Source organism: Paenibacillus sp. (assembly GCF_035645195.1).
Classification (GTDB): domain Bacteria; phylum Bacillota; class Bacilli; order Paenibacillales; family YIM-B00363; genus Paenibacillus_AE.
The window spans coordinates 281,006-338,676 of the sequence record NZ_DASQNA010000018.1; the positions used below are offsets into that span (position 1 = coordinate 281,006).

46 protein-coding genes (1 of these 46 cut by a window edge) are annotated in these 57,671 nt (G+C 59.6%); 37 read left to right on the forward strand and 9 right to left on the reverse strand.

The genetic code is table 11. From position 1 onward, the window contains the following. The 6 genes from VE009_RS10485 to VE009_RS10510 all read left to right on the forward strand — a co-directional run. Positions 1-616: the 3' portion of a GDSL-type esterase/lipase family protein gene (locus VE009_RS10485; RefSeq protein WP_325007338.1), read on the forward strand. Its footprint begins 164 nt before the window's first position; the window shows 616 of its 780 coding nt (coding positions 165-780); its start codon lies beyond the left edge, outside the window; its stop codon occupies positions 614-616. An 11-nt stretch (positions 617-627) separates the two neighbouring features. Then, complete coding sequence (locus VE009_RS10490; protein ID WP_325007339.1) at positions 628-1,551, forward strand: ABC transporter ATP-binding protein; 924 nt, start codon at positions 628-630, stop codon at positions 1,549-1,551. Next, positions 1,548-2,540, forward strand: a complete 993-nt coding sequence (locus tag VE009_RS10495) for an ABC transporter permease (RefSeq protein ID WP_325007340.1) — start codon at positions 1,548-1,550, stop codon at positions 2,538-2,540. The genes VE009_RS10490 and VE009_RS10495 overlap by 4 nt, the downstream gene beginning before the upstream one ends. 46 nt (positions 2,541-2,586) lie before the next feature. Then, positions 2,587-4,575 carry a DNA topoisomerase IV subunit B gene (gene parE / locus VE009_RS10500; protein WP_325007341.1) on the forward strand — a complete coding sequence of 663 codons (1,989 nt, stop codon included), beginning with the start codon at positions 2,587-2,589 and terminating at the stop codon, positions 4,573-4,575. A 25-nt stretch (positions 4,576-4,600) separates the two neighbouring features. Next, positions 4,601-7,051: a DNA gyrase subunit A gene (gene gyrA, locus VE009_RS10505; RefSeq protein ID WP_325007342.1), complete on the forward strand. Its 2,451-nt coding sequence runs from the start codon at positions 4,601-4,603 to the stop codon at positions 7,049-7,051. Between the two features lie 2,380 nt (positions 7,052-9,431). Further along, complete coding sequence (locus VE009_RS10510; protein ID WP_325007343.1) at positions 9,432-9,857, forward strand: MarR family winged helix-turn-helix transcriptional regulator; 426 nt, start codon at positions 9,432-9,434, stop codon at positions 9,855-9,857. On the opposite strand, the gene VE009_RS10515 is transcribed toward VE009_RS10510, so the two are convergent. Further along, a complete protein-coding gene (locus VE009_RS10515; RefSeq protein WP_325007344.1) occupies positions 9,858-11,132 on the reverse strand; it encodes a CapA family protein in 1,275 nt (424 codons plus the stop codon). A gap of 1 nt (position 11,133) precedes the next feature. Then, positions 11,134-12,000: a class I SAM-dependent methyltransferase gene (locus tag VE009_RS10520; RefSeq protein ID WP_325007345.1), complete on the reverse strand. Its 867-nt coding sequence runs from the start codon at positions 11,998-12,000 to the stop codon at positions 11,134-11,136. A gap of 122 nt (positions 12,001-12,122) precedes the next feature. On the opposite strand from VE009_RS10520, the gene VE009_RS10525 reads away from it, so the two are divergent. The 9 genes from VE009_RS10525 (at position 12,123) to cls (ending at position 23,692) form a co-directional block, all read left to right on the forward strand. After that, entirely contained in the window at positions 12,123-12,770 is a 648-nt protein-coding gene (locus tag VE009_RS10525) for a phosphatase PAP2 family protein (protein ID WP_325007346.1), read from the forward strand. Positions 12,771-12,839: 69 nt separating this feature from the next. Beyond that, positions 12,840-14,765 carry a 1,4-alpha-glucan branching protein GlgB gene (glgB, locus tag VE009_RS10530; RefSeq protein WP_325007347.1) on the forward strand — a complete coding sequence of 642 codons (1,926 nt, stop codon included), beginning with the start codon at positions 12,840-12,842 and terminating at the stop codon, positions 14,763-14,765. Further along, entirely contained in the window at positions 14,762-15,916 is a 1,155-nt protein-coding gene (locus tag VE009_RS10535) for a glucose-1-phosphate adenylyltransferase (protein ID WP_325007348.1), read from the forward strand. The genes glgB and VE009_RS10535 overlap by 4 nt, the downstream gene beginning before the upstream one ends. Beyond that, complete coding sequence (glgD, locus tag VE009_RS10540; protein ID WP_325007349.1) at positions 15,913-17,022, forward strand: glucose-1-phosphate adenylyltransferase subunit GlgD; 1,110 nt, start codon at positions 15,913-15,915, stop codon at positions 17,020-17,022. The genes VE009_RS10535 and glgD overlap by 4 nt, the downstream gene beginning before the upstream one ends. A gap of 2 nt (positions 17,023-17,024) precedes the next feature. Next, positions 17,025-18,452: a glycogen synthase GlgA gene (gene glgA, locus VE009_RS10545; RefSeq protein WP_325007350.1), complete on the forward strand. Its 1,428-nt coding sequence runs from the start codon at positions 17,025-17,027 to the stop codon at positions 18,450-18,452. A gap of 24 nt (positions 18,453-18,476) precedes the next feature. Continuing rightward, entirely contained in the window at positions 18,477-19,655 is a 1,179-nt protein-coding gene (locus VE009_RS10550) for a GNAT family N-acetyltransferase (RefSeq protein WP_325007351.1), read from the forward strand. A gap of 106 nt (positions 19,656-19,761) precedes the next feature. Beyond that, the gene (locus VE009_RS10555; protein ID WP_325007352.1) at positions 19,762-20,421 is read left to right on the forward strand and encodes a metalloregulator ArsR/SmtB family transcription factor; all 660 of its coding nucleotides are present in this window, start codon (positions 19,762-19,764) and stop codon (positions 20,419-20,421) included. A 107-nt stretch (positions 20,422-20,528) separates the two neighbouring features. Then, positions 20,529-22,109 carry a catalase gene (locus VE009_RS10560; protein ID WP_414694815.1) on the forward strand — a complete coding sequence of 527 codons (1,581 nt, stop codon included), beginning with the start codon at positions 20,529-20,531 and terminating at the stop codon, positions 22,107-22,109. 137 nt (positions 22,110-22,246) lie between these two features. Further along, positions 22,247-23,692 (forward strand): cardiolipin synthase, encoded by a 1,446-nt coding sequence (cls, locus tag VE009_RS10565; RefSeq protein WP_325007353.1) that lies wholly within the window; start codon positions 22,247-22,249, stop codon positions 23,690-23,692. A gap of 19 nt (positions 23,693-23,711) precedes the next feature. On the opposite strand, the gene VE009_RS10570 is transcribed toward cls, so the two are convergent. Beyond that, entirely contained in the window at positions 23,712-24,491 is a 780-nt protein-coding gene (locus tag VE009_RS10570; RefSeq protein WP_325007435.1) for an AraC family transcriptional regulator, read from the reverse strand. Between the two features lie 126 nt (positions 24,492-24,617). On the opposite strand from VE009_RS10570, the gene pyk reads away from it, so the two are divergent. The 7 genes from pyk to VE009_RS10605 all read left to right on the forward strand — a co-directional run bounded on the left by pyk (position 24,618) and on the right by VE009_RS10605 (position 34,711). Beyond that, positions 24,618-26,033 carry a pyruvate kinase gene (pyk, locus tag VE009_RS10575; protein ID WP_325007354.1) on the forward strand — a complete coding sequence of 472 codons (1,416 nt, stop codon included), beginning with the start codon at positions 24,618-24,620 and terminating at the stop codon, positions 26,031-26,033. 193 nt (positions 26,034-26,226) lie between these two features. After that, a complete protein-coding gene (locus tag VE009_RS10580; RefSeq protein ID WP_325007355.1) occupies positions 26,227-27,990 on the forward strand; it encodes a sensor histidine kinase in 1,764 nt (587 codons plus the stop codon). After that, positions 27,983-29,629: a response regulator transcription factor gene (locus VE009_RS10585; RefSeq protein ID WP_325007356.1), complete on the forward strand. Its 1,647-nt coding sequence runs from the start codon at positions 27,983-27,985 to the stop codon at positions 29,627-29,629. The genes VE009_RS10580 and VE009_RS10585 overlap by 8 nt, the downstream gene beginning before the upstream one ends. Positions 29,630-29,780: 151 nt before the next feature. Then, on the forward strand, positions 29,781-31,502 hold the full coding sequence (locus VE009_RS10590; RefSeq protein ID WP_325007357.1) for an extracellular solute-binding protein: 1,722 nt from the start codon (positions 29,781-29,783) through the stop codon (positions 31,500-31,502). A gap of 91 nt (positions 31,503-31,593) precedes the next feature. Next, positions 31,594-32,565 carry an ABC transporter permease gene (locus VE009_RS10595; protein ID WP_325007358.1) on the forward strand — a complete coding sequence of 324 codons (972 nt, stop codon included), beginning with the start codon at positions 31,594-31,596 and terminating at the stop codon, positions 32,563-32,565. An 11-nt stretch (positions 32,566-32,576) separates the two neighbouring features. Beyond that, positions 32,577-33,458, forward strand: coding sequence for a carbohydrate ABC transporter permease (locus VE009_RS10600; RefSeq protein ID WP_325007359.1), 882 nt, complete (start codon positions 32,577-32,579; stop codon positions 33,456-33,458). Positions 33,459-33,562: 104 nt separating this feature from the next. After that, complete coding sequence (locus VE009_RS10605) at positions 33,563-34,711, forward strand: MFS transporter (protein ID WP_325007360.1); 1,149 nt, start codon at positions 33,563-33,565, stop codon at positions 34,709-34,711. A 6-nt stretch (positions 34,712-34,717) separates the two neighbouring features. On the opposite strand, the gene VE009_RS10610 is transcribed toward VE009_RS10605, so the two are convergent. Beyond that, positions 34,718-35,959 (reverse strand): L-lactate MFS transporter, encoded by a 1,242-nt coding sequence (locus VE009_RS10610; RefSeq protein WP_325007361.1) that lies wholly within the window; start codon positions 35,957-35,959, stop codon positions 34,718-34,720. 120 nt (positions 35,960-36,079) lie between these two features. Here VE009_RS10610 and fdhF point away from each other — a divergent pair, with 120 nt between their 5' ends. From fdhF to VE009_RS10630, 4 genes are read left to right on the forward strand one after another with little or no spacing between them, the layout of a single operon-like run. Next, entirely contained in the window at positions 36,080-39,052 is a 2,973-nt protein-coding gene (gene fdhF, locus VE009_RS10615) for a formate dehydrogenase subunit alpha (protein ID WP_325007362.1), read from the forward strand. After that, positions 39,027-39,545: a DUF1641 domain-containing protein gene (locus VE009_RS10620; protein WP_325007363.1), complete on the forward strand. Its 519-nt coding sequence runs from the start codon at positions 39,027-39,029 to the stop codon at positions 39,543-39,545. The genes fdhF and VE009_RS10620 overlap by 26 nt, the downstream gene beginning before the upstream one ends. Then, complete coding sequence (locus VE009_RS10625; RefSeq protein ID WP_325007364.1) at positions 39,542-39,766, forward strand: heavy-metal-associated domain-containing protein; 225 nt, start codon at positions 39,542-39,544, stop codon at positions 39,764-39,766. Before VE009_RS10620 ends, VE009_RS10625 begins: the two co-directional genes overlap by 4 nt. Next, complete coding sequence (locus VE009_RS10630; protein ID WP_325007365.1) at positions 39,759-39,917, forward strand: hypothetical protein; 159 nt, start codon at positions 39,759-39,761, stop codon at positions 39,915-39,917. Before VE009_RS10625 ends, VE009_RS10630 begins: the two co-directional genes overlap by 8 nt. 73 nt (positions 39,918-39,990) lie before the next feature. On the opposite strand, the gene VE009_RS10635 is transcribed toward VE009_RS10630, so the two are convergent. Both VE009_RS10635 and VE009_RS10640 read right to left on the reverse strand, forming a co-directional pair. Further along, positions 39,991-40,152 (reverse strand): hypothetical protein, encoded by a 162-nt coding sequence (locus VE009_RS10635; RefSeq protein WP_325007366.1) that lies wholly within the window; start codon positions 40,150-40,152, stop codon positions 39,991-39,993. Positions 40,153-40,260: 108 nt separating this feature from the next. Then, complete coding sequence (locus tag VE009_RS10640) at positions 40,261-41,280, reverse strand: DUF3231 family protein (protein ID WP_325007367.1); 1,020 nt, start codon at positions 41,278-41,280, stop codon at positions 40,261-40,263. 181 nt (positions 41,281-41,461) lie between these two features. On the opposite strand from VE009_RS10640, the gene VE009_RS10645 reads away from it, so the two are divergent. The 8 genes from VE009_RS10645 (at position 41,462) to VE009_RS10680 (ending at position 51,077) form a co-directional block, all read left to right on the forward strand. Further along, positions 41,462-42,811 (forward strand): hypothetical protein, encoded by a 1,350-nt coding sequence (locus VE009_RS10645; protein WP_325007368.1) that lies wholly within the window; start codon positions 41,462-41,464, stop codon positions 42,809-42,811. Between the two features lie 174 nt (positions 42,812-42,985). Beyond that, on the forward strand, positions 42,986-45,280 hold the full coding sequence (locus VE009_RS10650; RefSeq protein WP_325007369.1) for a helix-turn-helix domain-containing protein: 2,295 nt from the start codon (positions 42,986-42,988) through the stop codon (positions 45,278-45,280). 312 nt (positions 45,281-45,592) lie between these two features. Then, on the forward strand, positions 45,593-46,555 hold the full coding sequence (locus VE009_RS10655) for a tripartite tricarboxylate transporter substrate binding protein (protein WP_325007437.1): 963 nt from the start codon (positions 45,593-45,595) through the stop codon (positions 46,553-46,555). Positions 46,556-46,605: 50 nt separating this feature from the next. Next, complete coding sequence (locus VE009_RS10660; protein ID WP_325007370.1) at positions 46,606-47,067, forward strand: tripartite tricarboxylate transporter TctB family protein; 462 nt, start codon at positions 46,606-46,608, stop codon at positions 47,065-47,067. Positions 47,068-47,073: 6 nt separating this feature from the next. Beyond that, positions 47,074-48,582, forward strand: coding sequence for a tripartite tricarboxylate transporter permease (locus VE009_RS10665; protein WP_325007371.1), 1,509 nt, complete (start codon positions 47,074-47,076; stop codon positions 48,580-48,582). Positions 48,583-48,615: 33 nt separating this feature from the next. Continuing rightward, positions 48,616-49,380, forward strand: a complete 765-nt coding sequence (locus tag VE009_RS10670) for a 3-oxoacyl-ACP reductase family protein (protein ID WP_325007372.1) — start codon at positions 48,616-48,618, stop codon at positions 49,378-49,380. An 18-nt stretch (positions 49,381-49,398) separates the two neighbouring features. After that, the gene (locus VE009_RS10675; protein WP_325007439.1) at positions 49,399-50,349 is read left to right on the forward strand and encodes a sugar kinase; all 951 of its coding nucleotides are present in this window, start codon (positions 49,399-49,401) and stop codon (positions 50,347-50,349) included. Between the two features lie 41 nt (positions 50,350-50,390). After that, entirely contained in the window at positions 50,391-51,077 is a 687-nt protein-coding gene (locus VE009_RS10680; RefSeq protein WP_325007373.1) for a bifunctional 4-hydroxy-2-oxoglutarate aldolase/2-dehydro-3-deoxy-phosphogluconate aldolase, read from the forward strand. Between the two features lie 68 nt (positions 51,078-51,145). Here VE009_RS10680 and dhaK read toward each other — a convergent pair whose 3' ends face one another. Continuing rightward, positions 51,146-52,918 carry a dihydroxyacetone kinase subunit DhaK gene (gene dhaK, locus VE009_RS10685; protein WP_325007374.1) on the reverse strand — a complete coding sequence of 591 codons (1,773 nt, stop codon included), beginning with the start codon at positions 52,916-52,918 and terminating at the stop codon, positions 51,146-51,148. A 154-nt stretch (positions 52,919-53,072) separates the two neighbouring features. On the opposite strand from dhaK, the gene dhaS reads away from it, so the two are divergent. Together dhaS and dhaQ are read left to right on the forward strand one after the other, a co-directional pair. Further along, positions 53,073-53,639 carry a dihydroxyacetone kinase transcriptional activator DhaS gene (gene dhaS / locus VE009_RS10690; protein ID WP_325007375.1) on the forward strand — a complete coding sequence of 189 codons (567 nt, stop codon included), beginning with the start codon at positions 53,073-53,075 and terminating at the stop codon, positions 53,637-53,639. Between the two features lie 13 nt (positions 53,640-53,652). Further along, the gene (gene dhaQ, locus VE009_RS10695) at positions 53,653-54,651 is read left to right on the forward strand and encodes a DhaKLM operon coactivator DhaQ (RefSeq protein WP_325007376.1); all 999 of its coding nucleotides are present in this window, start codon (positions 53,653-53,655) and stop codon (positions 54,649-54,651) included. 41 nt (positions 54,652-54,692) lie between these two features. Here dhaQ and VE009_RS10700 read toward each other — a convergent pair whose 3' ends face one another. After that, positions 54,693-55,532, reverse strand: coding sequence for an MIP/aquaporin family protein (locus VE009_RS10700; protein ID WP_325007377.1), 840 nt, complete (start codon positions 55,530-55,532; stop codon positions 54,693-54,695). A gap of 230 nt (positions 55,533-55,762) precedes the next feature. Here VE009_RS10700 and VE009_RS10705 point away from each other — a divergent pair, with 230 nt between their 5' ends. Next, positions 55,763-56,083 carry a hypothetical protein gene (locus VE009_RS10705; RefSeq protein ID WP_325007378.1) on the forward strand — a complete coding sequence of 107 codons (321 nt, stop codon included), beginning with the start codon at positions 55,763-55,765 and terminating at the stop codon, positions 56,081-56,083. Between the two features lie 132 nt (positions 56,084-56,215). Here VE009_RS10705 and VE009_RS10710 read toward each other — a convergent pair whose 3' ends face one another. Beyond that, positions 56,216-56,941 (reverse strand): SDR family NAD(P)-dependent oxidoreductase, encoded by a 726-nt coding sequence (locus VE009_RS10710; protein ID WP_325007379.1) that lies wholly within the window; start codon positions 56,939-56,941, stop codon positions 56,216-56,218. Positions 56,942-57,671 lie beyond the last annotated feature (730 nt).

Genomic DNA, 57,671 nt, shown 5'->3' on the forward strand with positions numbered 1-57,671 from the left:
CGGGGCATTGAAGATCGCGGCGCTCGGAGACTCGCTGACGTACGGCTTCGGCGATTCGACGGGACAAGGCTACGTCGGGAGAGTAAGATCGCTCCTCGAGGAGCACGCCGACGTCCCGGTGCACGTCGCCGGCAATTTCGCGCAGAACGGCTACACGACGGACCGCATTCTCGAAGACGTGAAGGAGCGGGAAGGGATCGCGGCGGCGCTTGCGATCGCCGACGTCGTCGTGCTGACCGCGGGCGGCAACGACTTGTTTTCCGTAGGTGACGAGATCGACGCGTCATCGTTCGTCTCCGGTATTCCCGAAACGCAGGAAGAGCTGCGCGAGCTGCTGGCGGCCGTTCGCGGCGCCGCGCCGGAGGCGCACGTGTACTACATTGGCTTGTACAATCCGTTCATCGCGTACGACGAGTTCGCTGGAACGACGGAAGCGGTCCAGGCGTGGAACATGGCCGCGTTCGAGACGATCGAATCGTTCGAGGCGATGACGTTCGTGCCGACGTTCGATCTGTTCGAGAACGGAACGGAGCGCAAGCTCGCTTCGGATCGATATCATCCGAACGACGAAGGCTACGCGAGAATCGCCGAGCGGTTGGCGGCGCTGATCGAATAGGGGGAAGCGGAATGGCGTGGAACGAAACGCGAGAGCCCGTGTTATCGGTCCGCGGGCTGACGAAGCGAATTAAGGGGAAAGAGATCGTCCGCGATCTCAATTTCGACGTATTCGCGGGGGAAGTGTTCGGCTTTCTCGGGCCGAACGGCTCCGGCAAAACGACGACGATTCGGATGCTCGTCGATCTGATCCGCCCGAGCGAGGGGCGGGTGCTGTGCGGCGGCAAGGACGTGCGAAGGGAGCACTTCGAGGCGCTGTCGATGATCGGCTGCATCGTGGAAAATCCGGAAATGTATCCGTACATGACCGGGTGGCAAAACTTGGAGCATTTCGCCGCGATGCTGCCGGGCGTCGGCGAGCCGCGCATTCGCGAGGTGGCGGCGTTCGTCGGCCTCGAGGCGCGCATTCACGACAAGGTGAAAACGTACAGTCTCGGCATGCGTCAGCGGCTGGGCATCGCCCAAGCGCTGCTCGGCCGGCCGAAGCTGCTCATTCTGGACGAGCCGACGAACGGACTCGACCCGCAGGGGATTAAGGAGCTGAGAGAGTTCATTCGAGGGCTCGCGAGGGAAGGCGTCGGCGTGTTCGTCTCGAGCCACTTGCTGAGCGAAATCGAGCTCATGTGCGACCGCGTCGCGATTTTGTCCAAAGGGCGGCTGCTCGCCGTCGATCGCGTCGACGCGCTGCTCTCGCGCTTTGCGCCCCGCGTCATCTGGAGGACGGGCTCCGCGGATGAAGCGCACGCCGTCCTGGCGGCCGCGGGCGAGGCCGAGCGCACCGGACCGGAGACGGTCGCGGTGCGCATGGCGGAGGAGGCGGTCCCGGAATGGAATCGCAGGCTGGTGAACGCCGGCGTCGAAGTGCGCGGCATCGAGGTGCTGAAGCCGGCGCTGGAAGATCTGTTCCTGGCCATAACGGAGGGGGAGGGCGCGTGATCGGCTTCTTGCCGCTGGTTCGCAACGAAACGCTGAAGGTATGGCGGAAAAAACGGTTCTGGGTCATCGTCGCGCTGCTCGTCGTTCTCATACCCATTTTTACATACGCGCAATGGAAAGCGGCGGAAAGCTTTCGCAAGCAAAGCGGCACCGACGACTGGCGCATTCGGGCGGAGCAGCAAATTCACGACTTCAACAATCGGATCGTGAGCCCGAGAGTGCCCGAGGAGTGGAAACGGACGCTGCGGGTCGAGGTGCAGCGGCTCGAGTACCATCTCGAGCACGGCATCGACCCGAGCGCGCCGAGCGGCGTGACGTTCGCCCGCGAATTCGCGGAGAACGCAGTCGGGCTGTTTCTGCCGCTTATGGTGATGGTGATCGGCGCCGATCTCGTCTCGTCGGAGCAGGCGCAGGGCACGATTAAGCTGCTGCTGACGCGCCCGGTGCGGCGCTGGAAGGTGCTCGCCAGCAAATACGCCGCGCTGACGCTGTACGTGACGCTGACGGTGGTCGCGGCCGCCGCGCTCGCGTATGCGATCTCCGGCGCCGCGTTCGGCTACTCCGGCTGGCGCGTCCCCGTGCTGGTCGGCTTCCAAGTGTCCGCCGCCGGCGTCGACACGACGCATGTGCACGCGGTCGAGCAGTGGCAATATTTGCTCATGACGCTCGGCCTCGTCTGGTTTTCGTGCATGACGGTCGCGGCGCTGAGCCTGATGATTTCCGTCCTAGTGCGCAGCACGGCGGCGGGAATGGGCATCCTGCTTGCGCTATTGATCGCGGGTTCGATCCTCGCGAACATGGCGTCGAGCTGGGAACACGCGAAATATTTTTTCATGGTCAATTTGAACACGGTCTCCTATTTGGCAGGTCAAATGCCGCCGATTCCGGGCATGACGCTGCCGTTTTCGCTGGCGGTTTTGTCGGCGACGGCGCTCGTTTCGGTCGCGGTTTCATTCGCGGTGTTTACGAATAGGGACGTTATGAACTAAAATAAGGCAGAATTGTTTTGCTCTTGAGATCGTGAGGGGGAACACCATGGCCGAACAAATCGATTTGTTCTCTAGCGCGCCCGCGACGCCTGATGGGTCGGCAGGCTACGACGCCGACGACATTCAGGTGCTCGAGGGTTTGACGGCGGTGCGCAAGCGTCCCGGCATGTATATCGGCAGCACGACGACGTCCGGCCTGCACCATCTGGTGTGGGAGATCGTCGACAACGCGGTGGACGAGCATTTGGCGAAATACGCGAACCGCATCGCGGTCACGATTCATAAAAACAACGCCGTTACGGTGGAGGATAACGGGCGCGGCATCCCGACCGGCATGCACAAAACCGGCGTGCCGACGCCGCAGGTCGTCTTTACCGTGCTCCATGCAGGCGGCAAGTTCGGCGGCGGCGGATACAAAAAGTCGGGCGGTCTCCACGGCGTCGGCGCTTCGGTGACGAACGCGCTGTCGGAGTGGCTCGAGGTAGAAATCCACCGCGACGGGAAAATTCATAAGCAGCGTTTCGAATATTGGGTCGACGACGCGGGCAAAGAGCATGTCGGCGAGCCGGTGACCGGTCTCGAAGTCGTCGGCACGACGAAGCGGACCGGCACGAAGGTGACGTTCAAGCCCGATTCGCGCGTCTTCCACGGCAACGTAACGATCAACTACGATACGCTGTCCGAGCGGCTGCAGGAACTCGCGTTCCTCAATTCGGGGCTCAAAATCGTCCTGAAAGACGAGCGCTCCGGCAACGAGGCGACGTTCGAATACGCCGGCGGCGCCAGCGAATTCGTGCGGTACTTGAACGAGGACAAGACGGTGCTGCACGACTGCATCCATTTCTTCGGAGAGAGGGACGACATCGAGGTCGAGGTAGCCTTCCAATACAACGACGGCTACACCGAAACGATCGCGTCGTTCGTCAACTCGATTCCGACGCGGGGCGGCGGCACGCACGAGACGGGCTTCAAGACGGCGTACACGCGGATCATGAACGAATACGCGCGCAAGACGACGCTGCTCAAGGAGAAAGATAAAAACCTTGAAGGCGCGGATTTGCGCGAAGGGATGATGTGCGTCATCAACGTCAAGATGGGCGAGGTCGAATTCGTCGGGCAGACGAAGGACCAGCTCGGCAGCGCGTCCGCGCGCGGCGCCGTCGACGCGATCGTGTCCGACAAACTCGCGGTGTTCCTCGAGGAAAATCCGCAGGTGGCCCAAATGCTCGTCAAGAAGGCGGTGCAGGCGGCCAAAGCGCGCGAGGCGGCCCGCAAGGCGCGCGAGGAAGTGCGCAGCGGCAAGAAGGGCAAGGGCGAGGGCAGCAACCTTGGCGGCAAGTTGACGCCGGCGCAGTCGAAGGACCGGATGCGCAACGAGCTGTTCATCGTCGAAGGCGATTCGGCCGGAGGTTCCGCGAAGCAGGGGCGCGACTCGCGCCACCAAGCGATCCTGCCGCTGCGGGGCAAACCGATGAACCCGGAAAAGGCGAAGCTCGGCGACATCATGAAGAACGAAGAATATCGGATGATCATCGCGGCGATCGGCGCCGGGGTCGGCCCGGAATTCGAGCCGGAAGAATCGAACTACGGCAAAATCATTATTATGACAGACGCCGATACGGACGGCGCGCACATTCAGGTGCTGCTGCTCACGTTCTTCTACCGGTACATGAAACCGCTGATCGACGCGGGCATGGTGTATATCGCTCGCCCGCCGTTGTACAAAGTGACCCGCAAGGGCGGCCGCGGCGAGACGAAAATGAAATACGTCTATACCGACGAAGAGCTTGCGGCGGTGTCGCGCGAGATGGGCGGCAAAAACATCGAGCTGCAGCGATACAAGGGTCTGGGCGAAATGAACCCGGATCAGCTGTGGGAAACGACGATGGACCCGGAATCGCGCGTGCTGTACAAAGTGTTGATCGAGGACGCCGCCAAGGCGGAGCGCCGCGTATCGACGCTGATGGGCGACAAGGTCGACCCCCGCAAGCGCTGGATCATCGAAAACGTGGATTTTACGGAATTCGAAGAATAGATCAGTTTAGGACAGGGTGATGGGTTTGAGTACATTGGAACAATTTATGCCGGTTGTACTGGAAGAAGTAGTCGGCGATCGGTTCGGGCGCTACTCGAAATACATCATTCAGGACCGCGCGATCCCCGACGTTCGCGACGGCCTGAAGCCCGTGCAGCGGCGTATTTTGTACGCGATGTACGAAGCCGGCAACACGCCGGACAAGCCGTACCGCAAGTCCGCGAAGACGGTCGGCGACGTCATGGGCAATTACCATCCGCACGGCGACAGCTCCATCTACGAGGGCATGGTGCGGATGGCGCAGCCGTGGAAGATGGCCCACCCGCTCGTCGACGGCCACGGCAACTGGGGCTCGATGGACGACGATCCGGCCGCGGCGATGCGGTACACCGAGGCGCGCCTGTCGAAAATCGCCATGGAGCTGCTTCGCGACATCGAGAAGCGAACCGTCCTGTTCCGCGACAACTTCGACAACACGGCGAAGGAGCCGGCGGTGCTGCCGTCGCGCTATCCGAACTTGCTCGTCAACGGCGTCAGCGGCATTTCCTCGGGCTTCGCGACCGAAATTCCGACGCATAACCTGCGCGAGGTGATCGACGCCTGCATCCGGGTCATCGACGATCCGTTCGCGACCGTCGAAGATTTGATGGGCATCGTCCGCGGTCCGGACTTCCCGACCGGCGGCATCGTTATGGGCACCGACGGCATACGCGAGGCGTACAACACGGGGCGCGGCCGCGTGTACATCCGGGCCCGTACGGCGATCGAAGACGTCCGAGGCGGCCGCCAGCAGATCGTCATCACGGAAATTCCGTACGGCGTCGTCAAATCGAAGCTCGTCACGGCGATGGAGACGATTCGCCTCGAGAAGAAGGTCGAAGGCATCGCCGAGGTGCGGGACGAGAGCGGGCGGAACGGTCTGCGCATCGTCGTCGAGCTGAAGAAGGACGCGGACGCGCAGGGTATCCTTGCGTACTTGCTGAAGAAGACCGACCTGCAGATCAACTACAACTTCAACATGGTCGCGATCGTCAACAAAACGCCGAAGCAGCTTGGACTCAAGGAGATGCTTGTCGCGTACGTCGAGCACCAGAAAGACGTCGTCACGCGGCGTTCCCGCCACGATTTGGAGAAGGCGGAGGACCGCGCGCATGTACTCGAAGGTCTCGCCAAGGCGCTCGACATTTTGGACGAGGTCGTCGCCACGATTCGCCGGTCGAAAAACCGACAGGACGCGCAAAACAATTTGATGGCGGAATACGGCTTTACCGAGCGGCAGGCCGACGCAATTTTGACGCTCCAGTTGTACCGCCTGACGAATCTCGAGATAACGTCGATCGAGAAAGAGCTTGACGAGGTGCGCAAGCTGATCGCGCACCTGCGCGGCATTCTCGGCAGCGAGCTGAAGCTGCTCGGCGTCATCAAGAAGGAGCTCCTTGAAATCCGCGAGCAGTTCGGCATCGACCGGCGCTCCGAAATTCAAGACGAGGTGGAGGAGCTTAAAGTCGCGCTCGAGGTCATGGTCGCGCCGGAGGACGTGCTCGTGACGCTGTCCAGCGAGGGCTACATCAAGCGGACGAGCAAGCTGTCGTTCACGCGTTCGGGCGGCGAGATCGAAAAGACGGGACTCAAGGAAGGCGATTACGTCCGGGATTTGCTGGAAGTCAATACGATCGAGAGCCTGCTGCTGTTCACGGACAAAGGCCAATACTTCATGCTCCCGGTGCACGCCGTGCCCGAACATAAGTGGAAGGACAACGGCACCGCGCTCGTGAACGTCGTGCCGATCGCGAAGGAGGACCGGGTCGTTTCGGTCATCCCTGTGAAAGATATCCAGGAAATCGGGCGCACCCTCGTCTTCGTTACGAAACGGGGACAGGTGAAGCGCACCGAGTTGAAGGAATACGCGACGAACCGGACGCAGGCGATCGCCGCCGTCAAGCTCGGCGAAGGCGACGAAGTCGTCGCGGTCTGGCTCGACACGCCGGCATCGACGGATATTTTGGTCGTCACGAAGCTTGGGCAGAGCATCCGGTTCTCGGGCCAAGAAGTCAACTCCATGGGCCGCGTCGCCGCAGGCGTCCGAGCGATCGCGCTCCGGGAAGGCGACGAAGTCGTGTCCGCGGCGCCGGTGCTCGGCGACGAGGGCGAAGTGCTGACGATGACCGACATTGGCTACGCCAAGCGCTCGCTGCTCGCCGACTACAATGTGCAGGGGCGCGGGGGCAAAGGCATCGCGACGTTCGAATTCAAGGAAGGCAAGCGCGTCAAACCGAACGGCAGCATGTTGATTGCCGCCGTCTACGTACGCGAAGAAGCCGCGCTCATGGCGGTGACGCGAAGCGGGAAAACGACCGCTTTCTCGTCGGAGCGGGTGCCGATCTCAGACCTTCGCTCGCATGGCGCATCGGTCGTGCCGGTGGAGAAAGGCGACGAAGTCATCGCGCTGGTCGCTCTGCCGAAAATCGAAGGCTAAACCTAATAAAGCAATTGAAGAACTCCCGGGTTTCTAACGAAACGCGGGAGTTTTTTTGTGACCGGGGGAACAAGCGAAGTTTTTTACTTGCGCGAACAGCCTTCAATGCCCGTATCTAATACGTGCTTTCACTTGTGACTCCGGAAGTATTCGAATGCTGTCCAGACCTGCCCAATGAGAACGGCGTTTCGTTAAGTTGGCGCGAAGCTATCTGTCCGATGCCTTTGGCTAGTGCTTATCCAGCAACCTTCTGCTGTCCAAACCTGTCCAATGCGAACGGCATGTCGTCAAACCCACAGGGATCCATCTGCTGCAAGCAATTGCTCAAACACGGGAGCATCTCCTCTGTCCATAATCGTCCATTACACTGTTTGTCTTTAAGCACACGTGGCGCTAATTGCCGCTAGCAACGTTCAAACTCGTCGAGTATCCCCGCTGTCCAAAATCGTCCGATACGAACTGTGTGTCTTCAACCACGTGGGGCTGCCTGCCGTTAGCGACGTTCAAACTCGTCGAGTATCCCCGCTGTCCAAAATCGTCCGATACGAACTGTGTGTCTTCAACCACGTGGGGCTGCCTGCCGCTAGCAACGTTCAAACTCGTCAAGTATCCCCGCTGTCAAAAATCGTCCGATACGAACTGTGTGTCTTCAAGTACACGTGGGGCAGCCTGTCGCTAGCAACGTTCAAACTCGTCAAGTATCCCCGCTGTCCAAAGTTGTCCAATGAGAACGGCGTGTCTTCAAGTAATCGTGAAACCATCTGCTTCGGTAGAGTGTTTCAGTTTGAACAGCAGTAGAGTTTCGGGGAGAAAGTGGATTGCTCTCATCAGTTCGGGGAGAGACTGATTTCTTCTGTCGGCGGGGGATGTTGCGTGTTGTCCGAATCTTAAGATGTGCGTTCCTGATGTCCAAAAATGTCCAATGAGAACGGCATATCCTCAAGTAATTGTGAAACCATCTGCTTCCGTGGAGTGTTTGAGTTTGATAAGCGGTAGAGTTTCGGGGAGAAAGTGGATTGCTCTCATCAGTTCGGGGAGAGACTGATTTCTTCTGTCGGCGGGGGATGTTGCGTGTTGTCCGAATCTTAAGGTGTGCGTTCCTGCTGTCCAAAGTTGTCCAATGAGAACGGCGTGACTTCAAGTAATCGTGAAACCATCTTCCTCCCTGGAGTGTTTGAGTTTGATCGGCGGTAGAGTTTCGGGGAGAAAGTGGATTGCTTCAAATGGCGGGGGATGTTGCGTGTCGTCCGGATCTTAGAGAGCGCGTTCCTGCTGTCCAAAGTTGTCCAATGAGAACAGCGTGACTTCAAGTAATCGTGAAACCATCATCAGCCTCGGTGGAGTGTTTGAGTTTTAGGGCGGTAGAGTTTCGGGAGAAAGTGGATTGCTTCAAATGGCGGGGGATGTTGCGTGTCGTCCGGATCTTAGAGAGCGCGTTCCTGTTGTCCAAAAATGTCCAATGGGAAAGGCGTGTTTTAAAGTAATCGTGAAATCATCTGCTTCGGTCGAGTGTTTGAGTTTAAGGGCGGTACAGTTTCGGGGAGAAGTGGATTCCTTCATGTGGCGGGGGATGTTGCGTGTCGTCCGAATCTTAAGGAGTGCGTTCCTGCTGTCCAAAAATGTCCAATGAGAACGGCATGTCCTCAAGTAATTGTGAAACCATCAGCCTCCGTGGAGTGTTTGAGTTTGATTGGCGGTAGAGTTTGGGGGAGAAAGTGGATTGCTCTCATCAGTCCGGGGAGAGACTGATTTCTTCTGTCGGCGGGGGATGTTGCGTGTCGTCCGGATCTTAGAGAGCGCGTTCCTGCTGTCCAAAGTTGTCCAATGAGAACGGAGTGACTTCAAGTAATCGTGAAACCATCTGCCTCCCTGGAGTGTTTGAGTTTGATCGGCGGTAGAGTTTCGGGGAGAAGTGGATTGCTTCAAATGGCGGGGGATGTTGCGTGTCGTCCGGATCTTAAGGGGCGCGTTCCTGCTGTCCAAAGTTGTCCAATGAGAACGGCGTGTCTTCAAGTAATCGTGAAACCGTATTTGCCGCGGGGTAACGAGAGTGCGTTAATCCTTTGTCAGCAGCTGCGGTTTCGCTCGCGAGAGGACGCAGAAGTTCAATACGTGCCGTAGGGATAAACGAAACGCCGCCAGCGATTATGCCGGGCGGCGTCTTTTTATGCATAGTGGGACGACGATTCGAAAAAAAAGTTTCGCCACCGTTCGGAAGTGTGACGGCGACCGCGCGCGAGCGGTGTTGAACGGTGTCGGATGCGGTCGCGGATCAGCGTTTTTGCTCGATTAATGTCTTAAAATATTAAACCTCTAAAGCTTTCCTACCCCATCGGACAGTGCTATACTTTGTATAAAATGAACGTTAGGGGGACGAGTCATGTACACGAACGAGTTCGCGAAGCTTTGGTTTAAGCTCAGCAAGGATTTACGGATCCATATGGAGACGCAGCTCGCGCCTACGCTTACGGAAAGCCAGTTGACCGTTCTCGAGTACGTGCTGGCGGCGGACAGGATGAAGCCGTCCGACCTGATCCATTACCTCGCGACGACGCCGGCCGCGGTGACGACGCTGCTCGACCGGATGGAGAAGAACGAATTGATCGAGCGCGTGCGCGACGACCGCGACCGCCGCATTGTGTGGATCCACGTCACCGAGAAGGGCAGAGAAGAATGCAAGCGAGGCGTCGACATTCGAGAAAGCTTCTTGACCGAATATTTGAGCCGCATCTCGTCCCACAACCAGCAGCTGCTCGTCTATCTGCTCGGCAAAATTACGAACATCGAACAACAGCGCATTTCGTAATCACTGCGGTTGACCGCCGGCGGGAACGCCTTCGCCGACGCCGACCGCCAGTTTGTCCAGATGGCGGTTCATTTCCGCATGCATGTCCACAAGCTGCGCGAGCGTTCGCGGCGTAAGCAGCGGATCGTCGGTTTTCGACGCGACGTCGTCGAGCGACAGCACTCGGTAACGCGATTTGCCGCCGCTGACATACTTATGGACCCAGGTCGGAATCGCATCCAGTTCCGTGACGGTCGTTACCGCGGTGCCGTCCGCTCGGTACGTTTTCCGGAACGTGACCTTGAGGAGGGCGCCGTATTCTTTATACCCGCCGAACTGGTTCGAAATAAAATTGCCCAACGAATACATAATGACGCCATCGCGCTCCGCGCCGTCCGGGCCGACGACCCGGTACCGTTCGTACGGTTGAACGACGTGGGGGTGATGTCCGAGCACAAGGTCGGCGCCCGCTTGGATCGCTAGGCGCGCGATCCGCTTCTGCTCGTCGTTCGGTTCGCGTTGGTACTCGTTCCCGAAGTGGAGCGATACCGTGACGATATCCGCGCCGGCCGCTTTAGCTCTTGCAATGTCGGATTCGATTTTGGCGTCGTCGATCAAATTGACGGCGAAAGGCTTGTCCTTCGGAATCGGAATGCCGTTCGTCCCATATGTGTAGGAGAGGAACGTATTTCGGATCCCGTCGCGGGTAATCGTCGTCAACGTTTGCGACGCCTCCTCCGACTCGGCGGTTCCGACGGGCGCCACGCCGTGCTCGCGCAGCGTCGTGAGCGTGTGAACGAGCCCGGCGAAGCCTTGGTCGAGCGAGTGGTTGTTGGCGGTCGACACGACGTCGAAGCCGGCGCCGGCGAGGGCATTCGCCAGGGCGACGGGTGCGTTGAACATCGGGTAACCGCGGAAGCCGCGCTCGTCCCCGGCGATCGGCGTCTCGAGGTTCGCCACCGCCCAGTCCGCGCCGGCGAACACGTCGCTGAGCGGCGCGAAGAACCCGGAGAAATCGTACGCGCCGGTTTGCTCGTCGTACGCCCCCGGCAGCTGCGGCGTGTGCATCATCACGTCGCCGACGGCGACGAGCGTCGCTTCGACGGGCGGCGGCGGCTCAGGCGGCGCGGGCGGCGCGGGCTGTTTGGGCGCAGCTTCGCTGCGGGCGCCCCCGGTCTCCGACAGAGGGATGCCGTCGCGCCCGGCCTGCTCCTTGGGCTCGGCCGCGCCTTCGCAGCCGGCGAACAAGAGGGAGGCGGCGAGCAGCGCCGCCCCGAGGCGAAGGACCGGCGCCATGCTACGCCTCTTCCCAGCGGCACAGGATGCCGGCCGGGAGCACCATGTCGCGCGAGGTGATCGGCAGGCCGATCTCGCCGCTCGTGATGCGGCCGCCATGCTTGCTCGCGATCGTGATGTTGACGATGTTGTTCAGCACCGTCGGCGAAAGGCCCGTCGTATACGAGTTGATGAGGAAGAAGAGAGGGTTGTCCGACAAAATCGTCGTACACAGCTCGACGAACGGATACAGGCTCTCCTCCAGTTTCCACACCTCGCCGCCGGTGCCTCGGCCGTACGACGGCGGATCCATGATGATGCCGTCGTATTTGTTGCCGCGGCGCTGCTCGCGCATGACGAATTTGAACACGTCGTCGGTGATGAAGCGGACCGGACGTTCCGCCAGACCCGAAAGCTCGAGGTTTTCTTTCGCCCAGAGCACCATGCCCTTGGCCGCGTCGACGTGGCACACTTCGGCCCCGGCGGCCGCTGCCGCGACCGTCGCGCCGCCCGTGTACGCAAACAAGTTGAGCACTCTGATCGGCCGTCCGGCGGAGCGGATTTTGTCCATCATCCAAGACCAGTTGGCCGCTTGCTCCGGGAACAGTCCGGTATGCTTAAAATTGGTCGGACGGATATAAAACTTCAAATCCCGGTATCCGATCGTCCACCGTTCGGGCAGCTTCGTCGTGTATTCCCAATGACCGCCGCCCGTCGAGCTGCGGTGGTACCGGCCTGCGACGGAGCGCCACAGGTCGTTCTCTTCAGTGAGCGGCCATATGATTTGCGGATCGGGGCGCCGCAGCACGACGTGTCCCCATCGCTCCAGCCGCTCTCCGCCGCCGGCGTCGATCAATTCGTAGTCTCGCCAGTCTTTTGCAACAAACATTTTTGAATTTCTCCTTACCTGTTGAAAGTTTTTGGAAATTCTCTTATCTTGAATGAAAGAAGCTTATCCGTTTATTGTACACAGTTGTTTCTATCCAATCAAAACATTGAAGGGGAAAATCGATGAATACACCCGTTACCCGCGTCCGTCTGCGCCGAAAACCGACGTTACCCGCCGCCCTAGCCGCTGCCGGCTTGTCCGCGCTGCTGTCGCTGGCGCTCGGCTTCGCGCTGCGAAGCCCCGCGGCGGCCGCGTTCGACGAAGCGCTCGGCGCCGCCGTCCGCGGCTGGCGGTCCGGGGCGCTCGACGCGGTCGCAACGGCGTTCGACGCGATCGGCTCAACGGTCGGTTTTGCGGCGCTGACGCTTGTCTTCGCCGGCGCGCTGTTCGCGCTGCGGCGGAGCCGAGACGCGCTGCTGCTGATCGCTGCGACCGTCGTCGCTTGGGTGCTGAACACGGCCGTCAAGAATTGGTTCGACCGCCCGCGGCCGGAGGCGGACGCGTTGTTTGCGGCGGACGGGTTCAGCTATCCGAGCGGCAATGCGACGATCGCGATGGCGCTGTTCGGCTTCGCGGCCGCCGCGTTCGCTTCGCGGGCGCGATCGCCCGGCGGGAAAACCGCGGTACGCCTCGTCGCCGCGCTGGCGATTCTGCTTCTCGGGGTTTCGCGGGTTTACGCCGGCGTGCATTATCCGACCGACATCGTCGGCGGCTATCTGCTCGGTTTCGCGGTGGCCGTCGGCTTGTCGGCCGCGCGGCGCGAGACGTAAGCGATGCGCGGCCCGTGCCTGCAAAAGCAAACTACATAACAAAACCGAATACGAACGGGAGGAATTCCGATGAGCGTCTCAGCCCCAAGCGGTCATGATCTGTATTTGTTCCACGAGGGCACGCTCTACCGCAGCTACCTCTCCATGGGCGCGCATATTGCGACCGACGATTCTGGCTTGGCGGGCGTCCGATTTTCCGTGTGGGCGCCGCGCGCTCGAAGCGTCAGCGTCGTCGGCGACTTCAACGGCTGGGATCGCGCTGCCCATCCGCTCGCGAAAGTGTCCTCCGGCGTATGGAGCGGTTTCGTCCCCGGGGTCGGGGAAGGCGCCGTCTACAAGTATGCCGTGGAATCCGCAGACGGGGAATGGAAGATGAAAGCCGACCCATACGCCTTCTTCGCGGAGGTGCGGCCGAAATCGGCGTCGATCGTGTACGACCTGAACGGCTATCGGTGGAAGGACGGACCGTATCGGAGCCGGAAGGAACGAGAAGACCACTACGAACGCCCGATGAACATTTACGAGGTGCATCTCGGCACCTGGAAAACGAAGCCGGACGGAAGTCCCCTCACCTACGAGGAGCTCGCCGTCGAGCTCGTCGATTACGCGGCTGACATGGGCTACACCCACATCGAGCTGCTGCCGGTCGCCGAGCATCCGTACGACCGTTCCTGGGGGTATCAAGCGACGGGATTTTTCGCGGCGACAAGCCGGTTCGGGACGCCGAAGCAGTTCATGGCGTTCGTCGACCGGTGCCATCAGCGGGGTCTCGGCGTCATTCTCGACTGGGTGCCCGGTCATTTCGGCAAAGACGACCACGGCTTGCGACGGTTCGACGGCACCCCGACTTTCGAGCCGGAGGACGAACGGCTCGCCGAAAAGCTGGAATGGGGCACGCTCGCCTTCGATTTCGGCAAACCGGAAGTGCGAAGCTTCCTAATCTCGAATGCTTTGTTTTGGATGGATTACTTTCATATCGACGGCCTCCGCGTCGACGCCGTCGCCAGCATGCTGTTCCTCAATTTCGGCAAACCGGAGGACCGGCGCGTCTACAATCGCTACGGCGGTCAAGAAAATTTGGAAGCGATCGATTTCATTAAAGAATTGAACACGGTCGTTTTCCGGCATTATCCGAATGCGCTTATGATGGCCGAAGACTCTACAGCATGGCCCCTAGTCACCGCGCCCGTCCACGACGGCGGCCTCGGCTTTAATTACAAATGGAATATGGGTTGGATGAACGACATGTTGAAATACATGGAGGAAGACCCGATCCATCGCAAATACCACCACGATCGCATCACGTTCTCCTTCTTCTATGCATTTTCAGAAAATTACGTACTTCCTTTCTCGCACGACGAGGTCGTGCACGGCAAGAAATCGCTCTTAAACAAAATGCCCGGCGACTATTGGCAAAAGTTCGCGAACCTGCGCCTGCTGCTCGCCTACATGATCGCCCATCCAGGCAAAAAGCTGCTATTCATGGGCTGCGAGCTGGGCATGTTCTCCGAATGGAAAGATCTCGAGCAGGTCGATTGGCATTTGCTCGACTATCCGATGCACGCGGCGACGCACGGCTTCGTGCGCGCGTTGAACGCCTTCTACAAAAAGCATCCTGCGCTCTGGGAGCGCGATCGCAGCATGGAAGGGTTCGAATGGATTTCGCCGCACGACAGCGATCAAAGCGTCGTATCGTTCCTCCGGCGGGGGAAAGACCCGGAGGAAGAGCTCATCTGCGTATGCAACTTTACCCCAGTCGTCCGGCACGACTACCGGATCGGCGTGCCGGGGCCCGGAACGTACCGGGAGCTGTTCAACACTGACGACGAAGCGTTCGGCGGCTCCGGCGTAGCGGCCGGCGGCCGATGCAAGGCCGAGCCCAAGCCGTGGCACGGTCGGGAGCACAGCGTCAGCCTTACGCTGCCGCCGCTCGGCGCCGTCGTGCTGAAACGATCTCGATCCGATTCGACAACTCGAAAGGAGCAACGCCCATGAGACGCAAAGAATGCGTAGCCATGCTGCTTGCGGGAGGAGAGGGCCGCCGTCTCGGCGCCCTGACGAAGCATCTCGCGAAGCCTGCGGTTCATTTTGGAGGAAAGTACCGAATCATCGATTTTACGCTGTCGAACTGTACGAATTCAGGCATCGACACCGTCGGCGTGCTGACGCAATATCAGCCGCTCGTGTTGAATTCGTATATCGGCATCGGTTCGTCGTGGGACCTCGACCGGAAGAACGGCGGCGTCACGGTGCTGCCTCCGTTCATGGAGCAGAAAGGCGGCAATTGGTACAGCGGCACGGCGAACGCCATTTACCGCAACATCGGCTTCATTGAACAATACGATCCGGAGTACGTGCTCGTCATCTCCGGGGATCACATTTACAAAATGAACTACGACTCGATGCTTTCGTTCCATAAGGCGCAGCAGTCGGAAGCGACGATCGCCGTCATCGAAGTCAAGTGGGAAGAGGCGAGCCGCTTCGGCATTATGAGCGTAGACGACGAGCACCGGGTGACGGAGTTCGCCGAGAAGCCGAAGGAGCCGCAAAGCAATCTCGCGTCCATGGGCATTTACATTTTTAATTGGAGCGTCTTGAAATCGTATCTCATCAAGGACGAAGCGAATCCGGATTCGTCGAACGATTTCGGCAAGGACATTATTCCGCGTATGCTGGACGAAGGCGTCCGCGTCCACGCGTATCCGTTCGAAGGGTATTGGAAGGACGTCGGCACGATCCAGAGTTTGTGGGAATCGAACATGGACTTGCTCGAGGAAGAGACGCAGCTCAATTTGTTCGACCGCAATTGGCGTATCTATTCGTTAAGTCCGTACCAGCCGCCGCAGTACATCGCGCCGAGCGCGAAGGTGTCGCGCTCGCTGCTGAACGAGGGCTGCTCCGTGTATGGCGAAGTCGATCGGTCCGTTCTGTTTTACGGCGTCACCGTGGAGAAAGGGGCCGTCGTCCGCGATTCGGTCGTCATGCCGAACGCCGTCGTCGGCGAAGGGGCTCGCGTGTACCGCGCGATCATCGGCGAAGGGACGATCATCGAGCCCGGCGCCGTCGTCGGCGACCCGAACTCGCCCCCGTCGGAAATTACGCTCATCGGCAACAACGAAACGGTGCGCAAGGAGGTAAACGCATGAAACGGATTATGGGCGTCATCAATTTGATCAACGAACCAGACGGGCTGGAAGAGCTTACGCTGCACCGCTGTCTCGCATCCGTGCCGTTCGGCGGCCGCTATCGCCTCGTCGATTTTCCGCTGTCGAACATGGTCAACTCCGGCATCGAGGAAGTCGCCGTGTTCACGCATCATAAATACCGCTCGCTCATGGACCATCTCGGCTCCGGCAAAGAATGGGATCTCGACCGCAAGCGCGGCGGCCTGTTCGTCCTGCCGTCGGTGCTGGACATACCGAGCGGCATTCCGAGGGGCGATCTGTTCCAATTTTTCACCCACCGGGATTATTTCGCCCGCGGGCGGCAAGATTACGTGCTGGTGTCGCGCAGTCACGTCGTCTGCAACATCGACTATCGGGGCGTGCTGGAGCAGCATCTCGAGACGGGCGCGGACATCACCTGCGTTTACTACGAGTCGGATGAATTGGACGACGCGATTTACCGCAAGCTCGCGTTCGGACCGGACGGCCGCGTGACGGCGATGCAGGACCGCACCGGACGGCTCGACAGCCGGAACGTATCGATGGAGATGTATTTGATGAGCAAGAGCCTCCTGCTCGACATCGTCGAGACGTGCCTCGCGCAGGGCGACGATCATCTCGTGCGGGACGGCATCATGAAAAATATATCGCGTTTGAAAATGTACGGCTACAAACACGAAGGGTATACGGGCACCGTTAATACGATTCAAAGCTATTATCGGCACAGCATGCAGCTGCTGCGGCCGGAGACGCTGCGCGAGCTGTTTTTCCAGCAGGCCCCGATCTACACGAAGGTCAAAGACGAGCCGCCGACGAAGTATACGGAGAGCGCCTTCGTTCATAACGCGCTCGTCGCGAACGGCTGCGTCGTCGAAGGCCGGGTCGAGAACAGCATTTTGTCGCGCGGCGTCAAGGTGCACCGCGGCGCGCAGGTGCGTAACTGCATCCTGCTTCAAAACTGCGAAATCGGCGAAAACGTCGTGATCGAAAACGCGATTCTCGACAAAGACGTGACGATCGATCAGGGCCGGGTGTTAAGCGGGGCGCTGACGGCGCCGTTCATCGCGGCGAAGAAGAAGGTGATCTGAACGTGAACGTGTTGATGATCGCCGCCGAGGCGGTCCCGTTCGTCAAAACCGGCGGCCTCGCGGACGTCGCCGGCTCGCTGCCGAAGGCGCTGAACGCCGCCGGGGCGGATGTGCGCGTCCTGCTGCCGAAGTACGGGGACATTCCCGCCGCATGGCGGGAGAAGATGCAGCCGCTTGTCTCGTTTACGGTGCAGGTCGGCTGGCGCCGCCAATACGCCGGCGTCGAAACGCTCGAGCACGACGGCGTGACGTATTATTTTATCGACAACGAGTTTTATTTCAATCGTCCGGGTTTGTACGGCTACGGGGACGACGCGGAGCGCTTCGCGTTCTTCTGTCAAGCGGCGCTCGAGGCGCTGCCTCGGCTCGGTTGGCGGCCGGACGTGCTGCACGCCCACGATTGGCATGCGGCGCTCGTGCCTGTGTTTTTGCGGGCGCATTACGGCTTAAGCGAATTTCACCGATCGCTGCGAACGGTGTTTACGATTCATAATTTGAAATATCAAGGCGTGTTCGGCTACGGCGTCATGCAGGACTTGCTTAACTTGGGCGACGAGCATTTCCACGCGAACGCGCTGGAATATTACGGTTCCGTCAATTATCTGAAAGGCGCGCTCAACTACAGCGACGCGCTGACGACGGTCAGCCCGACGTACGCGAACGAAATTCAGACGCCGTATTACGGCGAAGGGCTCGACGGCACGCTTCGGTATCGGCGGGAAGCGCTGCGCGGCATTTTGAACGGCCTCGATTACGATGCGTTCGACCCGTCCCGGGATCCGCATCTCGTCGAGCCGTATGCGCCGCCGGCGGCGGCGAAGCTGCGCAACAAGCTGGCGCTGCAGGAAGAGCTGGGGCTGCCGGTATCCGAAGACACGCCGGTCGTCTCGCTCGTCACGAGGCTCGTCGAGCAGAAGGGGCTCGATCTGATCGCCCACGTGCTTGAGGAGCTGCTTCGTGAAGATTTGCAGCTCGTCGTGCTGGGGGCGGGCGAAGCGCGCTACGAGAAGCTTCTCCGCGACGCCGCGTACCACCATCCGGCGCGGATGTCGACCAATTTGAAGTTCGACGAAGGGCTTGCACGGCGCATTTACGCCGGATCGGATTTGTTCTTGATGCCGTCGCAATTCGAGCCGTGCGGCATCGGTCAGATGATCGCCATCCGTTACGGCACGGCGCCGATCGTCCGGGAGACGGGCGGGCTCGTCGACACGGTGCGGCCTTACAACCAGTATACGGGCGAGGGACACGGCTTCTCGTTCACGCATTACAACGCGCACGAAATGCTGGACACGGTCCGGTTCGCGTTGTCGATGTATCGGGACGAAGCGCATTGGAGCCGCATCGCGGACAATATGGCGCAGCAGGACTTCAGCTGGGGCGCTTCCGCCCGCGAGTACTTGCAGTTATACGAATCGTTGGTTCGCTGACGAGGCAGAGAGAGGTTCTAGCCCATGGTTATCATTCGCAATTTACAGCCGGAAGAGTTCGACGCGGCGATGACGCTCGGCGAATTCGCGTTCCAAGTCCGCATTCCGGAGCCGGAGCGGACGGCGCGCATCGGCATGATGAAGCCTCATCAACAGTGGGGCGCCTTCGTCGACGGAGAGCTGGCAGCGAAGTATACGCTGTTGGATTTGGACACGTGGATCCACGGGGTCAAATACGCGATGGGCGGCATTGCCGGCGTCGCGACGTGGCCGGATTATCGCCGGCAAGGGCTTGTTTCGCGGCTGCTGGCGCATTCGCTCGCAACGATGCGCGCGAACGGGCAGACGGTGTCGTTCTTGCATCCGTTCTCGTTCCCGTTCTACCGGAAATACGGGTGGGAGCTGTACGCCGAATACAAAGCATACGACATTCCGATGGCGCTCTTGCCTGCGGCGCCGCCTGAGACGGCTCGCATGCGTCGCGCGCCGATCGACTGGGCGGCGCTGCATCCGATGTACGAAGCGTTCGCTCGGCGGTATTCGGGTACGCTCGTTCGTACGGAGGAATGGTGGAACAACCGGATTTTTTTCAATAAAAAGCTTACTGCGGCGGTGTACGAAAACGAGGCGGGCGAAAAGCGCGGGTACGTGTTGTACGAAGCGCTCGATCGAAAGCTGACGGTGCACGAGCTCGTCGCGCTCGACGACGCGGCGCGGCGCGCGCTGTGGGGCTATCTGCGCAATCATGATTCGATGGCGGATCAGGTGAAGTGGCACGCGCCGGCGGACGACGCGCTGCACTACCTGCTTCCCGATCCGCGGGTGAAGCAGGAGCTCGTGCCGTATTTCATGGCACGGGTGGTGGACGCGGCGGCGTTCGTCGCCGCGTACCCGTTCGCCGCGGGGGCGGGCGCGGCGGTGACGCTGCGCGTGCGGGACCCGCACGCGGCTTGGAACGACGGCGCGTTCGCGCTCGCCGTCGACGATGCCGGGCGCGGCACGCTCGCGCCCGCGGCGGCTGGCGCCGACGCGGACGGCGGCGCGCTCTCGTGCAGCATCGGGACGTTGACCGCGATGCTGCTCGGGTACCGGCGCCCGGCCTTCCTGCATGCCGCCGGCATGCTGGAGGGGCCGGAAGGCGCCGCGGCGCAGCTTGAGCGCGTGCTGCCCGCGCGCCCGACGCACCTCGCCGATTTCTTCTGAATCGAGACTTTAAGGGAGACAGCCCACGGACAGGGCTGTCTTCTTTTTTTCTTCAAATCGGCGAAAATCGTGATATGATAGGGGGAAAGGCGGTGGACGAACGACGATGGAAGAACAGAACCCGACGACTCGAAAACAAATCATGACGATGCTTCGCAAGCGCGGTCCGTTGAACGCGAACGAGATCGCGAAGCAGCTGGGCATTTCCGATATCGCCGTGCGCCGACACTTGAACAATTTGGAACGCGACCGCGTCATCCGCTCCGAGACGGTGCGCCAAGCGATGGGGCGTCCGACGTACGTTTATTCCTTGACCGAATACGCGGAGGATTTGTTCCCGAAGCACTATTCGGACATTACGCTGGAATTCCTCAACGACGTGATGGCGCTGCAGGGGCCGGAGATGATCGATGCGCTGTTCGAACGGCGGGAAGCGCGGCTCGAACAAAAATATAAGGATCGACTGAACCGCATAGAGATGCCGAAGGGCGCGGACGCGCTGGCGGCTCGCGTCGACGAGCTCGCCGCGATCCAAGAGGAACGCGGATATATGGCGGAATGGAGGAAGGCGGAGGCCGACGGCGCCGCGCGCTTTTTCATCACCGAGCATAACTGCCCGATTCACGCGATCGCGCATAATTACAACCAGGCGTGCAGCAGCGAACTGTCGTTGTTCCGCAAGGTGCTGGGGGCGGAAGTCGAGCAGCTGGAGTGCAAGGCGAAGGGCGGCCAGCGCTGCGTGTACGAAGTGAAGCCGAAGGCATAAAGAAAGGCGTTCCGCTTAAGGACTTCCCGAATCGGGAGGTCTTTTTGTCGTACGTGCGGCTTGCTGCATATTTCCATCGATAGGAAGACAAACTGTGAACGGTATCGATGGAAAATGGAGGGAGTCGCAGCATGGAAAACCAAACGCAGGAAAGCGGCGGTACGCTGACGAACCGGCAGGGCCACCCGATTTCCGACAACCAGAACGTCCGGACGGTCGGCAGCCGGGGGCCGACGACATTGGAAAATTATCACTTCCTCGAGAAAATTTCGCATTTCGACCGCGAGCGCATTCCGGAGCGCGTCGTTCACGCTCGGGGGGCGGGCGCCCACGGCTATTTCGAGGCGTACGGCACGGTCGGCGGCGAGCCGATCGCCAAATATACGCGCGCGAAGCTGTTTCAAGAGAAAGGCAAGCGGACGCCCGTGTTCGTCCGGTTTTCGACCGTCGTGCACGGGGGCCATTCGCCGGAGACGCTGCGCGATCCGCGGGGCTTCGCCGTCAAATTTTACACGGAGGACGGCAACTGGGACTTGGTCGGCAACAATTTGAAAATTTTCTTCATACGCGACCCGATGAAATTTCCCGATATGGTCCACGCGTTCCGTCCCGATCCGGTGACGAACGTGAACGACCCGCAGCGGATGTTCGATTTTCTCTCGCTGTCGCCCGAAGCGACGCACATGGTGACGTTCCTGTTCTCGCCATGGGGCATTCCGGCCAATTATCGGCAAATGCAAGGGTCCGGCGTCAACACGTACAAATGGGTGAACAAAGAAGGCCGAGCGCTCCTCGTAAAATATCATTGGGAGCCGCTCAAGCAAGGCATTAAAAATTTGCTTCAACGCGAGGCGGACGAAATTTTGCTGAAAAGCTTCAGTCATGCGACGGAGGATTTGTACCGCGCCATCGAGGAAGGCGATTATCCGGAGTGGGAGATGCGCGTGCAAATCATGGAAGACGGCGAGCATCCCGAGCTCGATTTCGATCCGCTCGACCCGACGAAGCTGTGGCCGGAGGAGCAATTCCCGTTCCTTGCGGTCGGCAAAATGGTGCTGAACAAAAACCCCGACAATTATTTCGCGGAGGTCGAGCAAGCGGCGTTCGGCACCGGCGTGCTCGTCGACGGCCTCGATTTCTCCGACGACAAGCTGCTGCAGGGCCGCACGTTCTCGTATTCGGACACGCAGCGGTACCGCGTCGGCACGAATTATTTACAGCTGCCCATTAACGCGCCGAAGACGCACGTGGCGACGAATCAGCGGGAAGGCCAAATGCAGTTCAAGGTCGATCTCGGCCCGTCGCAAAATCCGCACGTCAACTACGAGCCGTCGTCGCTCGGCGGCCTCCGCGAGGCGCCGAAGGCGGGAGCGGATCACGAGCCGCATTACGACGCGAATCTCGTGCGCAAGAAGATTGAGCGGACGAACGATTTCAAACAGGCGGGCGAAACGTACCGCCGCATGGACGACGTCGAGCGCGGCGAGCTCGTCGCCAACCTCGTGAACGCGCTGTCCGTGTGCCGAGCGGATATCCAAGACCGCATGATCGAATATTTTACGAACGCCGATCCGGATTACGGCCGCCGCGTGCGGGAAGGGCTCGAGCAAGCCGGGAGCCGCTCTCGCGGCGGAGCGCAAGCCGTCGATCAAGCGAGACGGTCGGGCCATCCGACGGACGGCTATTAATGTACCTGACCTCCGGGGACCGCAGCGGTTCCCGGAGATTTTGATTTTCCGCGGGAAAAAGCTGTCATTTTCGCGGCGTCATGTTACATTATTGCATGTGAGACTTTTCGCAACCTACCGCGGAACGAGGGAGTCGCATGTTTTTCCTGGAGCATTTATCGTGGATTCTTACGCTGCTGAATATCGGCCTCGCGGGCTTCGTCATTTTCCTTGAACGGAGGAACGTCGCGTCCACTTGGGCATGGCTCATGGTGCTGCTGTTTTTGCCGGTCGTCGGCTTCGTCGCGTACGTCATGTTCGGCCAAAACTTGAGCCGGCGCAAGCTATACAAGCTGGGGCGCGAAACGGAGGAGCGGCTCGCGGCGGTCATCGAGATGCAGCGCTCGGATTTCAAACGCCGCAAGGTGCCGTTCCGCGATCCCGTGATGGATCGGTACCGCGATATGATGTATATGAACCTTATGAGCAGCTCCGCCGTCTATACGCAGGATAACGAGGTGCGCATTTTCACGGACGGCGACGCCAAGTTCGGGTCGCTGCTGCGCGACATCCAAGAGGCGAAGCACAGCATTCACCTGCTGTACTACATCGTGAAGGACGACGAGCTAGGGAACCGGCTGCTCGACGCGCTGATCGAGAAGGCAGCGGAAGGCGTCGAGGTGCGGTTTCTGTACGACCAGATCGGATCGCACCGGCTGCCGCCCCGCTTTTTCCAACGGCTGACGAAGGCGGGAGGCCGAGCGGCGTCTTTTTTTCCGTCGAAAATTCCGTATTTCAACATCCGGGTCAACTACCGCAATCATCGCAAGATGGTGATCGTCGACGGCAAATACGGCTATATCGGGGGCTTCAACGTCGGCGACGAATACGTCGGCCGCCATCCGCGGCTCGGCTATTGGAGAGACACGCATTTGCGTATCGAAGGCAGCGCGGTGCTGCAGATGCAGGTCCAGTTCGCGCTCGACTGGAATCTCGCGACGTCGGAGCCGGTCGCGTTGGACGAGCATTATTTCCCGCCGAGCGCATCGCTTGGCGTCGTCGGCGTGCAGATCGTTTCGAGCGGTCCGAATTTCCCGATCGAGCATACCCGCAACGTCTATTTGAAAATGATTCACGCGGCCAAAGAGAGTATCTATATTCAAACGCCGTATTTCATTCCTGACGAGAGCGTCCTGACGGCGCTGAAGATGGCGATTCTTTCCGGCGTCGACGTGCGCGTCATGATTCCCGGCAAGCCGGACAAGCATATGGTGTATTGGGCGTCGTATTCGTACCTCGGCGATCTGCTTGCGCTCGGCATGCGCTGCTTCCTGTACGACAAAGGGTTTCTCCATGCGAAGACGATCGTCGTCGACGGCGAAATCGCCTCCGTCGGCACGGCCAATTTCGACATCCGCAGCTTCCGGCTCAACTTCGAGGTGAACGCCGTCCTCTACGATACGGGAACGGCGAACCGGCTGCGGGACATCTTCGAAGAGGATATGCTGCACTGCAGGGAGTTGACGCACGAGGCGTATCGTTCGCGGCCGAAGCTCGAGCACATCCGCGAATCGTGCATCCGATTGATGTCGCCGATTTTGTAATCGAATCGCGACATCCTGCCTAACGCTTGCCGATCGCATGCGAGGGCGGGTGTCCGGTAATCCGCTTAAACAACCGCTGGAAATAAGACACATCCGCATATCCGACGAATTCGGCGACGTCGCTTACCGTAAGTTGCGAATCGTTCAGCAAATAGATCGCGGTGCGGATTCGAACGTCGTGGAGGTAAGCGCTGATCGTCTGCCCGGTTACCCGGCGAAACAACGCCGCCGCGTAATTCGGGCTTTTCCCGATGTGCTCGCCCAATTCCGCCTTCGTGACTTTCTCCCGATAATGCTCCCGAATGTACTGCTTCATCCGCTCGACGCTGCGGACGACGTCCGGCGCCGCGGGCGCCGCGGGCTTGCGGTCGAGCTCTCGGTTCCACAAGACGAGCAGTTCGAGCAGCAAAGCCCCCGCCATCGCGTCGGCGTAAGGCGACCGGTCCTGCAGCTCCCCGTGCATCCTCTTGAGGCGTTCGAGAAACAGCTCGTATGCGCCGGCTCTCGCTTTCATCCAACCTTCGGCTTGGAGCACCGGCGGAACGGGAAGCTCCGAAGCGACGGAGGGGGCGAAACGGACGACGTATTTCTCGTGAAACTTCGTCGGCACCCCTTTCCCGTAAAACGGGATTCCGGCGGGGATGAGCAGCAGTTCGCCTTTGTCGACGACGACTTTCTCGTGCCCGGTTCCGAGCCAATAGACGCATTTGCCGTACGTGACCGCCACGAGCGTCGCTTCCTTCGAGGAGATCTCCGGCTCGTACCATCGGTCGCCCCGATCCAAACGGACATCCCTCACCAGCAGCAAGCTGACCCCTCCCGATTTTCGGCCATACTATATTTCATGTATCGTACTATAGTTCGTAGCTGAGGGGAACCTTCTGCTTTACAATGGGGAAAAATGACCCAAGGGGGCATCAACGCAGTGCGAAAAACGAAAATCGTAGCGACGATGGGACCGGCTTGCGATTCGCCGTCGGTGCTGAAGGATTTGATTCGATCGGGCATGAACGTCGCGAGGCTGAATATGGCGCACGGCGATTTCGAAGAGCATCGGAGGCGCATTCGGAACGTTCGCGCGGCCGCCGAAGAAGCGGGTGCGATCGTGCCGATTTTGATGGATATCAAAGGTCCGGAAATCCGGCTAGGCACGCTGCAGGCGCCGTCCTACGAATTGAAGGCCGGCGATCGGCTGACGCTGACGACGGAACGAATCGAAGGTACGGCGGAACGCGTTTCCGTCACCTACGCGGAACTGCCGCAGGTGATCGGGCCCGGGGGACGAATCTTGATCGACGACGGGCTGCTGGAGCTGACGGTGGACCGCGTCGAAGGCACCGAGGTCGTCTGCACGGTCGAGAATCCCGCCTTGCTTAAACCGCGCAAAGGGGTCAATCTGCCGGGCGTGAAGACGACGCTGCCGGGCGTCACGGAGCGGGACGTCGCCCACATCGATTTCGGCATCGCGGAGGGCATCGATATGCTCGCGGTATCGTTCGTCCGCAAGGCGGAAGACATCGTTACCATCCGGGGACTGCTGGAAGCCAAAGGCGCTTCGCATATTCAAATTATTTCGAAAATCGAAAACGAAGAGGGCGTCGACGAGCTGGACGCGATTATCGAGGCGTCCGACGGCATTATGGTGGCGCGCGGCGATCTCGGCGTCGAAATCCCTACGGAGGACGTTCCCCTTCTCCAAAGGCGGATGATCGAACGATGCGGCGCCGCCGGAAAGCCCGTCATCGTCGCAACGCAAATGCTCGATTCGATGCAGGTCCATCCGCGTCCGACGCGAGCCGAGGTGAGCGACGTGGCCAACGCCGTGCTGCAGGGAGCGGACGCCGTCATGCTGTCGGGCGAAACGGCCGCCGGCAAATACCCCCTCGAATCGGTGCGAATGATGGCGGCGATCGCGGAGAAGACGGAGGCGACGATCGATTACGGCGAGAAGTTCCTGCTTCGGCCGCATCGGAGCAAGGGCGTCACCGAAGTTGTCAGCCGCGCCGCCGTGAACGCGTCGTTCGAGCTTGGCGCGAAAGCGATCGTCACGCCTACCGTCAGCGGGTTTACGGCTAGGATGGTATCGAAATACCGCCCGGCGGCGCCGATTTTCGCGGTGACGCCGAACGAAGGAACGCTGATGGCGCTGCAGCTGTTGTGGGGAGTCACGCCGGTTCGAGGCGCGAGCGCGGAGACGACGGACGACATGGTCGCTTCCGCGCTCGAAAACAGCGGCAGCTTCGGGTGGAAATCTGGCGACGTCGTCGTCATTACCGCCGGCGTCCCGGTCGGAAGAACGGGGACGACGAATCTCATCCGGGTTCACCAAGTCGGGGTATGATCAGGTAAATAGAGGACGGTACATCGTACGGCAGCCCCTGTTTCCGCGGAAACGGGGGCGTTGTCGTGTCCGCCTCCCGCTGTTTCCATCCTCTCGCACTTGACAGCGGTTGCAACCGCTTCATAATCAGGGTAAGACGAACGAGGGACGGCTCCCGGCTTCGGGAAGGGAGTCGTCGACAGGAGGACGCGACATGAGCTTGCCGGCATGGTTCCGTAAAATGACGATTTTTCCCAAACTGCTGCTTACGCTGCTGCTGGCCGTCGTGCCGATGTACGCGGTCAGCATTTATATTAACGAGCAAGGGGCGGACGGCCTGCGCGAGGAAATGTCGCTCTCGATGTCGGACCGCATCGATTTTTATTTGCAAATGCTGGAGGCGGACATCGCGCTGACGATGCGGCTGCAGCTGCAGTACGTCAACGACGACGACATTCAAAAGCTGGCGAACGCCTCCTCTATCATGAGCAATTACGAAATTTACCTCGCGCAGGAACGCGTGCAGGAAAAAATGCGGCTTATGACCGAGGCGGGTCAATATGTGGCGGACGCCAGCACGTTCATTCCTTCGCTGGGGCGCACGGTCCGAACGAACATCATGGACGACCCGCTGCCGGAGGAGGAGGCCGCCCGCCTCATCGATGCGTACCGTCATGCGGGCGGACCGATTATGGAGCTCGACGGCGAACTGCTGCTGGCGACGGTGTATCCGCATCCGCTCTATTCGAGCGCATCGTCGTTCATGATCGAGGCGAAGCTGTCGAAGCCGAAGCTGACGAGCTTCCTCGACCGGCTGTCGGAGCGGGAGAAGGGCGGGGCCGTATTGATGGACGGCGGGGAGCGATGGGCGCTCTCGACCGTCGACGGCGAGCGGACGACGCAGGCGATGATCGAGTTCGTTCGCAATTTGCGGGAGTCGGACGATGAGGCCGGACAGCGCCTCCTCGAGGTCGACGGCCAAAATTACTTAGTTTCGTTCGAAAAATCGGACGTGCTGGAAGCCGTCCTGCTCGTCTACACGCCGGAACGGCAGTTTTTGGGCCAGCTCGAAAAGTACCGCAACTGGTTCTGGGTGCTCTCGGTCGGTTCCGTGCTGCTGATCGCCTTTGTTTCCCATCGCGTATACAAAATCATTCACGAACCGGTGAAACGTATGGTGGCCGCGTTCCGGAAGGTCGAGAAGGGGGATATGAACTTGTCGATCCGGCACGGCGCCGAGGACGAGTTCGGCTATTTGTACAGCCAGTTCAACGTCATGATCGGGCAGCTGCGCACGCTGATCCAGCAAGTGTACGAAGGGCGCATCCGGCAGCAGCGCTCGGAGCTGAAGCAGCTGCAATCGCAAATCAATCCCCATTTCTTGTATAACAGCTATTTCCTCGTTTACCGAATGGCGCAAAACGGAGATACGGACGCGGTCGCCCGGGCCGCCGAATATTTGGGCGAATATTTCCGCTACGTCACCCGCAATAGCGAAGACGCGGTTCCGCTCGAGCGGGAGTACCGGCACATGATCAATTACAACGATATCCAGCGCATGCGCCTCGGTCGGCGCATCGACTCGCGGATCGACGAATGGGACGCGTCGCTGCCGAACATCCATGTGCCTCGCCTGATTTTGCAGCCGCTGCTCGAGAACGCGTATCATCATGGGCTCAAGGACAAAGTGACGGACGGTTTGATCCGCGTCTCGATCCGTCGAACGGACGGCGAGCTGACGATCCGCGTAGAGGACAACGGCGACGCGCTGTCCGAGGCCAAGCTGGATGAGCTGCGAGGCATGCTGGCGCATCGCGACGCCGATTTTGAAACGACGGGCATGTTCAACGTGCATCTGCGGCTGCGTCTTGAGTTCGGAGACCCGTACGGGCTCCGGCTGTCGCGAAGCGAGCTGGGCGGATTTTGCGTCGAGCTGACCGTTCCGATTCGAGGAGAAGGAGAGAACACGCATGTTTAAAATTTTGGTGGTCGACGACGAAGACTATTTGGTCGACGGCGTGACGACGTTGCTGCGGGAAATCGACGAACCGGAGCTGGACGTGTACTCCGCGTACACCGCGTTCGAAGCGCTCGAATGGCTGGAGCGGACGAAGATCGACGTCGTCCTGTCCGACATCCATATGCCCGGCATGGACGGGCTGGAGCTGCAGCGGCGCATCGCCGAACGGTGGCCGGACTGCCGGGTCATCTTCCTTACGGGCTACGACGATTTCGAATACGCAAAAACGGCGCTGCAGCGGCAAGCGGTCGATTATATTTTAAAGACTGAAGGCGATGCCGCGATCGTCGATGCAGTGCGCAAAGCGATCGATTGCGTCGACAGCGATCAACGGATGGAGGAGCTCGTCCGCGAAGCCGAACGCCAGCGCCGGGAGCTCCGTCCGGTGCTCCAGCGGGAATTTTGGCTCGATGTGCTGGCGTACGGGGAAACCGACGGGGCGCGCGACTTGGCGGAGCCGTTCGCGGAGCTCGGCATCGGCCTGTCGCCGAACGAACCGGTGTTGCTGCTCCTTGGAGAAATCGACCGGTGGGACGACGGTCTCGGCCGCGGGGATAAAGCGTTAATCTTATATGCGGCGGCCAACATCTCCGAAGAAATCGTCGGCAGAGGGGCGAAAATTCACGCTTGCACGTACGACCGCAACAAGCTCGTCTGGTTCGTCCAGCCCGACCGAAAGACGGCGTTCGCGACGGACCGGGAAGAGGAAATATGGGAACGGCTCGCCAAGTTCATCCAAGGCAGCATGGAGACGGTGCAGGCGACATGCCGAAAGCTGCTGCGCCATACGCTCTCCGTCGTCGTCGCGAGGGAGGCGGTACCGTGGGACGAGGCGGCCGAGAAATACGAAGCGTTGAAGCTGTTATTCAATCGCGGGCTTGGCAGCCGGGAGGAGCTTCTGCTGTCCGAAGAGGCCGGAACGTCCGGTCAGACGGAGGACGGCGCCGGGATGCCGACAGGCTGGCGGACGAAGCTCGGGGAGCTCGCGGACCGGCTGAGCGGCGGGCAGCGCGACGAATTCTTCGATCAGTATTACCCGTTCATGGAACGCGCGGGCCGGTCGGGCGGTTACCGGCTGGCCGCGTTTTATGGCGTGGCGGATCGGCTGCTCGATTGTCTGGAGCGGCATCGGCTGTTGGGGCGGGCGGCGAACGAGCTCGATTTGGTACGCGTGACGAGCTTTGAACGGCATGCCTCTTGGCCGGAAGCGACGGCGCAGCTCGCGGCCGCCGCGGAATGGTTATTCGCAGCGCGCGAAGAGAGCAAGCTGCGGCAGGAGGAGCAGCTCGTGCTGCGGCTGGAGCAGCACATTCGCGGCCATCTGAGCGAAGATTTGTCGCTCGTCCGGCTCGGCGAGCTCGTGGCGCTGAATCCGGTTTATTTGTCCCGGGTGTACAAGCAGCTGACGGGCCGCAACTTGACCGACACGATTCTGGAAGCGAAGCTGGAGCGGGCGAAGGAGCTGCTCGGCAAAACCGATCTTCTGATCCAGGACATTACGAAAGAAGTCGGCTTCGAATCGCCGGCGTATTTCACGCGCTTCTTCAAAAAGTACGTAAATATGTCGCCGCAGCAGTATCGAGATTCGCTTCGGTAATAAACAACAACAAAAGATATCAATCGATAACTAGTAAAGAGAAGTCAAGCGAAGTATAAATCGGATTATTGTTGCGGGTGTTGCCCGGGTCTATACTTGGAAACAAGCAGAGTAAGCGCTTACTACTCAACGAACACGGGGGGCTCCGAACATGAGAAAACAACGGAAAATGACGGCGATGGCTTCGACGGCAGTGGCGCTGTCCATGCTATTGGCCGCTTGCTCCGGCGGCGGCGCGGCGACGGAAGTCGGCGACTCCGGCAAGTCGGCCGGCGCGGGGGAAGCGAATGGAGGAACGTCGAATACGGCCCCTGCCACGCAAGAAAATCTCGATCCGCTCGGTAAATACGATCCGCCGATTACGGTCCGCGCGGTGCGCCGGGTCGACCAATCGACGAAGTATAAGGACGGCGAGTCGGTCGACAACAACGTATGGACGCGAGCGTACGAAGAACTGCTCGGCGTCAAAATCGCGAACGACTGGGTCGTCGTCGGCAGCGGCGATCAGTATAACCAGAAGCTGAACGTCTCGCTCGCCTCCGGCGACCTGCCCGACATCTTCAGCGTCAACGCGCAGCAGCTTAAGCAGCTCGTCGAAGCGGGCCAAATCGAGGACTTGACGGAAGTGTACGAGAAGTACGCTTCGGATTACACGAAGCAAGTTATGACGGAGAGCGGTCCGAACATCCTGAGCTCGGCTACCTTCGGCGGCAAGCTGATGGCGATTCCGGTCGCGGCAGGCACGATCGACGGACTGCCGCTGCTGTGGATTCGAACGGATTGGCTGCAAAAGCTGAACTTGCCGGAGCCGAAAACGATGGACGACGTCATCGCCATCGCCCGGGCGTTCGCGACGCAGGACCCGGACGGCAACGGCAAAGACGACACGATCGGCATGGCCGCTTCCAAAGATTTATATGGCGGCTTCCCCGGATTGGACGGCTTCTTTAACGCATACCACGCGTATCCGGCGACGGGCAAGATGTGGATCAAGGACGACAGCGGCCAGCTCGTCAACGGCGCGATTCAGCCGGAAGTGAAGACGGCGCTCGCCAAGCTTCAAGAGCTGTACAAGGAAGGCATTCTCGACAAAGAATTCGGCAGCAAGGACGGCGGCAAAGTCGCCGAAGCGGCGACGAGCGGCAAACTGGGCCTCTACTTCGGCCAAATGTGGACGCCGATCTGGCCTTTGCAAGACGGCAAAAACAAAGACGCCGCGATGGATTGGAAGCCGTTCCCGATTCCGTCCTCGGACGGACAGCCGGTAAAGCTGCAGGCGAATTTCCCGGTGAACGACTACTGGGTCGTACGCAAAGGCTACGAGCATCCGGAAGTAATGGTAAAGCTCCAAAACATTACCCTGCAAAAGCTGTGGAGCCCGGAAGCGGATCCGGCGCTCGTCGATCCGATCGACGGCATCGAGGTGCACAAATACGCGATCAACGAAGCGACGCCCGCTCGGAAGAACATCGATAACTATTTGGCCGCGAAGGAAGCGCTCGAAACGGGCGACCCCTCGAAGCTGTCGAAGTCGATGAAGGAAGGGCTGTATGATAAAATCGTCGCCTACCGCGCCGGGGACAACACGGCATGGGCGATGGAAAAGGTGTTCGGCGAAGACAGCTCCTTCGAAATCATCAACGATCATTACGTCTCTAAGAGCGTCACGCTCGACACTGCCTTCTACGGGGCGCCGACGGAAACGATGGGCGCCAAGATGGAAACGTTGTCGAGGCTCGAGCTCGAAACGTTCACGAAGATCATTATGGGCGCGGCCAGCGTCGACGAGTTCGACACATTCGTCGAAAACTGGAAGAAGCTCGGCGGCGACCAAATTACGAAGGAAGTCAACGAATGGGCGGCTAACCGCTAAAAATAAGTCCGGGTGCGATGGGGAATTCGGAGAGATTGACATCCGTCTTCCCCATTTTCATCGGCGAGGACTCGGAAGGACGTGTGAAGGAATGGCCATCAATCGTGCGAGCGGAGAGACGCCGATCGAGCTGCAAGGCGCGAAGCAGACGGCGGCCGGCAACGCCGGTTCCAAACGGTTCTTGCGGGAATTGCCCCTGCATCTGCTGCTGCTGCCCGGCGTCATCCTCGTGTTTATTTACTCGTATATCCCGATGTTCGGCGTCGTCATCGCGTTTCAGAAATTCATTCCAGCCTTCGGGGTGTTCAAATCGAAGTGGGTCGGCCTCGACAATTTCGAATACGTCTTGATGCTGCCCGACATCTTCCAAGTCATTTGGAACACGCTGTACATCGCAACGTTAAAAATCATTTTCGGCCTGGCCGTTCCGATCGTAATCGCTTTGCTGCTGAACGAGGTCATCAGCGTAAGGTTTAAGCGCACGGTGCAAACCCTCATCTATTTGCCGCACTTCTTGTCTTGGATCATCTTGGGAGGCATTCTGGTCGACATCCTTTCGCCTTCGGAAGGCATCGTCAACCAGCTGCTCGGCTATGTCGGAGTCGATCCGATCTATTTCCTCGGAGACAATGCCTGGTTCCCGGCAACGCTCGTCATTTCCGACGTGTGGAAGGAATTCGGCTTCAATACGATCGTTTATTTGGCCGCGCTGACGAGCATTAATCCGACGCTGTATGAAGCAGCTGTCATCGACGGCGCGAACCGTTGGAAGCAAACGCTGCACATTACGCTGCCAGGCATGCTGCCGATCATCATTTTGCTCGCGACCCTGAGCCTCGGCAACGTGCTGAACGCCGGATTCGACCAAGTATTTAACCTGTACAGCCCGGCCGTCTACGAGAGCGGCGACATTATCGACACGATGGTGTACCGGATCGGTCTCGTCGAAGCTCAGTATAGCGTCGCTACCGTCATCGGTTTATTTAAATCCGTCGTCTCGCTGATCATGATTTCGCTGTCGTATTGGCTGGCTTACCGCTTCGCTAACTACCGCATCTTCTAGGAGGGGTGACCATGTATACGCTCAGTCCATCCAGACGGGTATTCGTCGCGTTTAACTATGCGTTCCTTGGCCTCCTCGGCTTTCTGTGCATCGCGCCGCTCATTCACGTCATGGCGATCTCGTTCAGCTCGAGCAGCGCGGCGACCGCCGGGGACGTCATCCTGTGGCCGGTCGATTTCACGTTGAAATCGTACGAATATATTTTGGAGCGTCCCGAATTCAAGAACGCCTTCGTCGTCACGCTGCAGCGAGTGGCGCTCGGCACGATCGTCAACATGCTGCTGACGATCGTGATCGCTTACCCGCTGTCCAAGGAAACCTCGGCGTTCCGGTTCCGTACCGCGTACGCGTGGTATTTCGTCGTTACGATCTTGTTCAGCGGAGGGTTGATTCCGTGGTACATGACGATTCGCGCGACCGGGCTGCTCGATTCGCTGTGGGCGCTCGTGCTCCCTGGCGCAGTGCCGGTGTTCAACGTCATTTTGCTGCTTAATTTCTTCCGCGGCTTGCCGAAGGCGCTGGAGGAGTCGGCGTTCATGGACGGCGCGGGTCACTGGAAGACGCTATGGTACATCTACGTGCCGCTGTCGCTTCCGGCGCTCGCGACGATCATCTTGTTCACGGTCGTGGGCCACTGGAATTCGTGGTTCGACGGATTGATTTTGATGAACAGGCCGGAAAACTATCCGCTGTCCAGCTATTTGCAGACGGTGCTGTTCAAAATTTCGCTGACCGGTTTGTCGCCGCAGCAGATGCTGGATCTCGCCGAGGTGTCCAACCGGACGACGAAGGCGGCGCAGGTGTTCGTCGGCGCGCTTCCGATTTTGCTCGTGTATCCGTTTCTGCAGCGGTTTTTTATCAAAGGCATCGTGCTCGGCAGCGTGAAGGAGTAAACGCGGCGGCCGCCTCCCGACTTCGACGGGAGGCGGTTTTTTCGTTCCCGCGGCGCCGCCGTGGTATACTGAGGTGACGTTTGCGCGGAAGGGATCGAGCTTCATTGAACGCTATACACACATTACGATGGTTTAATTTCGGCTATTTTTCGCTGTTCGCTTTGTTTTTGTCGTTTCTGCCGGTTTATTTGTCGTCGCGCGGCATTTCCGAAACCGGCATCGGGCTCATGATGGGAGCGGGGGGCATCGTCGGCCTCGTCGCCCAGCCGTTGTGGGGCGTCGTGAGCGACAGGCGGCGGACGATCAAGAAGGTTCTGCTGTTTCTCCTCGCGCTGTCGGTCGTCGTCGGCGTCGCGACGTTCCAATTGTCGACGCTTTGGGCGCTCGCAATTGGCGTCGGGCTCATGTATTTCTTGTTCATGCCGACCGACCCGCTCATGGAAAGCCTCAACTTCCAAGTGGCCCAAAAGCACGGGGTTCCTTACGGCTCTGTACGCATGTTCGGCGCGATCGGGTACGCGACGGCCTCCTTCGCGGTCGGCATGGCGACCGACGCGTTCGGACTCGGCGCGATGGGGGTGCTGTTCGCGGGGTACGGCCTCGCGACGATCCTGATTGCCGCGCGCGCGGAGGACGCCCCTGCGGCGTCCAAGCCCCTGCGCTGGGCGGAGCTGCAAGGGTTTCTCTCCCGGCGGGAATCGCTCGTGTTTTTCCTGCTCGTGCTGCTCGTCGCGGTGCCGCACCGGACGAACGACTTGTTCGTCGGCATTCACATTACGGCGCTCGGCGGCGATTACCGAACCGTCGGCATGACATGGTTCGTCATGACGATCGCCGAAGTCGCGTTCTTCGGCCTAGCGCACCGGTTTCTCAAGCCGGGGCGGGAGCTGACCGTCATCGCGCTCGCCGCGGTCCTGTACGTGCTTCGCTTTGCCTTGACGTCCGCGGCCGCCCAGCCGTTCGCGGTCGTGCTGCTGCAGCTGCTGCAGGGCGTTACGTTCGTGCTGTTTTACACCGCTTCGATCCAATACTTGTACCGCATCGTGCCGGAGCCGTGGCGGGCGACCGGCCAGACGATTCTCGCCGTTTTGTTTTTCGGCGTCTCGGGCATCGTCGCGTCGTTCCTCGGCGGATGGGTATTCGACGCGTTCGGCGGCGAGACGCTGTACCGCGGGATGGCGGCGCTCTCGGCGATCGGCGCGGCGTACTGCTTCGCCGTGCGAGGAAGGAAGGCGGCCGGCGCCGCGGAATAAGGCGGCTTACGGCGCCGCTTTCGCTCGCAGCTTGCGGATGTTGCGCTTCATGAGCAGCGACGTGACGAGCGCAACCAAGAGCAGCGCCGCGAATACATAAAACGCGGCGTCGTAGCTGTTCGTCGTTTCGCGCAGGTAAGCGACCACCATCGGTCCGACGACGCCGGCGATCGACCAGGCGGTCAGCAGATAGCCGTGAATCGCGCCGAGCTGCTTCGTGCCGAACAGGTCGCCGATGAACGCCGGCAGCGAGGCGAATCCGCCGCCGTAAATCGTCAGCACCGCATAGATCAGCGCTTGGAACAATATCGCCGTCGTGACGTAAGGCAGGACGAGGAAGGCGACCAGCTGCACCGCGAAGAATACGATGTACACGTTTTGCCGGCCGAGATAGTCGGACAGCGACGCCCATCCGATCCGGCCCGCCCCGTTGAAAATCCCCATCACCCCGACCATCCCCGCTGCGGCGAGCGCGCTCATGCCGGCCTTCTCCTGGGCCATCGGCGACGCGACCGAGATCAGCATGATCCCCGCGGAAATGTTGACGAACATCATAATCCACAGCATCCAAAACCGGGGTGTCCGAATCGCCTCGTTCGCCGTCAGCTGCGCGATGTCGCGCTTCCCCGCGGCGCCCTGGCCCGCGCCTTCCTTCATGCCGGCCGGCTGCCAGCCTTCCGGCGGACGCGCGATGTACAGCGCGCCGGCGAGCATGAGCACGAAATACGAGACCCCCAAGATATAGAACGTGTTCGGGATGCCGAACTGCTCGAGAAAGCGGGCGGCGATCGGCCCGGTGACGAGCGCGCCCGCGCCGAAGCCGAAGACGGCCATGCCCGTCGCGAGGCCGCGGCGGTCCGGGAACCATTTCACGAGGGTGGACACCGGCGCGATGTAACCGATGCCGAGGCCGATGCCGCCCACGACGCCGTACAACGCGTAAAATCCGATCAGCGAGTCGATCGCGATCGCGTAGCCGGATCCGATCTGCCCGAGCGAAAACAGTACGGCCGACGTCAGCGCCGACGCTTTCGGACCGTATTTTTCCACGAATCTTCCGAACAGCGCCGCAGACATACCCAAGAAAAAGATCGCCAGCGTAAACGCGAACGCGACATCTGTGCTGCTCCAGCCGAGCGTTTCCGACAGGGGCGTCTTAAATACGCTGTATGCGTACGCCGAGCCGATGGACAGATGGATGGCGACGGCGGACAGCGCGATCAGCCACCGATTTTTGTTCGTTTTCATTTCCGAAACCGCTCCTTTCTCTCGTTGCCCGAACTCGGATGGGGAAGCCTTTCTTTCGTAATATTTCCAAACGCGAATGGGTCATACTACATGTCAAGGAAAATCGAAAGGGGCAGCGCCATGCAGACGTTCCGATTGAACGGAAGCGCGATTCCGTTCGCCGCGGGGCAGTCGATCCTCGAAGCGGCGAAGCGGCACGGGGAATATATCCCTCATATTTGCTATCACGACAATCTCGGCGCGATCCAATCGTGCGACACGTGCTTCGTCGAAGCGGACGGTCAGCTCGTCCGCTCCTGCGCGACGCAGGCGAAGCCGAACATGACGGTGGAGTCGAAGTCGGCGCGCGCCAAAGCGGCGCAGAGCGAGGCGATGGAGCGCATTCTGACGAACCACGAGCTGTACTGCACGGTGTGCGACAACAACAACGGCAACTGCGTCGTGCACAACACGGCGGAATATTTCGAGATCGGCCACCAAAAGTACGAATTCAAGCCGAAGCCGTATCCGCCGGACAATTCGCATCCGATGTACCGGTACGAGCCGGACCAGTGTATCCTGTGCGGCCGCTGCGTCGAAGCGTGCCAAGACCTGCAGGTCAACGAAACGCTGACGATCGACTGGAACCGCGAGCGCCCGCGGGTCGTCTGGGACAACGACGTACCGGCGGGTCAGTCGTCCTGCGTCTCCTGCGGCCATTGCGTCACGGTATGCCCGTGCAACGCGCTGATGGAGAAATCGATGTTAGGCGAAGCCGGCTATTTGACGGGCATTCCGAAGCCGATTCTCGAGCCGATGATCTCCCTCACGAAAGAGGTGGAGCCGGGCTACAAAGAGATTTTCGCCATTTCGGAAATGGAAGCGGCGATGCGGAAGTCGCGGATTAAACGGACGAAAACGGTGTGCACTTACTGCGGCGTCGGCTGCTCCTTCGAAATTTGGACGAAGGACCGCCATATCTTGAAGGTCGAGCCGCAGGCGGAAGCGCCGGTGAACGGCGTCTCCACGTGCGTGAAGGGCAAATGGGGCTGGGACTTCGTGAACAGCAAGGAGCGGCTGACGAAGCCGCTCATCCGAAGGGGAGATACGTTCGTCGAAGCCGAATGGGACGAGGCGCTCGAGCTGATCGCGGCGAAGCTGACCGAGATCAAAGAGCGGGAAGGTGCCGACGCGATCGGATATATCGCCTCGTCGAAGTGCACGAACGAAGAAAACTATTTGTTCCAAAAGCTCGCCCGCGCCGTCATGGGGACGAACAACGTCGACAACTGCTCGCGGTACTGCCAATCGCCGGCGACGGCGGGGCTCATGCGGACGGTCGGCATCGGCGGCGACTCGGGCACGATGCGCGACATTATGAATGCGGGGCTCGTCATCGTCGTCGGCGCGAATCCGGCGGAGTCGCATCCGGTGCTGGCGACGCGCGTCAAGCGGGCGCACAAGCTGCACGGCCAGAAGCTGGCGGTCATCGATTTGCGCCGCCACGAGCTGGCGGAACGGGCGGATCTGTTCCTTCATCCGAAGCCGGGCACCGACTTGATCGTCTTGAGCGCGATCACGAAATATATCATCGACCAAGGTTGGGCGGACGAGCGGTTCATCGCCGAGCGGGTGAACGGCTTCGACGAATACAAGCGTTCGCTCGAGAAGTTTACGCTGGAGTACGCGGAGACGCATGCCGGCGTGAAGCGGGAGGACATGATTCAGCTCGCTCTGATGATCCGCGACGCGTCGAAAGGGACCTGTATCCTGTGGGCGATGGGCGTCACGCAGCATCTCGGCGGCACGGATACGAGCACGGCGATTTCGAATTTGCTGCTCGTGACGGGCAATTACGGGAAAACCGGCTCCGGCGCCTACCCGCTGCGCGGCCATAACAACGTGCAGGGCGCCTGCGACTTCGGCGCGATGCCGGCATGGTTCCCGGGGTACGAAGCTGTCGAAAACGCGAAGACGCGCGAAAAGTACGAGCGGGCGTGGGGCGCGAAGCTGCCGGAGAAGCCGGGCCTCAACAACCATCAGATGGTCGAGGCGATCCACAAAGGGAAGCTCAAGGCGTTGTATTTGTTCGGCGAGGAGATGGCGCTCGTCGACTCGAACATCAACCATGTCGACAACGCGTTCGAAAAGCTCGAATTTTTCGTCGTGCAGGACATCTTCTTCTCGAAGACGGCGGCGTTCGCCGACGTCGTGCTGCCGGCCGCCCCGAGCCTCGAGAAGGAAGGCACGTTCACGAACACGGAGCGGCGCATCCAGCGGCTGTACCGCGTGTTCGAGCCGCTCGGCGAATCGAAGCCCGATTGGGAAATTATCCAACTCGTGGCGAACAAGCTCGGCGCGAATTGGAACTATAAGCATCCGAGCGAAATTATGGCCGAAGCCGCGAGCCTCGCGCCGATCTTCGCCGGCGTCAGCTACGACCGGCTCGAGGGATTCGGGTCGCAAGTATGGCCCGTCGCCGCGGACGGCACGAGCACCGAGCTCTTGTACACGGACCGGTTCGCGTTCCCGGACGGCAAAGCGCGGCTGTTCCCGGTCGATTGGACGCCGCCGTTCGAGCCGGGCGAGGATTACGATTTGCACCTGAACAACGGGCGGCTGCTGGAGCATTTCCACGAAGGCAACATGACGTACCGCGTTCCCGCGATCGTCGTGCGCACGCCGCATCCGTGGGTCGAGGTGTCGCCGGAGCTCGCGCAGGAGCGCGGCATCGCCGACGGCGCGCTCGTGAAGCTCTCTTCCCCGTACGGCGAAGTCGAGGTGCGCGTCGTCGTCACCGGTACGGTGCGCGGCAACGAGCTGTATTTGACGATGAATTCGCGGGAGGATCACGAAGCCGTCAACCGGCTCACGAGCAGCTACCACGACAAGGTGACGCATACGCCGAATTACAAGGAAATGAGCGTGCGCATGGAGGTGCTGGAGCGCGAGGGCGACAGCCCGCTGCCTCCTAGCAATCATCGATTCGGCCACAGGCAAGGGCAGATCGGCGTGCGCGTTGAGGAGAAGTGGGAACGGCCGGATTACGTGCCGATTCCGGAATTCGTGCGACAGGAGGGCGGGATCTATGGCGAAGGCCATCCGGCGAATTGAGAAGGCGCCGCTCGATCCGGCGCAGGAGCGGCGCCGGGCGGCGGACGAGTTGGCGCAGAAGGCGGCGGACGGCGCGGACGCGCTCGGCTCTTTGGTCGAGCTTCTGCAGGAGGCGCATCGGGCCGGCCTGCTCGACGCCGCGAACGGGCTGCTGAAGGCGCGGAGCGAAGTGGCGCAAATCGCGATCGAGCAGCTGAACCAGCCGAATATGCACCAGACGATCAAGAACGCGATGGGCGCGGTCGGCTTCCTCGGGCGCATACCGGCGGAGGAGACGAGCCGCATGCTCGAGGGCGTGTCGCGGGGTCTAACCCGCGTCGCCGAGCAGCGCGAGCGCGGAACGAAGCCGCTCGGACTGCTGGGGCTGCTCGGCGCGATGCGCGATCCCGACGTGCAGGCGGCGCTGGGCGCGGCGCTCGCGTTCGCCCGCGGCTTCGGCGAGGCGCTGCGGCAGCGGCCCGAACCGTCCCCGCCGGGAGGTGCGGCGCAATGAAAATCGCGACCGTTTACGTCAAGGGCATACAGGGCGATCAGGATGCGAAAGCGGTCAAAGACGCGTTGACGGACGTATGGGGCGTCGTCCAGGTGGACGTCGATCCGCGGAACGGAACAGCGTGCGTCCGATTCGACGAAGAGGCCGCATCCGAAATCGACATCGTGCAGGCCGTCGTCGACCAAGGTTACGAAGCGGAAGGGAGCGGGCCGAATGCGTAGCGTATGCGAAATATGCGGAGGCGCGGAGGAGATAAGTCCGGAGCTTGCCGGGACCGAGGCGGAAGCCGCGTTCGAACGGCTTATCGTCTGCGCCGGATGCATGCGGGACCGGCACGGGGACGAAGCGGCCGGCGGCGCGTCGGAAGGGTGAACGACGGAAGGCTCATGCGCATGCATGAGCCTTCCGCTGTTTATGGGGACGGTTGTACAGTTGCGTCGAAGCTTCACTGGGGAAACTGTTTGTCCCCGGATTTATTGAAATCCTGCCACACATGCTGGTTGTCGTATTCCCAAGTATCCCGATGAATCGCGCGGTTCAAGCCGTACACCGCGCCGCCGAGCAGCGCCAGCAGCCCGACGGTCCAAAGCACAAATTCGATGATCATTTCGGCATCCTCCTTTTCCTCGCTGGAATGGAAAGCGCTTACGTATATTATATTCCAATTTCGTTTCGTTGTCGTTAACAATTTTGTCACATTTATGGAGATCCCAAATCATCTCTGCGTCAATTCATTTCGGTCCGGGGACAGCGGCGTCTGTTCCAACCAGCGATTTTTGATCATTAATTTCGCTCCCGCTTCCGCATACCGGCCTACTTCAGCGACTAGCCGCGCGTAAACGCCGTGAATGTCGTGTCGCTGACTGCCGGAAATGGCTGCCCCGTAATTGTAAATTCCCAAAGCGTTCAGACCGGTTATATGGTAAAGCATCAATCGATCCGAAAAAGGAGGGGTCTGAGAATCCATCACGTCATGGTCCCAAGACATAGGCGACGGCAAGTTTTCTCTCTTAAGCATATTGCTGAACACTTCGTATTGTTTCGTTGCGATTTCCCTTCCGCGAATGAAATACTCCCGCAATTCATCGGAACGGGCGACTTGACTGAAACCCATGACAAGAGCCTTCCCCAACGCATTAGTCTGGATGTTCGAGAAAATATGCGTAATTTCCAGCGCGTTGAGCGGTCTGATCTCGCCTAGGAACCCTGCGAGAAATTTTTCCGATTCGACGAATTCGGACTTGTGCGGAATCGTGATGTACGGCGGGCGGATAAATAGTCCTTTGGACAAAGACACCTCCGCCACCTTGTTGTACAGTTCGGTTAATTTCACGATACTATCCGACACCAGCTCGCGAACGTCGCTTCGGGCGATGTTCGGCAATGCGACGCCATATAAGCTGAAGCCGCCTTTGGTCGTTTGGTGAAGGTAATTCAAAAAGAAGCTGTCCGAAAACAATCTCGGCGCGTCGAGATCGACGTCTTGATCCGAAAAACCGATCGGCACGGAAAAATCCTCGGCTTTAAAAATATCGGAGACCGCGGCCGCGACTTGTTTGGAAAAAGCCAGCGCATATTCCAGCAAGGCTTTGATTTCAAGATCCTCAACGTGACGAAGGAAATAACTTAGCACGCAAACCGACATCGTATTGCCGATGTACGCCCCCCATAAATTCGCAATTTCCGCGGACGTCAATCGTATGTTGTGTTGGGTATAATGATCTTTCGTGTGCATGAACGGCGTCCCCTTGCTTGGTTGAGTTTGGTTGTAGGATGGCTGATAGCTTTGCAAAATATACAGACTATGGAACTTTATGGGTTGTTAATTAGGCTCTTAGAGGGGCTCCAACATTTTATTGTTGCCTTTACATAATTTAACCATGTAAAATAGTGGAACATTGTAGAGGAGGGATAGGATGAGAAACCTTACAGCACCTGTTATGCGGCGTTTCGCCGCAGCCAGCCTTGCGTTCGCGATCGCCGGCGCGTTGGCGCTGCCCGCATCCGCCGCCGCGTCCGGGGAAGACGCAGCGGATTACGCGCTGTTCCTGCAGGCGAAGCACGACATCGCGTTCGACGGCGCGACGACGAAAGGGGAGTTCCTCGCCGCGCTCGCGGATACGCTGTCGCTGACGGCGCCCGAAGAAGCGGTCGCGTTCGCGGACGTCGCCGCGAACAATCCGGCGTACGCCGCCGCGGCGGCATTGTACGACGCCGGCGTCATTACGTCGACGACGGTGCAGCCGGACGCGGCGCTGACGGCGTCGATGGCCGTGTTCCTGGCTGTGAAAGCGGCCGGGCTGAAAGAGCTGGCGTACACGTATCCGGCCGCCAAGGTCGAGGCGTCGCTGGCGAAGGCGTCGCTCAAGGCATCCGCCTACACGCCGCAGGCGGCGAAGGAGATCGCTGCGGCGATCGATACGGGACTGCTGCCGGAGTCGTATTATGCGGAGCTGAAGGAGGACAAGCCTGCGTCCGAAGCCCTCGTCGCGGTGCTGCTCGGAAAAGTGCTAAGCTTCAACGATACGTACAAGCATTACCTCGGGCGCGCGAGCGATGCCGATATTTTCGTCAAGCTGCAGGACGCGTATCGGACGTCGGACATCATCCAAGCTCCGGGGCTGCAGCACATCGTCGATACGGCGCTGAAGCAGGGGCTGGTAACCGGCTATAACTTGAAGGATTCCCGCTATGATCCGAATTTCGTCGATTCGCTGGCGCTGACGTACGGTCACGACAACTTGAAGCATGCGCTGCAGCTCGTCGGCTTACTTCGCGGCGAGGGCATCGACGCGCTCGTGCAGTTCGAGCCGAAAACGTCCGCGTTCCTGTACTTGAAGGAATGGGGGGAGCCGTCGCAGTCCGATTCGTTCCGAGTGGTGCAAATCGAGAACGGCAATTACATCGCGTACGCGAAGGAATACGACATCTCGTTCGAGTTCGAGACGGCCGCGGACAAAGCGCGCTTCCAGGACATCGTGCTCGCCTACGCGAAGAAAAACAGCGACGACGCGACAGGCTTGATCGCCAATTCGTGGTGGCAGCCGCTGTATTATTCGAACACGGAGCTAGCAGGGTACGACCTGATCTCGAACAATAAAATTCGGGGGGACGGGCCGTTCTACGCGCAGTCGTTCTCGCTGAACGACCAGTCGGCCGCGATATCGGAAGGCTTCCAGTCGCTCGATTCGAAGCTCGAGGTGGAGACGTACACCTTCTGGGTGGACCCGCCGTTTTACCGTTACCTGAACGGAGAATCGTTGTAATTTTGCCGCGGCCCGGACGAATTTGTCGTTCGGGCTTTTTTTCGTGCGTTCGAACCGCCGATGCGGGAAAATAGACGTTCGCCGTTACGCCCGATATGGTACAATATGGATTGCGCATGAAGATGTATGCGCTTTCCATGAGAATCGACTACGATCGGTCTAGCGGGTGAGACGGTGAAGATTGGGTATTGGGCACGGTTTACATTATTATTCTCCAACAAGCAGGCGCGATTGACCGGCTTGACGACGCTGTCGGTCTCCATTTTTATCGCTTCGGTCGGTTTATTCTTGTACCACGATTACAGGAATAACGTAGATCGGGAGTTGAATCGCCCGCACATCGAGCTGCTGCAAATCAATCTGGACGTCACGAACCGGGCGTTCCGCAAATACGACGAGCACGCCGCGAAACTTTCGTTCCACCCGGCGGTGCTGGAGTATGTCATCGCCTCGCTTGGGCGCAAGAACGACGCGGCCGCGGCGCTGGCGGCTGATCTCGTTCCCGACGCACTGCGGGACGACATCCACTCCGTGTATATCGTCGATGTGTCAAATCGGAGACTTGCCGCTTCCGGAGAAGCCGCCGATTTCGAATTCGATGCTTTTCGCGATACGACGTGGATGAAACGAATCGACGAGCTTCGCAGCAAGCCGCTGCTGATTCAACGGCGCACGATGGGGCGCCCCGGCGTGCCGGAGCAGCTGGCGACGGAGCTGATCAGCATTTATCGGCCGATCCTGATCAACGATCGACTGGCGGGCGCCGTCATCGTGAATTTGGATTACGACCGCTTCTTTACCACCATCTATTCGCAGATCAAAAATCCTCAGTATATTTACAACTTGGATAACGAGTTGATTTATCCGAAGCGAAGCGAGCATTTCACGGCTGAAGATTTAGCCTTGGCGATCGATACGTTGGGCATTCGGCCCTTCGGCGAGGTAAAGCTGGACGGGCGAGCGTATTTGGCGAATCAGGCGTTTTCGGATGTGACCGGTTGGCGCTGGATGTCTTTCGTCCCGTTGGACGATTTGCTGAAGAACGCCCGCCTCGTGCGCAACATCGTCATCTTGCTCTCCTTTGCGTCGATCGCGATCGGGTGCGCGGCTGTTTGGTATTACAGTTATACGGCGTTCCGGCCGCTGAAACGAATTAGCCGGATGCTCGCCTCCGTATCCGGCGATAAGCAAGCGCTTCATGACGAGGCGCGAACCGACATCCAAACGGTGGAGTCCTACATCCGCAAGCTTTCGAAAGAAATTACCGCGTTCGCGGCGGTCGCGCAGGTCAGCCTGCCCGAGCTAAGGGCCAAATACGTGCCGGACGTGCTGTTTCGCCGCATCGGCACCAAAGAAACATTGGAGAAATGGGCTTCGTATTTCCATGATTGGTCCAACGAGCCGTTGCTCGGAGCGATCGTGTCGTTCGACGGTTACGAAGAGTGGCAGAGCCGGTACAACGAGGAGGATCAGCTGCTTTTCAAGTACGCGCTGGCCAATTTGGTGGGGGAATGTCTCGAGCCGCGGTGGCGCAACATTATCGTTCCGCTCGATAAGGAAAATATGTTCGTTCTCCTCCAGCCCAAAGAGCCGTTCCACCACGTAGAACCGTATATTCAGGAAGATTTCGAGAAAACGCTCCAAGCCGCCTACACCTATTTGAACATCGGCGTATCCGCAGGCATAGGAAGCTGCCGGCATGCCATTACGGAGCTGCACGAGTCGTATGCGGAAGCGAAGCGAGCGCTTCTATTCCGGCTATACGAAGGCTATGGACGAGCGATTCGGTACGCGCCTCGCGAATCTAGCGAGCGGTTCGACGACTGGCGGGAACCGTGGAGCGAGAAGCTACGCGGAGCCGTCGAATCGGCAGATCCGAACCGGTATGCGCCCGCGATCGGCCAATGGTCGGAATGGGTCCGCACGCAAACCATCGATCCGGAAGAGGTTTACGCTTTCGTGAACGATCTCGTTACCGAATTGCGTGAGGGCCTCGATCGCAAACAGCTCCCGGTTCCGGACCTGTTCGCCGATTACACCGAGCATCGGCTGCGCATGATGGACGCGCATGACATTCGTGCGCTGCTGCAACGGATCGCCGAGGGAATCGAGTCGGCGGTAAAGCAGCGCATCGGAAGAAAGGAGTACAACCAAGTTCAACGGATGGTTCGGTTTATGGAAGAGCGCCTGCACGAAAACATCGGCCTTCAAGATATCGCGGACGCTCTGCAGCTCAGTACGTCGTCCGTCAGCAGCATTTTCAAACAAGAAACCGGGTATTCGATCTACGAATATTTAACGAAATTAAGAATCGAAAAGGCTGCCGAATTGCTGACGGGCACGAGCTTGAAAATCGCCGAAATCGCCGCATCGGTCGGTTATCAGAACGAAAACAGCTTTATACGGAGTTTCCGGAAAGCGAAGTCCGTCACGCCCGGAAAATTTCGCGAGATGCATCGAACCCATTGACGTATTCGCTTCCTCGAGTTCAACTTCGAAGGAAGCTTTTCTTTTGCCCGGGGGAATACAAGCAATCGACGAATGTTACAACCGATATGCAGATCCGCGAATATGCCGGGCAGCCTGTAGAAATTGCCGATTCCGTGAGGGAATGGAGCATTGTCGAGAACGTCGAGCCGACTTACATTAAGGGTGCGGCACGCGACAGAGCTCACGCGATGCCCCAAGCCATCAAACGATCATATCTACAATTTGAAAGGGTGTTCCGAATTGAAGACAACCAACGTACGAAACTGGATCGCCGTCATCGCGGTCGCTGCGATGCTTTCGGTGACGACCGCTTGCGGGATCGGTCGAACGGCGTCCGGCGGAAGCTCGGAAGCGACTGCCGATTTCCCCAAAAAACCGATTACGATGATCGTGCCTTTCGCCGCGGGAGGAGGAACCGACTCGACGGCACGGGCGCTTGCGAAGGCGGCCGAAAAACATTTAGGACAGCCGATCGCGGTCGTTAACAAAACGGGCGGCGGCGGCTCGGTCGGCATGTCGGAAGCGGCGAACGCCTCACCGGACGGCTACACCGTCGGCGTCGTCACCGTAGAATTGACAACGCTTTCCCACCTGGGGCTTTCCCCGCTGACGTACGAAAGCTTCCAACCGATCGCGATGATGAATTACGAACCGGCCGCAATCACGGTTCGCGCCGACAGCGAATGGGAAACGGCGCGGCAGCTGCTCGATTTCGCCAAAGCGAATCCCGGCAAGCTGAAAATCGGCAATTCCGGTACGGGCGCGATCTGGCATTTGGCGGCGGCGACGGTCGAGAAAGCGACAGGCGCGCAATTCAATCATATTCCCTTCGAAGGCGCCGCGCCGGCGATCACCGCGCTGATGGGCGGACACGTGGACGCGGTCACGGTCAGCCCGCCCGAAGTGAAGGCGCAGGTGGAAGCAGGCAAGCTGCGTTCGCTCGCCGTCGTCGACGCGAATCCGTCCGCCGTTCTGCCGGGCGTGAAGACGCTTGAGGAAGAGATCGGCATGGCATTCGATTACGTCGGAACGTGGCGGGGCTTGGGCGTCCCGAAGGGGACGCCGGACGAAATCGTCGGCATTCTGTCCGACGCGTTCTTGAAAGGCATGCAAGACCCGGAATTCATCGATTATATGAAAAATAACGGGCTGACGATCGTTTCCAAGGATGCAGCGGGCTTCGGCCAATATTTGAAGGAAAATCACGACCGGTTCGGCAAGCTGATTCCCGAGCTCGGCTTGTCCAACAAATGAGGGCTAGCCCGATAACGGCTTGCGAAAGCGGACGCGTGCGGAGGATCGGCATGAAATGGAATGTGGGCATGTGGTTGGGAATGCTGTTCGCGGCATTGTCCGGGTTTTTGTTTTGGGAATCTTGGAAGCTTCCGTATTACGGTGCGTTGGGTCCGGGTCCGGGACTGTTTCCGCGCTGGCTGAGCGCCGCGTTCTTGTCGCTGTCGCTGCTCTATCTGTTCCAAACGTCGCGCGGAACGCGGTCCGACGACGCAGAAGCGCTGCCCCGCGGCCGGAACCTTGCGAATGTCGCCGCCGTCGTCGCCTGCGCCGTCGCATCGCTGCCCCTTATGGCTGGGATCGGTTTTTTCGCGACCGGCGCGTTGCTGCTCTTCTTATTATTAACTCGCTCTTACGCGTGGCGCAGGTCGCTGCTGATCGCGCTCGTCTCAAGCTTGCTGATCCATGTCGTGTTCCAGCAATGGCTCGACGTACCGCTGCCGGCGGGAGAAATTTGGGAATGGAAGAGATGAATGCTTATGCCGGACTTTGAACAAATCGCGCAAGGCTTCGCTACCGCCGCTACCGGATGGAACTTGATGTACTGCTTGATCGGCGTGACGGTCGGGATGCTGGTCGGCGTTCTTCCCGGGCTCGGTCCGACGACCGGCGTGGCCGTGCTGCTGCCGCTCACGTTCGGGATGGAGCCGGTGTCCGCCATTATTATGCTATGCGGCATTTATTACGGGGCTATGTACGGCGGAACGATTACGTCCGTATTGATCAACACGCCAGGGGAGGCGGCCTCCGTCATTACCTGTCTCGACGGCAATCCGCTGGCGAAGCAAGGCCGGGCCGGCGCGGCGCTCGGCATTGCCGGACTCGGCTCGTTCTTCGGCGGAACGATCTCGATTCTGGGGATGATTCTCATCGGCCCGCCGCTCGCCGAATGGGCGCTGCGCTTCGGCCCGCCGGAATTTTTCGCGCTGATGGTGCTCGGCTTGTCGACCGTGATCGGGCTGATGGGGAAATCGATCGTGCGCGGCTTGATCTCCGCTTTCTTGGGCCTTAATTTGGCGATGATCGGCATCGATCCGATGTCGGGTACGCTCCGATTTACGATGGGCATTCCCCATTTGACGACGGGACTCGACTTCGTCATCGTGGCGATGGGTTTATTCGGTTTATCCGAAATTTTGCTCGGCATCGAGAACATGGGGAAAGCCGAGAAGCCGCCGCGCATTCAAGGGCTGCTTCCGCGAAGGGACGAATGGAATCCGAGCATGAAAGCGATCGGCCGAGGGACCGTGTTAGGCTTCCTGATCGGCTTGATTCCGGGAACCAACTCCGTCATTCCGGCGATGCTTTCTTATTCGTTGGAGAAGCGGATGGCGAGGGACCCGTCCCGGTTCGGGAAAGGGGCGCTCGAGGGCGTTGCCGGACCGGAGACGGCGAACAACGCCTATTGCGGCGGAGCGCTGATCCCGCTGTTTACGCTCGGCATCCCTAGCTCGCCGACGATCGCGATCATCCTAGGTGCATTCATGATGCACGGTTTGACGCCGGGACCGGCGCTGTTCGAACAAAACCCGGTGTTCGTTTGGGGCGTCATCGCAAGCATGTTTTTCGGAAATATCGCGCTCTTGTTCATGAACTTGCCGCTGGCCGGCTGGTGGGCGAAAATAGCGGCTGTCCCGCCGAAGCTGCTGTACCCGCTGATTTTGCTCGTCTCGATCGTAGGCGCGTATACAGCGAACAACAACTTGTTCGACGTCGGCGTCATGATCGCGTTCGGCGTGCTCGGCTACCTCATGAAAAAAGCGGGCATACCGATGGCGCCGATCGTCCTTACCTTCGTGCTCGGCAAAATGCTGGAAAGCTCGCTTCTCCAATCGCTGAAAATGATGGACGGCTCTTTCTTCGGGCTGTTCACCCGGCCGATTTCCGGAGCGATTCTGACCGTATCGCTGATCGTCATCGGGTACGGCGTCGCCTCAAGCTTGCGGAACGGCCGGAGGAACGGACTGGGAGCCGACGTAGAAATGTAAATTACGAATATACGGAAACGGAGAGAACATGAAATGAACATTGATTTATCGGGGAAAGTCGCGCTCGTCACGGGCGCGAGCTCGGGCATCGGCGCGGAAATTGCGCGAACGCTGGCTGGCAGCGGCGCGAAGGTCGCCGTTAATTATCGCAGCAACCGGGAAGCCGCGGAACAGGTAGTCCGCGCGATCGCCGCCGAAGGCGGGAGCGCGATGCCGTTCGAAGCGGACGTCACGTCCGTGCCGGATATCGAACGAATGGTGGAACGAGTGACAGCGGCGTTCGGAGGCATCGATATTCTCGTGAACAACGCCGGCCATATGCTGGAGCGTCTCGCCAACGCGGAGATGACGGAAAGCCTGTACGACCGCGTGATGGATCTGAACCTGAAGAGCACCGTGTTCGTGTCCAAAGCGGTGCTGCCGAGCATGATCGCGCGGGGAGGCGGCCATATCGTCAACATGTCGTCGGTCGCCGCGCATCACGGAGGCGGACCGGGCTCGTCCGTATATGCCGCCAGCAAAGCCGCAGTCATCGCCTATACGAAAGGATTAGCGAAAGAAGTCGCGCCGCACGGCATTCTGGTAAACGCCGTCTCGCCGGGATTTATCGGACAAACGAACTTCCATGCCGTCGTCACGTCCGACGAAGGACGGAAGGCGGCGGTCGCTTCCACTCCGTTGGCAAGAGAGGGCTTGCCCTCCGACGTCGCAGGTCCTGTGCTGTTCCTCGTGTCCGGTCTTGCCGGCTTCATTACGGGCGAGACGATCGAGATTAACGGCGGCGCGTACATGCGTTGACCGGTGGCGACGAATATGCTGGATGTCGTAACTTTCGGGGAAACGATGGCGCTGCTGGCCCCGGATTCGACGGGTCTCATGCGCTATGCGCATGCCTTTACGCGAAAATTCGCCGGCGCGGAGTCGAATGTCGCGATCGGGCTTGCGCGGCTCGGACATCGCTCCGGTTGGATCAGCCGAGTCGGGGACGACGAGCTCGGGAAGGCGCTGCTTGCGTTCGTTCGCGGCGAAGGCGTTGACGCGAGCCGGGTGCGCATCGACGGAGAGGCGCCGACGGGCGTGTTTTTCAAGGAGACTCGCCGCGCGGGCGATTACCGGGTGTATTATTACCGGCGGGACTCCGCTGCGAGCCGGATGTCCGCGGCTGATTTGGACGAGACGTACTTGAGCGAAGCGCGATATTTGTACGTGTCAGGCATTACGCCGGCCTTAAGCGACAGCTGCCGCGACCTGACGTTTCGCGCGGTCGAAGCGGCGCGGCGGCGCGGCGTCAAGGTCGTATTCGACCCGAACGTCAGAAAGAAGCTGTGGCCGGAGTCCGTCGCGAGGCCTGTGCTGCTGGAGCTGGCGGGCATGGCGGACATCGTGCTGCCCGGCGCGGCCGAAGGCGAGTTTCTGTTCGGGGAGCGGGAGCCGGAGAAGCTCGGCGCCTTGTTCCTCGCGCACGGACCGGCCGCTGTGGTCGTTAAGCTCGGGAGCCGTGGCGCCTATTATGCGACGCCGCGCGAGCGCGGCCGGGTTCCCGGGTTTCCGGTCGATCGGGTCGTCGACCCGATCGGCGCGGGCGACGGCTTCGCGGCCGGATTGCTCTCCGGTCTCTTGGACGGACTGCCGCTGAAGGAATCCGTTCGACGGGCGAACGCGGTCGGCGCGGCCGTAACGATGGCGAGCGGCGACGTCGAGGGACTGCCGGACCGGGCAGATCTGGAACGGTTCATGGAGCGTCCTGCAGAAGAAGTAACGCGATAAGCAACGGGCATAGCCGACTGGTTCGAGAGAGGAGAGGGACGATGGAGAGAAACGATGCGACGTGGAGAAACGATGTGACGCGGATCATGGAGCACGGGATCGTGGCCGTCATCCGAGGCGTTCCCGCCGAACGGGTGCCCGATGTGGCGAGAGCGCTGAGGAACGGCGGCGTGCGTACGCTCGAGGTGACGGCAGGCACGCCCGGAGCGATGGCGCTGATCGAGCGTCTTGCGGCCGAGCTCGGCGGCGACGTGCTGGTCGGGGCAGGGACGGTGCTGGATGCGGAGACGGCGCGCGCCGCCATCCTGTCCGGCGCCCGGTTCATCTTCTCGCCGACGGTTCACGCGCCGACGATCGCGGCGGCGAAGCGATACGGCGTCGTCAGCATCCCCGGCGCGATGACGCCGACGGAAATCGTGAGCGCCTACGAACGCGGCGCGGATTTGATCAAGGTATTCCCGGCCAGCGTCCTCGGACCGCGATTTTTCAGCGACGTCCGCGGACCGCTGCCCCACATCCCGCTCATGCCGACCGGCGGCGTCGATGCGTCCAACCTCGCCGCGTACGTGCAAGCCGGCGCGGCCGCGTTCGGAGTGGGAGGAAGCTTACTTCCTCCGAAGGAAACATGGGACGAGGAGGGGTTGTCGAAGTTGACTTTAAGAGCGAGGCGGCTCACGGAAGCGTTGATCCAAGCGAGAAGTTCGTCTGCGGCGCCTCCGAAAGATTAGCCTCGCAATGAACGACGACCCTTGGTCTCCCGGGATGGGGGCCAAGGGTCGTATTTTCATTCATCGGATTACATGGACGAGGATTTCATGCTTTGCGCGAGTTCCGTAAAAATGACCCCGAGCGCGAAGGCGCCCGCATCCGGGTACCCCAAGCTGCGTTCGCCGACGGTGCCGGCGCGGCCCATCCGGGCGACGATCGACTTCGTCTTCTCCGCGCCTTCGACGGCTGCCTTCGCCGCTTTCTCGAACGTTGTTTTTACGTCGTCGCCGGCGGCGGCGCTCGCCGTCCAACAATCCGCGTACGGCACGAGCGCGTCGATCAACGTTTTATCGCCGACGACGGCGCCGCGGCCGAAGGAGCGCTCGCCGGTCGCTTGGATGCCCTGTACGGCGGCTTGCAGCAGGTCGGCATATTCCGCCGTTGTCACTTCGGTTTTGTCGCCGGCCGCGCGCGCCGCCGCGCGGAACGCCGAGCCCCAAATCGGGCCGGAAGCGCCGCCGCAATGCTCCATTATGACGAGCGAGCACGCGTTAAGGAACGATCCGATCGTGAGGTTTTCTTGACCGACGATCGAGCGCCACTCCCGCTTCAGCTGCCGGAACCCTTTGGACACGCTCATCCCGAAATCGCCGTCGCCGGCGTGAGCGTCCAGCTCGCAGAACTCTACTTCGTTGCGAATGATAATTTCGCTCATTTTATCGACGAGATAGATGACGTTGTCAAGCGTAAGCTTGCCGTCTCGCACGACGGCGTACGCCTCCGGCGTTTCCGCGGCGAAGGAAACCTCCGTTACCGCTTCTTCGCGCTCCTCTACGTCCGTATACTCGACCGGCGGCACCGGCCCGTCGACGCGGAACGCCGGGGCGAGGCACTCCCGATTCAGCAGCGCTTTCAATTCGTCGTCCAGCTTCATGACGCTGAGCGACAAGCCGGCCATGTCGATGCTCGTCATGTAGTTGCCGACGAACGTGCGGCAGATGCGAACGTTCCGCTTCGCGAGTTCCCGCACGACCGCGTGGTTATACAAATACAGCTCCTGCAGAGGGGTCGCTCCGAAGCCGTTGACGAGCACGGCGACCTCCGCGTCGTCGCCTTCCGCGATCCCCAAGTCGTTCAGCAGCTCCGACGTCATGCGCCGCGCCAGTTCGTCCGCGGTTGCGATTTTTTCCCGCCGCCGCCCGGGCTCGCCGTGAATGCCGACGCCGTACTCCATTTCGCCCTCGCCCAATTGGAACGTCGGCGAGCCGTGCGCGGGCACCGTGCAGGACGTCAGCGCGAGTCCGATGCTGCGGACGTGGTGCGCCGCTTTCTCGGCGACGGCTTTCACCTGCATCAGGCTGCGGCCTTCTTCGGCCGCCGCGCCCGCGATTTTATGGACGAGCACCGTGCCCGCGACGCCGCGCCGGCCGACCGTGTAGAGGCTGTCCTCCACGGCGATGTCGTCGTCGACCCGGACGTACTCGACCTCGATGCCGTCCTCGGCGGCGAGATGCGCGCCGTTTTTGAAGTTCATGACGTCCCCGCTGTAATTTTTAATGATAAGCAGAACGCCCTTTCTGCCGACGGCCGCTTTGATCGCTTGATACACTTGAATTTGCGAAGGGGAGGCGAACACGTCGCCGCATACCGCGGCATCGAGCATCCCCCGGCCGACGAAGCCCGCGTGCGCCGGCTCGTGGCCGCTGCCGCCGCCGCTGATCAAGGTGACTTTATCGTCATCGATGACCTTCTTTTTGATAACCTTGTACTTCTTCAAAAATTCAAGCTCCGGATGAGCGATGGCCAGCCCGCCGCACATCTCCATGACAAGCGTCTCGGGCTTATTCATAATTTTCTTCACGGCAGATTCCTCCTACGTTTCGTTCAAACTTATGATAGAATGAAAGCGTTTTACCGTAAACGGACAAAATCGGCGATTTGTCAAACGATTCGCGGTTCAATTCGCTCCGCGATTTTGCTAAGATGGAAGCATTATCGCTGCAGGGATGGTTCCGATGACCGCGTCTCTCATCACCAAAAAGATTATCGCCGCCTCTTTGAAGCGGTTGATGGAAACCGAATCGTTTCATAAAATATCGGTCGGCGACATCATGCGGCATTGCGACATGCGCCGGCAAACGTTTTACTATCATTTTATCGATAAATACGAGCTTTTGGGCTGGATTTACAAAGAAGAAACAAAAGAAAACATCGAAGACTTTTTGGACTACGAGAGATGGGAGAACATCTTCGAATTGCTGATCGAGTATTTTTACGAAAATCAGCGGTTTTACCGGAGAGCGTTCGAGGTCACCGAGCAAAACTCGTTCAATCATTACTTATTCGAGCATACGAAAAACTTGTACAAGAAAATCATCGACGAGCTGCCGGGCGGCGGCAAGGGGCTGGCCGAAGCGAGCAAAATCGCGATCGCCTCGTTCTACAGCCACGGCTTCGTCGGCACGATCAAGGAGTGGATCGAGAACCATTGCGCTATGCCGCCGGCCGTGCTGTCCTCCTTGATGAAGGAAATGATCCATAACCAGCTGACGCTGTTGCTCCAAAATGAACGATCCCGGTAAGGTGGAGAAGGCAATGACGAAAATCATCAACGATCCGCAAAATATCGTCCGCAATATGCTGCACGGGTTTTATTTCGAAAACAAAGACAGAGTCTCTTATCATGCCAAATACAACATCGTCGCCCGAAAGGATCTCGCCGACGCAGGAGGGACGACGGCGGTCGTCAGCGGCGGCGGCAGCGGCCACGAGCCTGCCGATTTCGGATACGTCGGATCGGGGATGCTCGACATCGCCGTCGCCGGGAGCATCTTCGCGCCGCCGACGCCGGAGCAGGTACTGGAGGCGATCCGGCTCGTCGACCCGAGCAAGAGCGTGCTGCTGATCGTCAAAAATTTCGCCGCGGACGTGGACAGCTTCCTCCAAGCGGAGGCGTCGGCCAGAGCGGAGGGGCGAAGCGTGGACCATGTCGTCGTGAACGACGACGTGTCCATCGAGGACGACGCGACCTATACGAAGCGGCGTCGCGGCGTCGCGGGGACGGTGCTCGTGCAAAAAATCGTAGGCGCGGCGGCGCGCGAAGGGTACGATCTAACGCGGCTCAAGGCGCTGGGCGATGCGGTCGTCAGCCGGCTGCATACGCTCGGGGTCGCGTTGTCCCCGGCGAACGATCCGACGAAAGGGAAGCCGTCGTTCGCGCTGGAGCCGAACGAAGCGTATTACGGAGTGGGCATCCACGGCGAGAAGGGATACCGCAAAGAAGCGTTCTCGTCCTCCGAAAAATTGGCCGTGGAGCTGTTCAACAAACTGAAACGGATGTATCGCTGGAAACCGCGGGACAAGTTCGCGATTTTGATCAACGGTCTGGGCGCGACGCCGCTCGTCGAGCAATATATATTCGCAAACGACATTCGACGGCTGTGCGAACTCGACGGCTTGGACATTCGGTTCGTGAAGATCGGGACGCATTTAACGTCGCTGGATATGAAGGGCATTTCCTTAAGCTTTCTGCAGGTGGAAGATGAGCAGTGGGAGCATTGGCTGAAAGCCGACGTCCGCGTCGCGAAATGGTAAGGCGAAGCCCCCGGGGAGTTTCCCGGGGGCTTCGCTTCATTTCACGAAACTTGTTTGCCCTGCGCTCGAACCGTTGTCCGCCCTTCGAGGCTTCGAGCCGGATGCGAGACGCGGACGACGACGGCGAGCAGGACGGCGATGACGGCGAGCGTAAACAGCGCATGCAAGGAGCCCTGCGCGAAGGTCGCTTGATGCGCCTGCGCCCCGAGAACGCCGCCCAGAATCGGCCCGACGACGGGGATCCACGCGTAGGACCAGTCGGACGGCCCTTTCCCCGCGACGGGCAGCAGGAAGTGGGCGATACGGGAGGCGAGGTCGCGCGCCGGATTGACGGCGAACCCGGTCGTGCCGCCGAGCGACATGCCGATGGCCGCGACGAAAAATCCGATAATGAGCGGATTGAGACCGTCCGCGAATTGGTTCGCGCCGATCGAGAGCAGGCCGAACACGAGCACCGCCGTACCCACGATTTCGCTGACGAGGTTCGAAGGGGCATGCCGAATGGCCGGGCCGGTAGCGAACACCGCGAGCTTGGCGCCGGCATCTTCGGTTTCTCGCCAATGCGGGAAGTAGTGAACCCACAGCAGCACCGCGCCGAGGAAGGCGCCGATCAGCTGCGCCAGCACGTACGACGGCACTTGCGCCCATGGGAACGCGCCGACGGACGCCAGCGCGATCGTGACCGCCGGGTTCAGATGCGCGCCGCTGACGCCGCCGACGGCATACACGGCGATCGCGACCGCGAAGCCCCAGCCCATCGAAATGACGATCCAGCCCGAGCTTTGAGCCTTCGATTTGTTCAGCACGACGCCCCCGACGACGCCGCAGCCGAACAGGACCAAAATCAACGTTCCGACCAACTCTCCTAAAAATGCAGACATCCTAAAAAACCCCTTTCGCATAATCCGATTCGCTTTGGTTTCCATAATAGGATGTAAGCGCTTTATGGTAAACGGACAAAAAAGCCGCTTTGTCAAAAAACGGAGAATTCCGGTTTTCAGTCGGCAGAAATTGTCAGATTGGACTGTAATTCTATTATTTAATGTGGTAATATTTTCTCGTTGATTTATTTTTCTTAATAATTTCATCCTACAACCGGGAGGCGCAAACAATGAGCTTGGAGGAGGGAAATTGGAAGGAAGAAATTTTAAGGAGAATTTTAGATAGAGAGGATCGGAAGTACGACTTCGAGAAGCGGTTGAGCGAAATCGATGCGGTGTTGTTTAAGCTGATGAACGAGCTCTCGTTCGAACACAATATCCGGACGAATCACAGGCTGAGTTATAGCGAAAACAACGAGCCGTACTGGATCGTGCGCATCGATGACGAAGTCCAGACGCTGACCTCGAATCATCTTATGTTTACGCAGGATGACGCCGACGTCGAGTCGACCGTCATTGATTATATATTGGGGAATTTTACATTTCGTTAATACAACGACGAGCGGCGTCCGAAGGCGAAAGCCTGAGGGCGTTTTTTTGTTCGGATGCGGGGAAGACGCGGCAGCGGTTGCGGCAGCAAAAGACGCACCGTCCGGAGGCCGGACGGTGCAGAACGAGGCGGGTTACCAAGGCAATTCGTTCCCGGTATCCGCTTCCATGTAGATCGGTTGATCGCGTATGTCGTCGCCATGCTCTTCGATTCTCCGCAGCACATTCGCGGCTGCCTCTTCCGGCGTGTACGTCCCTGCGTCGTTCCATGCGCCGAACATCCATGTTTTCACCCAGCCGGGATGGAACAGCATGACCCGTCCGCCTTCCTTGCGGATCTTGTTGTGAATGATCGTCGAACCCATGTTCAACGCAGCCTTCGCCATGCAGTATCCGAACCACGCTTCGCGATAGCTCTGTTTAATGCTTCCCGCCTCCGAGGAAATGTTGACGATCAGCTTTCCGCCGTTCATGAGCGGATCGATCAACGCGTTCGACATGCGAATCGCCCCGAGCGCGGTTATGTTGTAATTGCGCAGCGCTTCGTCGAAATCGATGTCGTCCCGAATCGTCTTCGCCGTATCGCCGAGAATCGCCGCGTTATTAATGAGAACGTCCAGCGCTTCGGTTCGTCCGCGGATCCATGCGGCGGCTTCCTTCACGCTCTCGTCGCTCCCGACGTCCAGCCGGAACGGATGCAGCCGCCCCGGATACGCCGCGGCCAACGCCTCCATGTCCGAATTTTGCGGGTACAAGCCGCCCGCATACACGACGCAGCCCGACTCCAGCAGCTGCCTGGTCATCGCCAACCCGACGCCCCTGTCCGTGCCAGTTACGCAAACCGTTTTCCCGTTCCACATACGAAGCAACCCCCTGTTCGGATGCGCTTTGCGCGCAATTTCACCATAACAAACGATCGCCGTTCGGGGAACGCGTCCGATTTCCGTTTTTTTGCATTATTTTACGAAAATAAATGCGAGAAAATTCGCCGACAGATGGCGGGTTTCGTGTTTGCGGTCAAAACGTATCGACCATAATGCTTCCTCTCTTGCTTCCGGCTTGCGCCTCCTCGCCGCCCGCGGCTGCGGCAATACGTATTTTCGGAATACGATCCCCGTTCGCCGCGCACAATACATCTACTTCAAAGTTCGCGGATAGCGCACCTGCCTGGCCGGCATGCGGCGGGCCATGGCGCGCAGGCGATAACGACTACAACGAGGGGAATGCGAAAGTCATGAACAAATCGAACTCGGATCGAGTAATCAAACAAATCAAAAAAAACCAAGGAATTCTCAAGGAGACACTCATCGCTCAGTTTTCCGACCTGGATGAACGCGAACTCAGAGAATTCATCTCGACATCCAAAAAAATCATCGAGAAAGACAGCGAAGAAGGGGTCAGGTTATATACGAAAAAACGGGGCTGCCTCGGATGTTTAACGATTTTCGTCGGGGTCACGCTCCTATTCGGGGGAATCGCCGCGATCAGCGGCGATCCGGAGCAGGGCGAAGAAGCACCGGCGGAACAGGTCGCGGAAACGGAACAGCCGCAGCCCGCGCAGGAACAACCCGCGCAGGAACAACCCGAGCA

What these genes read in the sequence shown, in the direction of transcription:
- VE009_RS10490 (WP_325007339.1), top strand. Translation starts at nt 628, where the DNA reads ATGGCGTGGAACGAAACGCGAGAGCCCGTGTTATCGGTCCGCGGGCTG.
- parE (WP_325007341.1), top strand. Translation starts at nt 2,587, where the DNA reads ATGGCCGAACAAATCGATTTGTTCTCTAGCGCGCCCGCGACGCCTGAT.
- VE009_RS10510 (WP_325007343.1), top strand. Translation starts at nt 9,432, where the DNA reads ATGTACACGAACGAGTTCGCGAAGCTTTGGTTTAAGCTCAGCAAGGAT.
- VE009_RS10515 (WP_325007344.1), bottom strand. Translation starts at nt 11,132, where the DNA reads ATGGCGCCGGTCCTTCGCCTCGGGGCGGCGCTGCTCGCCGCCTCCCTC.
- VE009_RS10520 (WP_325007345.1), bottom strand. Translation starts at nt 12,000, where the DNA reads ATGTTTGTTGCAAAAGACTGGCGAGACTACGAATTGATCGACGCCGGC.
- VE009_RS10525 (WP_325007346.1), top strand. Translation starts at nt 12,123, where the DNA reads ATGAATACACCCGTTACCCGCGTCCGTCTGCGCCGAAAACCGACGTTA.
- glgB (WP_325007347.1), top strand. Translation starts at nt 12,840, where the DNA reads ATGAGCGTCTCAGCCCCAAGCGGTCATGATCTGTATTTGTTCCACGAG.
- VE009_RS10535 (WP_325007348.1), top strand. Translation starts at nt 14,762, where the DNA reads ATGAGACGCAAAGAATGCGTAGCCATGCTGCTTGCGGGAGGAGAGGGC.
- glgD (WP_325007349.1), top strand. Translation starts at nt 15,913, where the DNA reads ATGAAACGGATTATGGGCGTCATCAATTTGATCAACGAACCAGACGGG.
- VE009_RS10550 (WP_325007351.1), top strand. Translation starts at nt 18,477, where the DNA reads ATGGTTATCATTCGCAATTTACAGCCGGAAGAGTTCGACGCGGCGATG.
- VE009_RS10555 (WP_325007352.1), top strand. Translation starts at nt 19,762, where the DNA reads ATGGAAGAACAGAACCCGACGACTCGAAAACAAATCATGACGATGCTT.
- VE009_RS10560 (WP_414694815.1), top strand. Translation starts at nt 20,529, where the DNA reads ATGGAAAATGGAGGGAGTCGCAGCATGGAAAACCAAACGCAGGAAAGC.
- cls (WP_325007353.1), top strand. Translation starts at nt 22,247, where the DNA reads ATGTTTTTCCTGGAGCATTTATCGTGGATTCTTACGCTGCTGAATATC.
- VE009_RS10580 (WP_325007355.1), top strand. Translation starts at nt 26,227, where the DNA reads ATGAGCTTGCCGGCATGGTTCCGTAAAATGACGATTTTTCCCAAACTG.
- VE009_RS10585 (WP_325007356.1), top strand. Translation starts at nt 27,983, where the DNA reads ATGTTTAAAATTTTGGTGGTCGACGACGAAGACTATTTGGTCGACGGC.
- VE009_RS10590 (WP_325007357.1), top strand. Translation starts at nt 29,781, where the DNA reads ATGAGAAAACAACGGAAAATGACGGCGATGGCTTCGACGGCAGTGGCG.
- VE009_RS10595 (WP_325007358.1), top strand. Translation starts at nt 31,594, where the DNA reads ATGGCCATCAATCGTGCGAGCGGAGAGACGCCGATCGAGCTGCAAGGC.
- VE009_RS10600 (WP_325007359.1), top strand. Translation starts at nt 32,577, where the DNA reads ATGTATACGCTCAGTCCATCCAGACGGGTATTCGTCGCGTTTAACTAT.
- VE009_RS10610 (WP_325007361.1), bottom strand. Translation starts at nt 35,959, where the DNA reads ATGAAAACGAACAAAAATCGGTGGCTGATCGCGCTGTCCGCCGTCGCC.
- fdhF (WP_325007362.1), top strand. Translation starts at nt 36,080, where the DNA reads ATGCAGACGTTCCGATTGAACGGAAGCGCGATTCCGTTCGCCGCGGGG.
- VE009_RS10620 (WP_325007363.1), top strand. Translation starts at nt 39,027, where the DNA reads ATGGCGAAGGCCATCCGGCGAATTGAGAAGGCGCCGCTCGATCCGGCG.
- VE009_RS10625 (WP_325007364.1), top strand. Translation starts at nt 39,542, where the DNA reads ATGAAAATCGCGACCGTTTACGTCAAGGGCATACAGGGCGATCAGGAT.
- VE009_RS10630 (WP_325007365.1), top strand. Translation starts at nt 39,759, where the DNA reads ATGCGTAGCGTATGCGAAATATGCGGAGGCGCGGAGGAGATAAGTCCG.
- VE009_RS10635 (WP_325007366.1), bottom strand. Translation starts at nt 40,152, where the DNA reads ATGATCATCGAATTTGTGCTTTGGACCGTCGGGCTGCTGGCGCTGCTC.
- VE009_RS10640 (WP_325007367.1), bottom strand. Translation starts at nt 41,280, where the DNA reads ATGCACACGAAAGATCATTATACCCAACACAACATACGATTGACGTCC.
- VE009_RS10645 (WP_325007368.1), top strand. Translation starts at nt 41,462, where the DNA reads ATGAGAAACCTTACAGCACCTGTTATGCGGCGTTTCGCCGCAGCCAGC.
- VE009_RS10655 (WP_325007437.1), top strand. Translation starts at nt 45,593, where the DNA reads ATGCTTTCGGTGACGACCGCTTGCGGGATCGGTCGAACGGCGTCCGGC.
- VE009_RS10660 (WP_325007370.1), top strand. Translation starts at nt 46,606, where the DNA reads ATGAAATGGAATGTGGGCATGTGGTTGGGAATGCTGTTCGCGGCATTG.
- VE009_RS10665 (WP_325007371.1), top strand. Translation starts at nt 47,074, where the DNA reads ATGCCGGACTTTGAACAAATCGCGCAAGGCTTCGCTACCGCCGCTACC.
- VE009_RS10670 (WP_325007372.1), top strand. Translation starts at nt 48,616, where the DNA reads ATGAACATTGATTTATCGGGGAAAGTCGCGCTCGTCACGGGCGCGAGC.
- VE009_RS10680 (WP_325007373.1), top strand. Translation starts at nt 50,391, where the DNA reads ATGGAGAGAAACGATGCGACGTGGAGAAACGATGTGACGCGGATCATG.
- dhaS (WP_325007375.1), top strand. Translation starts at nt 53,073, where the DNA reads ATGACCGCGTCTCTCATCACCAAAAAGATTATCGCCGCCTCTTTGAAG.
- dhaQ (WP_325007376.1), top strand. Translation starts at nt 53,653, where the DNA reads ATGACGAAAATCATCAACGATCCGCAAAATATCGTCCGCAATATGCTG.
- VE009_RS10700 (WP_325007377.1), bottom strand. Translation starts at nt 55,532, where the DNA reads ATGTCTGCATTTTTAGGAGAGTTGGTCGGAACGTTGATTTTGGTCCTG.
- VE009_RS10705 (WP_325007378.1), top strand. Translation starts at nt 55,763, where the DNA reads ATGAGCTTGGAGGAGGGAAATTGGAAGGAAGAAATTTTAAGGAGAATT.
- VE009_RS10710 (WP_325007379.1), bottom strand. Translation starts at nt 56,941, where the DNA reads ATGTGGAACGGGAAAACGGTTTGCGTAACTGGCACGGACAGGGGCGTC.